Consider the following 52,940-nt stretch of genomic DNA (forward strand, 5'->3'; position numbering starts at 1 on the left):
CGCCCTCGAGCGCGGCCGCGAGCGCCGCGAGCTCGAGCGCGCCCGGAGGTCGGCGAGCCGGGCCGTCCGCGCCGAGGGCGCGCAGGCGCGCAGGCGCGTCACCAAATCCTCCGCGGGCATCAGGGTCTCGATGGGCTCCCGGGGAGGGGAACGTAAACGTTGAGGACGCGCCGGGAGTTACCGGGCCCGGTGTCCGCGCGGTGCGCTATGGTGGTATCCTGAGCGCGCGGGGCGCGCCATGCGCCGGACCCCGCCGGCGGGACCTGGAGAACGATATGACCGAACACCTTCGATAGAGAGACGAGGACCACGTGATCTGCCCCCACTGCCTGAAGACGATCGAGGACGGCGAGACGTTCTGCCCCCACTGCCACGGCTACGTGGGCGCCGTCTCCCGCGACGAGTTCGTGTTCTGCGAGGGGTGCGGGGCGCGCCTGTCCCTCCACGACCGGACCTGCCCCAAGTGCGGGCGCCCGGCCCCCGGCATCCTCTCCACCGACTCCGCCTCCGCGGACCTCGCCGCCGGCAAGACGGCGAGCTTCCCGCGCCTCACCAAGAGCCTCATCGAGACCGAGGCCCCGCGCATGGACGAGCCGGTCTCCGCCGCCCGCGCGCTGGACGACTCGGTCGACCCGAGCGCGACCAACGTCCTCGACCGGGCCGACCTCGAGCGCGCCTCCGCGCGCGCCGGTTCCGCCGAGGCGGAGGAGGACCCCTACCATCCCCGGCGCCGCTCCTACCGGGGCCTCATCATCGCCCTCGTCGTCATCGCGCTCGCCGGCGGGGCCACCGCCTTCGTCGCGATGGACCCCCTGGGCGTCATGCCCGGCGTGTACGAGTCCTTCCGCCGCGCGGCGCAGGAGACCTTCCCGTCGCGCCAGCTGGCCGAGGCCGGCTCCGCCTCGCAGGACGCACCCGCCGACGACGGGGACGGCGCCGGGGCCGAGCCCGCTGCCGACGAGCCCCTCACCGACGACGAGGTCTACGACTTCATCTACGCCGCGTACCAGCAGGTGGTCTCCTACGACTCCGAGGAGGCAATCGGCCAGGTCATCGACGCCTTCAACAGCTACTACCTCGAGCCCGACCTCTCCGTTCGGCAGAGCGAGTCGCAGACCGCCTACCAGCTGCGCGATGCCATCCAGCAGACCATCGACGACATCGACGCGCTCGAGGCGCCCGAGGACACGGTGTACGCGGAGGACATCCAGCACGTGAGGCAGCTCGCCGAGTGGATGTACGGCCGCGTAGACCAGATCTGCCAGTCCTGGGACGTCTCGCTCGCCATCCCGGAGGGGGAGTCGACCCTGGCCCAGCAGGACGAGATCTTGGCGCCCATGCGCCGCGCGGGCACGAGTGACCTGGAGAACTACGACGCCAACGTCGACGCCTGGGAGCCGCAGCGCAAGTGACCCTCCGCGCGCACGCGTATGCCGAACATGTGATTCCCCGACGTTTTGATAGAATGGCAGGGAATCTACGTCACCATGAGGGGGTCCAGATGTTCGCCAGAAAGCTCTACACGCCGGAATACGAGGTGACAGGCGACGAGGTCGCCGTTATCGAGACCTCGCGCGGTACCATCCGCGTCGAGCTCGACGGCGCCGGCGCGCCCATCCACGTCGCCAACTTCTGCGAGCTCGCGCTCCACGGCTTCTACGACGGGCTGAAGTTCCACCGCTACGTCCCCGGCTTCGTCATCCAGGGCGGCGACCCCAACACCCGCGACATGTCCGGGGAGGACGTCGCGCGCGGCGTCGCCGGGCCGGACGGACGGCCCGGGACCGGCGGCCCCGGCTACTGCATCAAGGCCGAGTACGCCACCAACCCGCGCAACAGCCACGAGGACGGAGCCCTCGCCATGGCGCGCTCCATGGACCCGGATTCCGCCGGTTCCCAGTTCTACTTCTGCCTCGGCCCGCAGCACGGGCTCGATTCGGGCTACACCGTCTTCGGCCAGACGGTCGAGGGCATAGACGTCATCTCCCAGCTGCGCGCGGGCGACGAGATCGTGCGCGTCGACATCGTCGGTAAGGAGCAACAGTGAACGCACAGTACTTCGATCGCGCCCGCGCCGCCTACCGCGCGGGGGATTTCTCGGCGGCCGCCCAGATGTTCTCGGCCGCCAAGGAGCCGGGCGAGCTCGCCGGCGAGGCCGACCACCTGCGCGGCAACTCGCTCATGAGGCTCGGTCTGTACGCCGACGCCGCCGAGGCCTATGCCGCCGCGCTCCAGGACGCGTCCTACGGCAAGGCCGGCGCGCTGCTCACCAACCAGGGCAAGGCGCTCGCCGCCTCGGGCGACCTCGAGGGTGCGGTCAACTCCTTCACCGCCGCCACGCGCGACGCCTCCTACGCCACCCCGTACAAGGCGTACCTCGGCCTGGCCAACGCCCAGATGAAGCTCGGCCGCGTCTCCGAGGCCGGCGTCGCGTTCCGCTCGGCCGCCATCGACGGCGCCAACCCCGCGCCCGCCTCGGCCCTCGCGAGCCTCGGCGACTGCTTCGTCAAGCTCGGCCGCCCGGGTGACGCCGTGGAGTCCTACCTCACCGCCCTCGAGTACGTGGGCGCGCACGACGACCCGCGCTCCATCGAGGCGGGGCTCGGCTGCGCCTACGCCGCCGCGGGCCGCGCCGCCGACGCGGTCGACGCCTTCGGGCGCGCCACGTCCGACGGCATCTACCAGCTCGACGCCGACCAGCAGCAGGCCTTCGACTCCGCGCGCGACGCCCTGTCCGCCCAGACCGCCATCTCCGCCGCGCCCGCCTCGGGCACCGCGCCGGTCACCGCCGTCGACCCGCTCGACCCGATGGGCACCACCGGCGGCTTCATGCCCGACCCCTCGGACACCGGCTTCTTCACCATGAGCGAGTCCGAGATGATCCAGCAGGACCGCCGCGAGGCCAAGGTGCGCCGCAAGCACCGCCACACCGGCCTCAAGGTCTTCCTCGTCATCTTTTTCCTGCTGCTGATCGCGGCCGGCGGGCTCGGCTTCGCCTACACCCGCGGCTTCGGCTTCCCCTCCCAGCAGGACGCGGTCACCGGCCTCTTCCAGGCCGTGGCCGACGGCGGCGACACCGATCGGTACCTCGCCTCCAGCCTGCCGCAGGACTACAAGAACTCCATCGTCAGCAGCATCGAGGGGCTCGGCGACGCCACGGCCACCGTCGAGGGGCTCGATGCCGGCATGACCGAGAGCACCGCCACCGTGTCGGTCGCGCTCCCGCAGGGCGGCACGGTCACCTACGACGTGAGCTTCGTGCGCACCGACAACCACATCGGATGGGCGGTCGCGAGCTTCGACATGAACTTCGGCGACGCCGAGGGCGACGCGGGCAGCGCCTCCGCGGATGCCGCCGCCGATGACGGTTCCTCCGCGACCGACGCCTCCACCGACCAGTCCGCGTCGACGGACGACCAGGCGTCCTCCGCCGACGGGCAGGCCGACGCGGGCGACGGCGCCGACCAGGCGGGCGACGCCTCCTCGGCGGCCGCCGAGTAGATGTATTCTTTGGTGACCGTCGGGCGCCGGCATCATCGGCGCCCGACGGTGCACTACACTGCGTAGGCAGCGCGGTCCTCGCGCGACGATCCGAGCCCACAGGACCTTTGGAGCGGCTTTGTTTTCTTTGATGGACATGTTATTCGGTCAGTACGGGGGAGACCTCGCCATCGACCTCGGCACCGCGAACACCCTCGTGGCCGTGCGCGGCAAGGGCATCGTCATCCGAGAGCCCTCCGTCGTCGCCATCGACCGCAACGATGAGCGCATCCTGGCCGTCGGCATCGACGCCAAGCGCATGCTCGGCCGCACGCCCGGCAACATCGTCGCCGTGCGCCCCCTGAAGGACGGCGTGATCGCCGACTTCGACGTCACGGAGGCCATGCTGCGCTACTTCATCGACAAGGCGAGCGAGAAGCGCTACCCCTGGACCCCGCGTCCCCGCGTCGTCGTCTGCGTGCCCTCCGGCGTCACGAGCGTCGAGAAGCGCGCCGTCTTCGAGGCGACCATCTCGGCCGGCGCGCGACAGGCCTACCTCATCGAGGAGCCGATGGCCGCCGCCATCGGCGCCGACCTGCCCGTCGAGGAGCCCACCGGCTCCATGGTCGTCGACATCGGCGGCGGCACCACCGAGGTCGCCGTCATCGCGATGGGCGGCATCGTCGTGTCGCAGTCCATCCGCATCGCCGGCGACGAGTTCGACCAGGCCATCCTTTCGCACGTGCGGGACGCCTACAACCTCGCCATCGGCGAGCGCACGGCCGAGGACATCAAGATCAAGGTCGGCTCCGCCGTCCCGCTCAAGGACGAGCTCGACGTCGAGGTCAACGGACGCGACGTCATCAGCGGCCTGCCCAAGACGGTCCGCATCGAGAGCGAGGAGATCCGCCGCGCGCTCAACAAGCCGCTCGACGAGATGACCAAGGCGGTCAAAGAGGCGCTCGACGCCACCCCGCCCGACCTCGCTTCCGACCTCATGTACTACGGCATCCTGCTCACCGGCGGCGGCGCCCTGCTGCGCGGCCTCGACGTGCGCCTGCGCGACGAGACCGGCGTGGCGGTCAACGTGAGCCCCACGGCCCTCGACAACGTCGTCAACGGCTGCGCGCGGGTCCTCGAGGCCAACGCCTTCGACGGCGGCTTCGTGCAGACCAACGCCTAGCCGGAAGGGTCGTCACGCGTGCCCCGCAGCCAGAAGTACCCATCAAGCCATCTGAACGCCAAGCGCCCGTCCTCCGGGATGCGGCCGCTCGTGATCCTCAGCATCCTGTCGATCGTCCTTCTGACGTTCTACATCCGCGAGGGGGACGCCGGCCCCATCCACGCGGTGCGCTCGGGCGTCACGACCGTCACGAGCCCGCTGCGCATCGCGGGCTCGGTCGTCGCGTCGCCCTTCAACGCCCTGGGCAACGTCATCGAGAACCTGACGGCCTCCCAGGAGACCTTAAGCGACCTCAAGGCCCAAAACGCTGAGCTCACCTCCCAGGTCGCCGAGCTCAGCGAGGCCCAGCAGACCGCCACGCGGCTCGAGTCGCTGCTCGGCCTGCAGTCCACCTACAACCTCCAGTCGACCGCGGCCCGCATCATCGGGGGCTCGTCGGATGCCTGGAGCCGCACCGTCACCATCGACAAGGGGACGGCCGACGGCCTCGAGGTCGGCATGGCGGTGTGCAACTCCTACGGCGTGGTCGGCCAGATCACCGAGGTCTCCCTCAACACCTCGACCGTCCTGCTCATCTTCGACGAGTCCTCCGGGGTGTCGGCCATGGTGCAGAGCTCGCGCGCCCAGGGCATGCTGCGCGGTCAGGCCGACGGCAGCTTGCGCCTCGAGTACGTCTCGGTCGACTCCGAGGTGAGCGTGGGCGACATCATCGTGACCTCCGGTATCGGCGGCGTCTTCCCCAAGGGGCTCCCGCTCGGGACGGTCTCCTCGGTGGAGCGCAGCGACAACGACGTCTACTACACGATCGTCGTGCGCACGCAGGCCTCCACCGAGAACAACGAGGAGGTCCTCGTCATCACCGCGCTGAACGACGGCCAGGTCGCCACGGACGCGGAGGTGTCCGAGGCCAACGCCCAGGACGACGTGACCACCTCAGGTGGAGGTTCGACGGATTCGGGCTCCGCCGCGAACCAGGCGGACGGGAGCGGGCAGGATGGTACGACGACCGACGACGAGAGCGAGTAAAGGAGGCAGCCGTGCAGCTACATGATCCAGCGCGCCCCGGCGCCCCGGCCCCCGCGCTCATCGCGGTCGCCTGCGTGCTGCAGGTGGCGCTCTCGCCCCAGGTGAGCATCCTCGGCGGAACCTTCAACTTCATGCTCGTGCTCTCCCTCGTGCTCGCCCTCTCCCGCGACCCGGGCTCGGCGGCCGTCGCGGGTTTCGCCTGCGGCCTGTTCTTCGACCTCACCTCGACCGCCCCGGTCGGCCTCATGGCCCTGATCCTGACGCTTTCCGCCTTCACGGTGTCCTTCGCCTCACGCGGCTCGCTCGGCGGCCTGAACGCGGACACCATGCGCTTCATCGGCGTGGCGGCGCTCATCGCGAACATGGCCTACGGCCTGTGCCTGTTCTTTCTGGGCGACCAGGGGGACCTGCTGTGGGCCCTCGGCGGCCACGGCATCTCCTCGACCGTGCTCGACCTGCTCGCCGCCGCGATCTTCCTGGCCGCGACCGCATCGTCCTCGTCGCAGCGCGGGTTTTCCGCCCGCGGCCGCGGGACGCGCTACAAGGTTCTGAAATAGGGGAGGGACGCCACGTTGGACGCGCAGATCGTCGTCGTCATCGCCGGTGTCATCCTCGTCCTCGCGATCGTCGCCTCGATCGTGGTGCTGAGGCGCGGCGGCGGGAAGTTCACCTTCGACACCAAGAACGGCACGCGCCCCCGCGCCACGGAGGGCGAGGGCAACACCCCCGGCGTGGCGTTCAAGGGCCGCTTCACCATGCTCACGGCCGCCGTCGGCGCGGTCTTCGCCGCCATCACGGCCAAGCTGTGGAGCATGCAGATGGTCTCCTCCGACTATTACGAGGAGCTCTCCGTCCAGAACCAGACGCGCACCGTGACCACGCCCGCGCCGCGCGGGCGCATCCTCGACCGCAACGGCGTGCCGCTCGTCACCAACCGCGCCAGCCTGACGGTCGCCGCCTACCGCGACCTCGCGAGCGACACGGTGCTCGTCCGCCATCTCGCCAACGTCCTCGGCATGCCCTACATCGCCGTCCGTCGGAACATCCAAGATTACAACCAGGGCGCCCAGAGCCTCCATACCATCGCCTCCGACGTGCGCCGATCGACCGTCGCCTACATCCAGGAGCACCCGAGCGCCTTCGCCGGGGTCGAGGTCGTCGAGCGCACCGAGCGGCTCTACCCCTACGGAGAGCTCGCGGCCCACGTCCTGGGCTACACCGGCACCATCACCTCCGAGCAGCTCGCCGCCCAGAGCGAGGCGGCGTCGCAGGGGGAGTCCGACGCCGGCGCCATCAGCTACGAGTCGGGCGACATCGTCGGGCAGGCGGGCGTGGAGATCCGCTACGAGTCCCTGCTGCAGGGCATCCGCGGCGAGCAGACCGTCCAGGTCGACGCCTCCGGCAGCGTGGTGGACGCGACCGGCGCGATCCCCCCCGAGCCCGGCAGCGACATCCGGCTCACCCTCGACCTCGCCATCCAGCAGGCCTGCGAGGACGGGCTCGACCATGCGATCGCCGTCGCGAGGCAGTTCGGGTACGAGAACGCCGCACGCGGCGCCTGCCTGTGCCTGGACTGCACGAACGGCGAGATCCTCGGCATGGCGAGCGCCCCGAAGTACGACCCCTCCGTCTTCATCGGCGGCGTGTCGAACGACGACTGGAACGCGCTGTCCAGCGAGGACAGCGGCTACCCCATGATCAACCGCGCCATCGCCGGCGACTACATGTCCGCCTCGACGATCAAGCCCCTCTCGTCCCTCGCCGCGCTTAAGTACGGCATCTACGACGAGACGCAGACCACCGACTGCCAGGGCTGGTGGACCGGCATGGGCGATGCCAACGGGCGCTGGTGCTACGACCATTCGGGCCACGGTGTGATCAACCTCCAGCGCGCCATCACGATGTCGTGCGACGCCGTCTTCTACGACATCGGCAAGGGGTTCTACTACGACGAGGAGAACCCCGAGGGCCTGCAGGAGATGTTCCGCAGCTGGGGCCTGGGCGAGGCGACCGGCGTCGACCTGCCGGGCGAGAGCTCCGGGCGCGTCCCCGACGCCGAGTGGAAGGACAGCTACTTCTCGAGCTGGGACGACGCCGACCGGGCCTGGAACCCCGGCGACATGTGCAACATCGTCATCGGCCAGGGCGACATCCTCGTCACGCCGCTGCAGATGGCCTGCGCCTACGCCGGCATCGCCAACGGCGGGCGCGAGTTCGTCCCCCACGTGTTCCACTCCGCCGTGAGCCGCGACGGCAGCGGGTCGGCGGTGACCTACGAGCCCCGCGAGCGCCTCTCCGGCGCCTACCGTCAGGATTCCGACCTCGCCCTCGTGAGGCGCGGCCTGTGGGGCGTGATCTACGAGGAGTCCGAGTCCCAGGCGTCCCACTTCACCAACCTCTCCGTCGAGGTCGCCGGCAAGACCGGCACCGGCGAGAAGAGCGGTGAGGACGACTACTCGTGGTTCGTCGCCTATGCGCCCTACGACGACCCCAAGTACGTCGTCGCCGCCGTGGTCGAGCAGGGCGGCTTCGGCTCGACCTCGGCCATGTACGCGGTGCGCGACGTGCTCGGCGCCATCTACAACGAACCCGACAGCGCCTCGGTCACCGCGGGCGACGGCGTGCGCTAGGAAGGGAGGACCCATGGCATCATCGGCGGCGGCGCGCTCCGACGCGGCGCTCAAGCGGACCAACAAGCGGCAGGCCGCGGCGCGCGGGTCCCTCCGGCGCAGCGTCAGCCTGCCCGTGCTCCTCTCCGTGGCTGGCCTGGTCGCCTTCGGCGCCCTCGTCATCTGGACGGCATCCCTCACCATGTCGGAGGCCTCCTTCCCGCGCCACCTGCTCGGCATCGGCCTCGGGTGCGTGCTCGGCGCCTTCTGCTGGCGCATGGACTTCCGGGGGCTCGCCAACTACACCACGCCCCTGCTCGTCCTCGACGTCATCGTGATCTTCACGCCCTACATCCCCGGGCTGTCCTACAACGCCATGGGCATGACCGGCTGGATCCAGATCCCGGGCATCGGGCTCACCTTCCAGCCCGTCGAGCTCGCCAAGATCATCACGGTGTTCATGATGGCGGGGCTCGGCGCCCAGTACAACGGCAAGATCGACTCGGTCCGCGAGTACGTGAAGCTCTGCGGCATGCTCGCCGTGCCCTTCGGCGCCATCATCGTGGCCGGCGACCTGGGCAGCGGCCTGGTGGTGTTCTTCTCCGGCGCCGTCGTGATCATGATGAGCGGCCCCCGGAAGGAGTGGGTGCTGTCGACCATCGCCATCCTGATCGGGCTCGTCGCCATCGTCCTCGCCGCGGACTCGGTCGTCGACAGCCTGCTCGGGCACGACGTGCTGCTCAAGCAGTACCAGATGAACCGCCTGCTCGTCTTCATCGACCCGCAGGCCGACACCTCCGGCTCGGGCTACAACCTGATGCAGTCCCTCATAGCCGTCGGCTCGGGCGGGTTCTTCGGCAAGGGGATCGGCGGCGCGTCCCAGTCCGCCTCCGGATTCCTGCCCGAGGCGCACACCGACTTCGTCTTCGCGCTGCTGTGCGAGACGTTCGGCTTCGTCGGCGCGATGATCCTGCTCGGCCTGTTCGCCGTGCTCATCGTCTCCACCATCCGCGTCGCCTACCGCAGCGACTCGCTGTTCCTGAGGCTCGTGGGCACGGGCATCGTCGGCATCTGGCTGTTCCAGGTGCTCGAGAACGTCGGCATGTGCATCGGCCTCATGCCCATCACCGGCATCCCGCTGCCCTTCATCAGCTTCGGATCGAGCTCCATGCTCATGCAGCTGGCCAACGTCGGCATCGTCCAATCGATCTGGCGCCACCGCGCCAAGGCCGCCTGATCCTTCCCGTCCTCAAGGAGGTACCCCATGCGCATACCCATCGGCAGGTTGGCCGACGCGCTCAAGATGGGCGTCTCGACCCTGCGCGACTCGGACGAGCCCGTGCGCGTCGCCGTGTTCGTCGACCGCACCGCGTCCCCGGACATCGTCGCCGCGGTCCGCGACGCCCTCGTCCCCCAGACCACCTCGGCGCTCGTCCGCGTCGCCGCGCTCGACTCGACGGCCCCCGAGGTCAAACCCGATACCGATGTCGCCCTCGTCCTGTCCTGCGGCTCGGACCTCCTCGAGGACGCCGTACGCGGCATCGTGGTGGCGGGCGCCCCGACCGTCGTGCTGGCCGAGTCGAGCGTCGAGGTCCCCTTCATCGAGCACGACACCCCGATGCTCGGGCTCATCGCATCCACCGACCGCACGGGGCTGCTCGAGTCCCTCGCCCGGTGGATCCTCGACCGGACCGATAAGGCGACGGCGTTCGCCGCCAACTTCGGCTTCATGCGCACCGCTGCGGCCAACCGCACGGTGGCCTCCTGCGCGCTCACCAACATGGCCACCGGGGCGCTCGTCTTCATCCCGGGCGCCGACTACCCGGTCATGACCGCGGCCCAGCTCGGCATGATGCTCGAGCTCGCGTCCATCTACGGCAAGCCCCTGCACGTCGAGCGCGCCTACGAGGCCGCCGGCGTCGCGGCGGCGGGCCTCGCCCTGCGCGGCGCGGCGCGGGCGCTCGCCCCCCGTTCGGGCCGCCTCGGCTTCGCGGTGAAGGCACTCGTCGCCGCCGGCGGCACCGCCGCCATGGGACGGGTCCTCATGGAGGTCTACGAGCGCGACGTCGATTACAGCCGCGTCAACGCCGCCGTGGGGACCGCGGCGTCCGCCGTCCGGCGCGCGGCCGCGGGGCTCGCCGGCGCGCGTGCAGCGGAGGCGGCGCGATGAGGGCCGTCTACGAGAACCGGTTCGCCGACCTCGAGCCGCTGCTCGGCCGCGTCGAGAAGCCGAGCCGCTACATCGACCACGAGTGGGGGACCCGCTCCAAGGCCGATGCGTCCTACCGCGCCTGCCTCATCTACCCCGACGTCTACGAGGTCGGCCTCCCCAACCAGGGCATCGCCGTCCTCTACGCCTGCCTGAACGCCCGGGAGGGCTTCTCGTGCGAGCGCGGCTACGTGCCGTGGGTCGACATGGCCGACGCCATGCGCGCCGCGGGCGTGCCGCTGCTGTCGCTCGAGGGGGCGGCGCCGGTCGCCTCCTTCGACGCGGTGGGGCTCCACGTCCCGCACGAGATGGCCGTCACCAACATGCTCGAGGCCCTCGATCTGGCGGGCATCCCCCTGCGTTCCGTCGACCGCGGCGAGGACGACCCGCTCGTGCTCGCGGGCGGCCCGTCGGTCTACAACCCCGAGCCCTTCGCGCCCTTCGTCGACGCCGTCCTCATCGGCGAGGGCGAGGAGCACCTGGTGGAGGTCTGCGCCGAGCACCGCCGCCTGCGCGACGCGGGCGCCACGCGCTCCGAGGTCCTCGCCGCGCTGTCGCGCATCCCCGGCACCTACGTGCCCTCGCTCTACGAGGTCTCCCACGAGGGCGCCTGCACCGCCCACGGCTACGCGGTCCCGCGCGCCGGCACCGATGCGCCCGCCGAGGTCCGCAAGCGGGTGGTCGCCGATTTCGCGGCCACCGACCCCGTCCCCCAGTCCATCGTGCCCTACGCCAAGCTCGTGCACGACCGCCTCTCCGTCGAGGTGCTGCGCGGCTGCGCCCGCGGCTGCCGGTTCTGCCAGGCGGGCATGACCTACCGCCCGGTGCGCGAGCGCGGCGCCGACCAGATCGTCTCCGCGGTCATGTCCGGCCTCGCGCGCACCGGCTACGACGAGGTCTCGCTCACGTCGCTCTCGACCACCGACCACTCCTGCTGCCGCCAGGTGCTCGCGCGCCTGAACCGGCGCCTGGAGGACACCGGCATCTCGGTGTCCATCCCCTCGCAGCGCCTGGACGCCTTCGGGGTCGACATGGCGCTCCAGGTGGCGGGGGAGAAGAAGGGCGGGCTCACCTTCGCCCCCGAGGCGGGCAGCCAGCGCCTGCGCGACGTCATCAACAAGAACGTCACCGAGGACGACCTCGAGCGGGCCGCGCGCGCGGCCTTCGAGGCCGGGTGGCGCCGCGTGAAGCTCTACTTCATGATGGGCCTGCCGGGCGAGACCGACGACGACATCGTCGCCATCGGGCGCCTCGCCGACCGCGTCTACGAGATCGCGCGCGAGGTCGTGCCCCCCGCGCAGCGCGGCGGCGTGTCGGTGTCCGTGTCCTGCTCGGTGTTCATCCCCAAGGCGGCCACCCCCTTCCAGTGGTGCGCGCAGACGCCCGACGACGAGGTGCGCCGCCGCCAGCAGCTTCTGCTGCGCAGCGTCCGCAACCGCGCGGTGCGCGTCCACTACCACGATGCGGAGACCTCCCTCATCGAGGCGGTCCTCTCCCGCGGCGGGCGCGATATCGCCGACCTCGTCGAGGCCGTCTGGCGGCGCGGCGCCCGGTTCGACGCCTGGACCGAGCAGTTCTCCCTCGACCGCTGGGAGCAGGCCGCCGGCGAGGTCGGCATCGACCTGCGCGCGGTCGCGCGGACGCCCTACGGGCTCGACGAGCGGCTGCCCTGGGAGCACGTGAGCTGCGGGGTGTCCCGCGGCTACCTCGAGCGGGAGTACCGGCGCGCCCTCGAGGGCGTCACCACGCCGGACTGCACGAGGTCCTCGTGCACCGGGTGCGGCGTGTGCCCGACCTTGCACGTGAGCAACGTACTGGCAGGTGAGAGATCATGACCGCATCGCCTCAGGGCACCTTCCGCCTCCGCTGCGCCTATGTGAAGCACGGCAGGCTCGCCTACCTCGGGCACCTCGAGGTCATCCACACGATCGAGCGCGTCGTCCGCCGCGCGGGCGCCCCCTATGCGGTGACGCAGGGGTTCTCGCCGCACATGCGCATCGCCTTCACGTCGGCGCTGCCGGTGGGCACCGCCTCGGACGAGGAGTACTTCGACCTGCACCTCACCGCCTACGTCCCCGCCGACGAGCTGCTCGCGCGCCTGCAGGCGGCCTCGCCGGTCGACCTCGCGCCGTACCGCGCCCGCTACATCGACCTCAAGACCCCTGCGCTCACCGCGCAGATCACCCGCATGCGCTACGAGGTCGCGCTTCAGGCCGCCCGCGGCTTCGACCTCAGGGCGCAGGCCGTCTTGCGCGCCCTGGACGATGTGGTCCGCGCCGGCTCGATCCCGTACGTCCGCAGCGGGAAGGCCAAGACCCTCGACCTCGCCGCGACCCTCGTGGCGGCCGGGGCATCCCAGGCGGGGGAGGGCGAGGTCCGGCTCGCGCTCGACACGCGCTGCGGCGACGCCGGGTCGCTGAGGCCCGAGATCCTGCTCGCCGCCCTCGACCGCAGGCTCGCGCCCGAGGTGGAACGTGGAGGTCCTATCGTTTCCACGGGCATCCAGGACCTCGCGGCCGTGAAGCGCTATTCTATTTGTCGGACTGCCCAGTACGTGGAGGATGCTGACGGATCCCTCTTGAGTCCTTCGCGCGCTGACGGGACACACGCTGCTCCCTTATCCGTCTCGTCTGTGCCGTCCTTGTGAATACGCAGGGGGAATGTCCGTTCTCCCTGTTGACGCGCAATTTTCATCCTGATAGGATATCCGGCTGTTGCACTAACTGATGCATGAAGGGCAAAACAATGTACGCAATCGTTACAACCGGCGGCAAGCAGTACAAGGTCGCCACCGATGACTTCTTGAACGTCGAGAAGATCGAGGGCGAGGTCGGCAGCAAGGTCGAGCTCCCCGTCATCTTCCTGAACGACGGCAAGAAGATCATCACGGATCCCGCCAAGCTCGCCAAGGCTAAGGTCACTGCTGAGATCGTCGAGCAGTTCAAGGGTAAGAAGCAGCTTGTCTTCAAGTTCCACAAGCGCAAGCGCTACCGCCGCCTGCAGGGCCACCGCCAGCAGCTGACCCGTCTGAAGATCACCAAGGTCCAGGCCACCTCGCGTGCCAAGAAGAGCACGGCCGAGACCGAGGCCCCCGCGGCCGAGTAACCCCACGAGCTGTCTGAAAGAAGGTACTAGACATGGCACACAAGAAAGGCCTCGGCTCGTCCCGCAACGGCCGTGACTCCCGCGGTCAGCGTCTGGGCTGCAAGCGCTTCGCCGGCCAGACCGTGACCAGCGGCACCATCCTCGTCCGCCAGCGCGGCACCCACATCCACCCGGGCGCCAACGTCGGCCGCGGCAAGGACGACACCCTGTTCGCGCTCATCGACGGCACGGTCGAGTACACCCGCGGCATCAAGCACCGCGTCAACGTCCGTCCGCTCGCCAACGCGTAAGCAGACCCTTCATCTCACGCATCATCGAGAGGTCCCTGGGAGCGCATCCGGGGGCCTCTTTCTCTACGGCGGCGGGCGGTGCACACGCCCGCCGCGCATCGGACTCCCGAAAGGAGCAGGATGGCACAGTTCACCGACATCTGCCGCATCAACGTCAAGGGAGGCGACGGCGGCGCCGGCTGCATGTCCTTCCGGCGTGAGGCCTACGTGCCCAAGGGCGGGCCGGACGGCGGGGACGGCGGTCGCGGCGGGGACGTCGTCATCCAGGCTTCCGCCCAGCTCTCCTCGCTCGTCGACTACCGCTTCAAGCACCATTTCCGCGCCGAGCGCGGCACCCACGGCCAGGGCTCCCGCCGCGACGGCAAGTCCGGCGAGGACCTCGTGCTGAAGGTCCCCATGGGGACCGTGGTCCGCGAGCTCGACCCGGACACGCAGGAGGTCGCCTACGAGATCGCCGACCTCACCCGCGACGGCGAGCGCGTCATCGTGGCGCCCGGCGGCACGGGCGGGCGCGGCAACACCCACTTCGTCACCCCCACGCGCCGCGCGCCGGCCTTCGCCGAGAAGGGCGAGCCCGCCGAGGAGCACTGGATCGAGCTCGAGATGAAGCTCATGGCCGATGCCGCCCTGGTGGGCATGCCGAGCGTCGGCAAGTCCTCCCTCATCGCGCGCATGAGCGCCGCCCGGCCCAAGATCGCCGACTACCCCTTCACCACGCTCGTGCCCAACCTCGGCATGGTGCGCGCGGGGGACTACTCCTATGTCGTCGCGGACGTCCCCGGGCTCATCGAGGGCGCCGCCGAGGGCCGCGGTCTCGGCCACCAGTTCCTGCGCCATATCGAGCGGACCGCGCTCATCATGCACGTCGTCGACATCACCGGCGGCTTTGAGGGGCGCGACCCCGTGGAGGACTACCGCATCATCAACGACGAGCTCGCCGCATACGCCTCCGAGCTCGCCGAGCGCCCGCAGATCGTGGTCGCGAACAAGTGCGATGCGAGCGGCGCGCCCGAGCGGGTCGCGGAGCTCAAGCGCGCCGCGCTCGCCGACGGGCACGCCTTCTTCGCCGTCTCCGCGCTCACGGGGGCGGGCCTCAACACGCTCATGCTCGAGGTCGGCAAGCAGGTCTTCGAGCTGCGTCGCGAGCTCGCGGAGTCCAGCGAGCCCGCAGACGAGCTCGACGAGCAGTGGGAGCGCCGCCGCCGCGCCCGCGACCGCGCGTTCACCGTCGTGCCGGAGGGCGGGCGCGTCTGGCGCGTCCTCGGCCGCGGGGTCGAGCGGCTCTGCGTGCAGACCGACTGGGAGAACGAGGAGGCGGTCATCTACCTGCAGCACCGCCTGTCCAAGATCGGCGTCGACGCCGCCCTCGAGGCGGCGGGGTGCCGTCCCGGCGACGAGGTGCGCATCACCGGCTACTCCTTCGCCTACGAGGGGTCCGAGGACCTCACCGACTACCTCGACGAGCCCGAGGACGGTGACGGCGGCAGATGAGCGCCGAACCCCATCTGCCCGAGCTGGGCGCCGACCCCTCGCGCGAGTACCGCCTGGGGATCATGGGCGGGACCTTCGACCCGATCCACTACGGCCACCTCGTCACCGCCGAGCAGGCCCGCGAGGCGCTCGCCCTCGACCTCGTCCTGTTCATGCCGGCGGGCGTCCCCGCCTTCAAGCAGGGCGCCGGCGTCACCGACGCCGAGGACCGCTACGCGATGACGCTGCTCGCGACCGCCGCCAACCCGGCGTTCGACGCGAGCCGCTTCGAGATCGACCGCGAGGGCGTCACCTACACCATCGACACGCTCCGGGCTCTGCGCGCGCACTACCCGGACAACGTCCGGCTGTTCTTCATCACGGGGGCCGACGCGATCTTGGACCTGCTCACCTGGCATGACGCCGCATCCATGGCGGAGCTCGCCACCTTCATCGCCGCCACGCGCCCCGGGTACGACATCGAGCAGGCCCGCGCGCGGGTGTCGGCGTCCAACGTGCCCTTCGACGTCCGCTATATCGAGATCCCCGCGCTGGCGATCAGCTCGACGAACATCCGCGAGCGCGTGAGCGCGGGCAAGAGCGCCCGGTACCTGACCTCGGAGTCGGTCATCGGGTACATCAGGAAGAACGGCCTGTACAACAGCCGCATCGTCGAGCGGGTCGACGGCGCGGCGTCCCCGGACCGCAGATAGGAGGAACTCCGTGGCCCACGACAGCGAACCCGGATACCGCATCGAGGACAAGGGCGCCTACCTCGCCCGCATGCGCGACATGCTCGATGTCCGCATGGCGGTCGACACCCATCGCCGCAACCACACGCTCGGGGTCGCCCGCACGGCGGCCCGCCTCGCCGAGGTCTACGGGGTCGACCCCTTCCTCGCGGAGGCGGCGGGCCTCGTCCACGACTGGGACAAGGTCCTCGAGCCCTCCGAGCTGCTCGCCCGCGCGGCGCAGTACGGCGTCCGCGTCGCCGGCTCCCCGGCCAACGCCCGCGCCGTCCTGCACGGCCCGGTGGCCGCCTTCGAGCTTCCCCAGCTGTTCGGGGAGCTCCCCGACTCCGTCTTCCAGGCGGTCGCCCGCCACACCACCGCCGCGCCGGACATGACCGACCTCGACATGGTGGTCTTCGTCGCCGACGCCATCGAGCCCATGCGCCGCGGGGACTATGCCGACGCCCTGCGCGCGGAGGTGGGGGAGGTGCCCCTCGCGCGGCTGTTCTTCGACTGCTTCTCCCAGGGCCTCACCTACGTGATCTCGACGGGGCGCTACCTGTACCCGACCGCCCTGGACATCTACAACACCTACGCGCTCGCGCTGAACCACGAGAAAGGCTGATCCCATGACCGATACCGCCATCGCCGACACCCCGCTCGAGACGACCGGGTCCGAGCATCACGGCAGCTTCTCCGTCTCCTCCGACCGGAGCGCGGCGAGCGCGTCGAGCACCGGCGTCGCCGCCGAGCAGGTCGCCCGCACCGCCGCCGCGGCCGCGGACGCCAAGAAGGCGGACGACGTCGCCGTGCTCGACCTGACCTCCCTCTCCGATGTCTGCGATTACTTCGTCATCGCGACCGGCCAGAACAGCCGCCTCGCCGACGCCGTCGTCGACGAGGTCGAGGAGAAGGTCGCCGACGCCTGCGGCGAGCACCCGTTCTCCATCGAGGGGCGCGACGAGGGAAGCTGGATCCTCATGGACTACGGCTCGGTCATCGTCCACGTGTTCTCGCCCGAGGCGCGCGACTACTACCGCCTCGAGCGCCTCTGGGGCGACGCCCCCGTCCTCGACCTCGGCTTCTAGCCTAGACTTCTCGAGGGAAGCGTGCAGGCGGCCCCGTGCGGGCCGCCTTTTTTCGTCTCTCGCGGCGGCTTACCCGCGCGGGGCGTTTCGCGACCCGTACCGGTCCGAGCGCACGACCTCCGCATCGAAGCGCGCCGCCCGCCCGAACCCGACCGCCGCGTCCCCGAAGCGCTCGCGCACGGCGTCCATCGCGACCGACAGGCCGCGCCGGTCGCTCGCCTGGGCGCCCCTCTCGTCGACCTCGCAGAACAGGTCGGTCTGCACGCCGCCGGCCAGATCGAAGTCGCTCATGCCGACGCCGGCGAGCCTGATGCGCGTCCCGGGCGCCCAGACCCCGTCGAGCAGCTCCAGGGCGACCGGGATGAAGACGTTCTCGTCATCGGTCGGATGGGCGAGCTTGCGCTGGACGGTCCTGCCGCGCCCGTATGAGAAGCGCAGCTTCAGGGTCACCGTGCGCCCCGCGAGCCCGCGGCGGCGCAGGCGCCTGCCCACCGACTCGCCGAGCAGGTGGATCGCCGCCTCGACGTCCCCGCGCTCGGTGAGGTCGCGCGCGAAGGTGCGCTCGTTGCTCACCGACTTGACCTCCTCGGGCGCATCGACCGCCGAGACCGCGCTGCGCTCGGCCCCCCGGGCGCGCTCGCACATCGTCTGCGCGTTCACGCCGAAGACGCCAGCGAGCACCTGCGGGTCCGCCGCGGCGAGCTGGCCGAGCGTGTGGATGCCCGCGCGGGCGAGCGCCGTCTCGGCGGCCGATCCGATCCCGCTCATGGCGCGCACGGGCAAGGGGGAGAGGAACCCCTCCTCGGTGCCGGGGAAGACGACCGTGAGGCCGCGCGGCTTGTCCCGCTCGCTGGCGATCTTGGCCACGGTCTTGCTGCTGCCCAGCCCGATCGAGCAGGTGATGCCCAGGCTGGCGACGCGTGCGGAGATGCGGCGGCAGATCGCGACGGGGTCCTCCCGGGAGAAGCGCCCCGGGGTGACGTCGAAGAACGCCTCGTCGATGGAGACGCGGTCCACATAGGGGGTCTCGTCCTCGAGGATGGCCATGACCTGCGCGGAGAGCTCGCGGTAGCGGTCGAAGTGCCCGTGCGTCCAGATGGCCTGCGGGCACAGGCGCCGCGCCTGGGCGCTCGGCATGGCGGAGCGGACGCCGAACGCCCGCGCCTCGTAGGAGGCCGTCGAGACGACGCCGCGGGCATCGGCGTCGCCGCCCACGATGACGGGCCTGCCGCGCCATGCGGGATGGTCGAGCTGCTCGACGCTGGCGAAGAACGCGTCGAGGTCGAGCAGGCCGACGGCGGGTCCGCTCCATGCGCCGAACAGCGCTTCGGCGGGCCCGGGGGAATCGTATGTATGTTCGCCCTTCATGGCTCCAGTATACCGTGAAAACTGTGAAGACCTTGCATTTCGCCCCATCTTGGTCAAAATATGGATTTGCCTGCGGCCATACCGAAGAAGTTTGTCTCACGGGCTTCACCTGCTCCGGTCGTTGGCGTATAGTTATAAGCCGTTTGTTCGTAGTCGCAGCATATGCTGCTTGGTTGGAGGAGTTTTCATTGGCAGTCAAGATCCGCCTCGCTCGTCACGGTTCCCACAAGCGTCCGTACTACCGCGTTGTCGTCGCTGATTCCCGTTCGCCCCGCGACGGCCGCTTCATCGAGGAGGTCGGCCGCTACAACCCGCTGACCACCCCCAAGACCATCAACCTGGACCTCGAGAAGATCGCCGACTGGCAGTCCAAGGGCGCCCAGCTGACCGACGCCGTCGCCGCGCTCGTGCGCGCCGCCGAGGCCGGCCCCAAGACCGAGACCGTCGAGAAGAAGTCCAAGAAGCAGCTCGCGAAGGAGGCCGAGGAGGCCAAGCGCGCCGCCGAGGCCGCTGCCGCCGAGGCTGAGGGCGCTGAGGAGTAACCTTGTCCCTAGATCTCAACGAGCGCGCCGATGACGCGCTCGACCAGGATGGCGGGGAGATGCTCTCCGACCGCATCGCCGATCTCGTCGAGTATCTCGTCGTCAACATCGTGGACGACGCCGATGCCGTCAGCCTCGAGGTCATCGACGGCGAGGCGTCCTCGACCATCGAGGTCAACGTCGCCGATGACGACGTGGCCAAGGTGATCGGACGCCACGGCCGCACCATCAAGGCCATCCGCACCCTCGCGCGTGCGCTCGCCGCCCGCCTCGGCACCTCCGTCGAGGTAGAGGTCATGGGGTAGCGTTGGCGCGCGAATATAGGAACATCGCCCGTGTGGTCGCCCCGCACGGCACGAAGGGGGAGGTCTCCGTAGCCGGTCTACGGGGCCTTCCCTTCCTTTTGCGCCCGGGCATGACCGTGGCGCTCACGCCGCCCGCGCTCGACCGCGACCGGTTCTGCCGCGTCGAGCACGTGAACGAGGACGGCATGCTCGCCCGGTTCTCGGGCATCGCGTCCCTCGACGACGCCGAGGGCATCGCCGGATGCTACATCCTGGCGCGCGAGTCCGACCTGGACGTCGGGCCGCTCGATGCCGCGGCGGACGAGCTGATCGGCCGCGAGGTGCACGACGAGCGCTACGGATCGGTCGGCCGCATCGCGGACGTCATGGAGACCCCGGCCAACGACGTCTGGGTCGTGCAGGGTCCGTACGGCGAGGTCCTCATCCCCGTCGTCGAGGCGGCCGTCGAGGACGTGCCCGAGTCGGACCCCGTCCGCACCCATCTCATGGACGGCCTGATCGAGGTCGGACCCGAAGACGCCCCGGAGGCCCCCGCATGCTCATAGAGACGCTGTCCGTCTTCCCCGAGATGTTCGACACGGTGATGTCGACCTCCATCCTGGGTCGGGCGAGGCGCGCGGGGCTGTTCGATTTCCGCGCCCACGACCTGCGCGATTGGACCCATGACCGCCACCGCACCGTCGACGACGAGCCGTACGGGGGCGGGCAGGGCATGCTCATGAAGGTGGAGCCCATCTTCGAGGCCGTCGAGGCCATCTCGGCCTCGGGCCCGCGGCCCCGCACCGTCTTCTTCACCCCCTGCGGGGACCGGTTCGACCAGGCCTGCGCCGAGCGCCTCGCCGGCTGCGAGCGGCTCCTTCTCGTCTGCGGCCGCTACGAGGGCATGGACGAGCGCGCCTACGACCTGGCCGACGAGCGGCTCTCGATCGGCGACTACGTCCTCACCGGCGGCGAGCTCCCCGCGATGGTGGTCGCGGACGCCGTCGTCCGGCTCATCCCCGGCGCCCTCGGCGACGAGATGTCGCCGGTCGACGAGTCGTTCTCCACCCGCCCGTCCGGGGGCCTGCTCGAGTACGCGCAGTACACCAGACCGGCGAGCTTCCGCGGCCGCGAGGTCCCCCCGGTGCTCCTCTCGGGCGACCACGCCCGGGTCGACGCATGGCGCCGTGCCGACGCCATCGAGCGGACCTGCCGCTGGCGCCCCGACCTCATCGATGGCGCGGGCCTCACGCCCGAGGAGCGCGACCGCGCGCGCGAGCTCGTCGCGCGCTATCATGGACCGGACGCGCGCCCCGCGCGCGAGTAAGGAGCCCCGCATGACACCCCATGCCACCTCGTTCTTCCGCAGCCTCGTCGAATGGGTCCTCATCTTCGTCATCGCCATCGCCGCGATGCTGGTGGTCCGCGCCTTCGTGCTCGAGCCCTATGTCGTCCCGACCGGGTCGATGGAGCCCACCATCGAGATCGGCGACCAGGTCTTCGCCCAGAAGGTGACCTGCAACCTCGGCCAGTCCCCCGCGGCGGGCGACATCGTCGTGTTCCGCAACCCCGACGGCTCCTCTGACCACGACGTCCTCGTCAAGCGCGTGATCGCCACGGCGGGCCAGACGGTCGACCTCGTCGACGGCCGCGTCGTCGTGGACGGCGAGGTGCTCGACGAGCCCTACGCGCAGGGGGAGTGCTGGCCGCTCGCCAGCCAGGCCCCCGGGACCATCGTGAGCTTCCCCTACACCGTGCCGGAGGGGTGCGTCTGGGTGATGGGCGACAACCGCGAGAACTCCGCCGACTCGCGCTACTTCGGCGCCGTCGAGCAACAGGACCTGATCGGCGTCGCCGTGCTGCGCTATTGGCCGCTGAACCGCTTCGGCCTGCTCTGACTCCCGCTCGCACGGATGCCGGGCGACCGGTGAAAACTTGGGGAGATGGCCCATCGGCGCCGCGTGCGACCCGCACGACCGGCGCCGATGGGCTATCATGTCGAACCGTATGAGCAATCCGTCACGATAGGGGATCAAAGGATGGAACAATCCGCCCTCTCCTTCCAGGAGATCATCCTGCGCCTCCAGCAGTACTGGGGCAGCCAGGGTTGCGTGATCATGCAGCCCTATGACTCTGAGGTGGGTGCGGGCACCTTCCACACCGCCACCACCCTGCGCTCGCTCGGCCCGAAGCCCTGGCGCACCTGCTACGCGCAGCCCTGCCGCCGCCCCGCCGACGGCCGCTACGGCGAGAACCCTAACCGCATGCAGCACTACTACCAGTTCCAGGTGCTCATCAAGCCGAGCCCTGAGAACTCCCAGGAGCTCTACCTCGAGTCCCTGAAGGCGATCGGCCTCGACCCCGCGGACCACGACGTCCGCTTCGTCGAGGACGACTGGGAGAGCCCCACGCTCGGCGCCTGGGGCCTGGGCTGGGAGGTCTGGCTCGACGGCCAGGAGGTCACCCAGTTCACCTACTTCCAGCAGGTGGGCGGCATCGAGGTCGACCCGGTTCCCGTCGAGATCACCTACGGCCTCGAGCGCATCGCCATGTACGCCCAGGGCGTGACCTCCGTCTACGACCTCGTGTGGAGCTACCTGCCCGACGGCACCCCCATGACCTACGGCGACGTCTTCCTCGAGAACGAGCGCGAGTTCTCCGCCTACAACTTCGAGGTGGCCGACGTCGAGATGATGCGCGCGAAGTTCGACGACTACGAGCGCGAGTGCCACTCCTGCCTGGACGCCGGGTTCCCGCTGCCCGCGTACGACTGCGTCATGAAGTGCAGCCACGCGTTCAACCTGCTCGACGCCCGCGGCGCCCTGTCCGCCGTCGAGCGTGCCAACTACATCCTGCGCGTGCGCGCCGTCGCCAAGGCGTGCTGCGAGGCCTATCTCGCCGAGGTCGCGGCCTCGGACGACACCCGTGAAGGGGAGGTGGCGTAACCGATGGCTCAGTCCCGTGACTTCCTGTTCGAGATCGGCTGCGAGGAGATGCCCTCCGCACCGCTCGTCAACGCCGTCAGGCAGCTCGGCACCCTGGTCGAGCGGGGTCTGACCGAGGCCGGCCTGGCGCACGGCGATATCCGCGTCGTCTCCACGCCGCGCCGTCTCGCCGCCCTCGTCTCCGACGTCGCCACCGCGACCGAGGAGGTGCACGAGGTGAAGCGCGGCCCGGCGGCGTCCATCGCCTTCGACGCCGAGGGCGCCCCCACCAAGGCGGCCCAGGGCTTCGCCCGCAAGTGCGGCGTCGACCCCGCCGACCTCGTCCGCCGCGAGGACGCGGACGGCCGCGAGTACGTCTTCGCCGAGCGGAGCATCCCCTCCGCGCCCGCGGCGCCCATCCTCTCGGCGCTCTGCACGAAGGTCATCTCGTCCATCGAATGGCCCAACTACCGCAGCCAGCGCTGGGGCTCCACGCACGAGACGTTCGTCCGTCCCGTCCGCTGGCTGTGCGTCCTTCTGGGCGACGAGGTCGTGCCGGTGAGCTTCGCGGGCGTCGAATCCGGCAACACGACCCGCGGCCACCGCGTCCTGGGACCCGGCGAGCACGTCGTCCCCGAGCCGTCCGCCTACGAGTCCGTGCTCGAGTCCGCCGGCGTCCTGACCGAGGACCGTCGCCGCGCCGTGATCGCGGAGGGCATCGCCCGGGTCGAGACCGAGCGCGGCGGGGCCCGCGTCGACACGCCGGCGAAGGTCCTCGACGAGGTCGTGAACCTCTGCGAGTGGCCCACCGTCCTGGTCGGCTCCTTCGATGAGGAGTTCCTGCAGGTCCCGCATGAGATCATCTGCGAGTCCATGCTCACCAACCAGCGCTACTTCCCCATCTACGACGCCGCCGGCAACCTCACCCGCGAGTTCGTCGTGGTCTCCAACGGCCGCCCGGAGTGCGCCCCCGCCATCATCGAGGGCAACGAGTGCGTGGTCCGCGCGCGCCTCTACGACGCCAAGTTCTTCTACGACGAGGACCTCAAGGTCGATCTCGAGGACTTCCGCTCCCGCCTGGCCAACGTCGCGTTCCAGGAGAAGCTCGGCAGCGTGCTGCAGAAGTCCGAGCGCATCGAGGACCTCTCCCTCGCCATCGCGCACGCGGCGCGCATCGGCGCCCACGCCGCCTCCGACGCGCAGCGCGCCGCGCACTTCGCCAAGGCGGACCTCGTGAGCCAGGCGGTCGTCGAGTTCACGAGCCAGCAGGGCGTCATGGGCGGCTACTATGCGCTCGCGGCGGGGGAGAACGCCGAGGTCGCCGCCGCCATCCGCGACCACTACCGCCCGCGCTTCGCCGGGGACGAGCTCCCCGAGGGCGTCGCCGGCTGCATCGTGGCGGTCGCCGACAAGCTCGACACCGTCGCGGGCATGTTCGCCATCGGCGAGCCCCCGACCGGCTCCAAGGACCCCTTCGCCCTGCGGCGCTCCGCGATCGGCATCCTGAACATCCTCCGCGCGCGCCTGGGATGCGGCTACGAGGAGCTCGTGCCCGCCGCGCTCTCGGCCTACGCCGAGCAGGGGATCGAGTTCGACGCCGGGGAGGTGACCGAAGCCGTCTGCGCGTTCATCAAGGGGCGCATGGAGCAGATGGCGCGCGACGAGGGCATCGCCCCCGACACCGTCGCCGCCGTCTCCGCCGGGACCGTCTGCGCCCCGGCCGATTTCTTCGCCCTCGCGCGCGCCCTCGATCAGGCCCGCGCCGACGACCCCGAGACCTTCGGCAACCTCGCCACGGCTTACGCCCGGGCGAGCCATCTCGCCGACGCCTCGCTCGGCACCGAGGTCGACGAGGCGCTTCTGGGCGACGCCGAGCGCGACCTGCTCTCCGCGACCGAGGCGGCGCGCGAGCTCGTCGCCGACGCGCGCGGGCGCAGGGATTTCGACGCCCTCATCGCCGGCCTCGCCGCGCTCCGCGAGCCGATCGACCGGTTCTTCGACGACGTCCTCGTCATGGACGAGGACGAGGCGCTGCGCGCGAACCGCCTGCGCCTGCTCAACCGCTTCGAGGCGGTCTTCGCCGACATCGCGAACATCGGCCTTCTGAAGGGCTGACGCGAGGCCGCATAGCCCGCGACGGGGGCCGGGTGCCGCGAGATGACGCGGCACCCGGCCCCTCCGCGTCACGCCGGCCCCGCGCGCATCGGCTACACTGGGGGGCGAAGCCGGACGGAGGGAGTCGAGATGACGGCGACGGTCCATGTGATATCCGATGCGCTCGGCGATACCGCCTGCGAGGTCGTCCTCGCGGCCGCCGGCCAGTTCCGCGAGGGCTCGGTGCGCATCGCGCGGCTCCCCCGGGTGACGGGCATCGACGAGGTCGAGCGCTACCTCGCGCCCCACATCGCCTCCGGCGAGCCGATCGCGGTGTTCCACACGATCGTCGACCCCGGGCTGCGCTCCCAGCTCGCCTTCACCCTCCGCCACCTCGACGTCCCCTCCGTGGACCTCATGGGCCCCGCCCTCGACACGCTCTCCGGCCTGCTGGGGGACCGCCCCGCCGGCACCCCCGGCGTCATCCACAGGACCGACGAGCGCTACTTCCGCCGCATTGAGGCGATGGAGTACTTCGTCGCCCACGACGACGGGCGCGGCGCCGACGACCTCTCGGACGCCGACATCGTGCTCATCGGCGTCTCGCGGACATCCAAGACGCCGCTGTCCATGTACCTCGCCTTCCAGGGCTACCGTGTGGCCAACGTGCCGCTCGCGCGGGGCGTGGAGCCGCCCCCGTCCATCTTCGAGGTCGACCCCATGCGCCTGTTCGGGCTGCTGTCGACCGCCGACATCGTGGCCGGAATCCGCGAGCGCCGGCTCGGCGACGAGGAGTCCCGCGTGCGCGCCGCCTCCTATGCGGACCCGGAGGAGGTGGCGCGCGAGCTCGAGGAGGCGCACGCCCTCATGCGCAGGCTCGGGTGCTTCGTGGTCCGCACCGACCGCAAGGCGATCGAGGAGTCCGCCGCCGAGATCACGGCCCGCCTCGACGCGGTCGCCGCCGCGCGCCGCGCGCGTGAAACAGGGCGGCAATAATCGGCCGACGCAATCTCCACGGGTCCGCGACAGGGCCTCCATGCTTAAACCTTTTACCCCTTCCAACCTGCTGACATGGTATCGATACCATAGCGTGCTCCCTCCAGGCGCGCGCCTTTGCGCGGGCGCCGGCGCTAAGGTATACACCAGTCGGCGCGCGGTACGCGCCGGCGCGAACGCGATCGCGCACCGGATGCGGTGCGGAAAGGGGGATCATCGTGAGCAGGGACAAACGCGTCTACCGGTTCGGCACGGACGGCCGGGGCGGGGACGCGACCGAGGGCTCGGCCGAGATGAGGTACATCCTCGGCGGCAAGGGGGCGAACCTCGCCGAGATGGCGCGCATCGGCCTCCCCGTGCCCCCGGGCTTCACCATCACCTGCCAGACCTGCGTCGAGTACGCCCAGGCCGGCGACGTGTGGCCCGAGGGCGCCCTCGAGGAGGTCGCCGCCGCCGAGCGGGACCTCGAGCAGCGCTACGGCAAGCGCCTGGGGGACGCGGCGGACCCGCTCCTCGTCTCCGTGCGCTCGGGTGCGCCGTTCTCCATGCCCGGCATGATGGACACGGTCCTGAACCTCGGCCTGAACGACGAGTCGGTGCGCGGGCTCATCGCGCAGACGGATAACCCGCGCTTCGCGTGGGACTCCTACCGCCGATTCATCCAGATGTTCTCCGACGTCGTGCTCGGCGTCGACGCCGACCTGTTCGAGAACGCCCTCACCGCGCGCAGGCTGCTCGCCGGCGTCCGCACCGACGCCGAGCTCTCCGCCGAGGACCTCGAGGCGCTCGTCGGCGAGTTCAAGGCGATCTTCTCCGACCACGTGAGCGCAAAGGACCATCCCGAGCTCGTCGTCGACGGAGCCGTGGCGTTCCCGGCAGACCCCGCACTGCAGCTCCGCCTCGCCATCCAGGCCGTCTTCGGCAGCTGGATGAACGAGCGCGCCATCCTGTACCGCCAGCGCAACGGCATCCCCGACGACCTGGGCACCGCCGTCAACGTCCAGGTCATGGTGTTCGGCAACAAGGGCGACACGTCCGCGACGGGCGTCGCGTTCACGCGCAACCCGGCCGACGGCACGCGCGAGTTCTACGGCGACTTCCTGGTGAACGCGCAGGGCGAGGACGTCGTCGCGGGCATCCGCAACACCGAGCCCATCTCCGACCTCGCCTCCAAGCCCGGGCTCGAGAGCGCCGGCGCCGAGCTCGAGCGCTACTTCTCGGTGCTCGAGAACCATTACCGCGACATGTGCGACATCGAGTTCACCATCGAGCAGGGGAGCCTGTGGATGCTCCAGACCCGCGTGGGCAAGCGCACCGCGGGCGCGGCCCTGAGGATCGCTATCGACATGGTGGGGGAGGGCCTCATCACGCGCGAGGAGGCCGTGTCCCGCATCGACCCCGCCCAGCTCGACCAGCTGCTCCATCCCCAGTTCGATACCGCGGCGCGCCCCGACGTCATCGCCCGCGGCCTGAACGCGAGCCCCGGCGCCGCCGTGGGGGCGATCGTCTTCAGCTCCGACGACGCGGTCGAGCGCGCCCAGCGGGGCGAGCCGGTCATCCTCGTCAGGTGGGAGACCAACCCCGACGACCTGAAGGGCATGGTGGCCGCCGAGGGCATCCTCACGAGTCACGGCGGCAAGACGAGCCATGCGGCCGTCATCGCCCGCGGCATGGGGACGCCGTGCGTCTGCGGCGTCGAGGCCTTCCGCATCGACGCAGCCGCCAAGGAGGTCCGCATCGCCGGCAGCGACCTCGTGCTGCACGAGGGGGACGTCATCTCCATCGACGGGGCGACGGGCGTCGTGGCGGCGGGCGCGGTGCCGCTCGTCTCCGCGGAGCTGACGGGCGACCTCGGGACCATCCTCGGATGGGCCGACGATATCCGCCTCGCCCCGGACGCGGGCCGTCCCGCGCACGTCCGCGTCAACGCCGACAACCCCGAGGACGCGCGTCTGGCGCTCGAGTTCGGCGCCGAGGCGATCGGCCTGTGCAGGACCGAGCACATGTTCCTGGGCGAGCGGAAGTCCATCATCCAGACCTTCATCTTGAGCGACGACGACGCCGAGCGCGCAGGAGCGCTCGACGAGCTCCTGCGCGTGCAGACGGAGGACTTCGCGTCCATGATGCGCACCATGGACGGCCGCCCGATGGTCATCCGCCTCATCGACCCGCCGCTCCACGAGTTCCTGGACAGCCCCCGCGAGCTCGACGTCGCCATCGCCCGCCTGGAGGCGGCAGGGGGCGACCCGGAGCGCGTCCGCGCCCTGCGCGACCGGCTGCGCCGCATCGACGCGATGAGCGAGGCGAACCCCATGCTCGGCCTGCGCGGCGTGCGCCTCTCCGTGATCTTCGGCGACCTGCCGCTCATGCAGGTGCGCGCCATCGCCGAGGCCGCCGCCCGCCTCATCGCCGAGGGGCTCGACCCGCGGCCCGAGATCATGGTCCCGCTCGTCGCGATCACGGAGGAGCACGTGCAGATGCGCGAGCTCATCGAGCGCGTCCTGCGCGAGGTCGGCGCCGAGCGCGGCGTCGCGCTCGACATCCCCGTGGGCACCATGGTCGAGCTGCCGCGCGCCTGCCTGGTGGCCGGCAGCATCGCCGCCCATGCGGACTTCTTCTGCTTCGGGACGAACGACCTCACCCAGACGACCTTCGGCTTCTCGCGCGACGACGCCGAGGCGAAATTCATCCCCGCCTACCTCCACCGCAAGATCCTCGCCGCGAACCCCTTCGAGACCGTCGACGACGCGGTCCTCGAGCTCGTGCGGACGGCGGTGGACAAGGCGCGCGCCGTGAACCCGGGCATGCATTTCGGCGTGTGCGGGGAGCACGGCGGCGACCCCGCCTCCATCGTCAGGTTCCTGAACGAGGCGGGCGTCGACTACGTGTCCTGCTCGCCCTACCGCGTGCCCCAGGCGCGGCTCGCGGCCGCCCATGCGGTGCTCGCGCGCACGCGGGACTGAACGACGGCGCCCTCGCGCGTCCCGCCGGTCACGGCGGCGCCCGCGCGCGGGGCCGACGGATAGGGCATGGCGGCCCCGGGGCCGAGCTCCGGGGCCGCCATCACAGGAAATGCGCGATTTTCGACCTTGCGCGGACCTGCGCCATGCGTATAATAATGCACGTTTGTTCAACCCATGTGCCGGCCTCCGTGCGGCACCTCTGGCAAGAGTGAGGATTTGAAGATGGATTACATCCGCGCAATCGAGCGCCAGGACATCCGCGAGGACATCCCGCAGGTCCGCATCGGCGACAACGTCAAGGTCCACTACCGCATCAAGGAGGGTGACCGCGAGCGCATCCAGGTCTTCCAGGGCGATGTCATCCGCATGAGCGGCGGCTCCTCCCGTGAGACCTTCACCGTCCGCAAGATCTCCTTCGGCATCGGCGTGGAGCGCACCTTCCCGCTGCACAGCCCCAAGATCGCCAAGCTCGAGGTCGTGCGCCACGGCCGCGTCCGTCGCGCGAAGCTCTACTACCTGCGCGACAAGGTCGGCAAGGCCGCCCGCATCCCGGAGAAGCGCTAACCCGCTTTCCCGCGCACATCCGTCCGGATACCGGGCCGTCCCTCGCGGGCGGCCCGTTTTCATATCGAGTCGATGGGGGACCGAATGGCAAACATGACGAGCTCGCACCCCGCCTCGCAGGTCGCCGCCGAGCTGGCGAGCGCCCCGCCCGACCAGATCGAGGGGCTGCTCGAGCGCTACCGGGACGACCCGCGCGCGCAGGTGCGCAAGGCCTGCGAGCGCGCACGGCGGCGTCTGGACCGCGAGCGCGCCGAGCGCGAGCGCGTCGAGGGCATGTACGCTCGCATGCGCGAGCTCGGGGGAGCGGGCGTCGTCGTCGGCGTCGACGAGGTGGGGCGCGGCTCGGTCGCGGGACCGCTCACCGTATGCGCCGTCTGCTTTCCCGACGAACCGCGCATCTGGGGCGTGAACGACTCCAAGCAGCTGTCCCCGGCGCGCCGCGAGATGCTCGCGGTCCGCATAGCCGAGACCGCGCGCGCCATCGGCATCTGCCACATCCCGCCCGAGCGCATCGACGCGATCGGTATGGCGCGCTCCCTGCGCGAGGCCGTGGCGGGGGCCGTCGCCGACACGGGCCTCGCCCCCGACTGCGTCCTCATGGACGGCAACCCCTTGGGCGCCGTTCCCAACGAGCGCGACGTCGTGCACGGCGACGCGACGGTCGCCTGCATCGCCGCCGCCTCCATCGTGGCGAAGGTGACCCGTGACGAGCTCATGGTCGAACTCGACGCCGAGTACCCCGGGTACCATCTCGCGCGCTCGAAGGGATACGCGTCGCCCGAGCACATCCAGGCCATCCGCGAACGCGGCCTCACCCCCGTCCATCGCGTGAGCTTCTGCGGAAACTTCCTGGAGACCGCCCGCCTGTTCTGAATAGGCGGGAGGCCCCGGCGCATACCGCGCCGCCGTATCGGCCCGCGGTACCCGCCCGTTCGGATTCCGTTCGGGCGCCGCGCGTATGCGGCGCCGCCCGTGGATCGGAATCGCCGGATCCGCGTCCGAGCGCCCGCCGGACACTCATCCCATCCATTGGACCGGATGAGGGGAGTGCCATGGGCAAGAGGAAGCGCAAGCGGTTGGAAGACGACCTGAGGCTGCTCGAGACGTGCGCGGACGACCCGGAGGAGCTGTGGGGGCTCTCGCCGTCCGAGCTCGGCCGCGTCGGCGAGCTGATCGCCTGGGGGTACCTCGAGCAGAGCGGGTACGAGCTGCGGGAGCGCGGGTACCGAAGCCCCGAGGGGGAGGCGGACCTCGTGGTGCTCGACCCCGGCACCGACGAAGTGGTCCTGGTCGAGGTCAAGACCAGGCGGCAGCGGGGCGGCGACGCCCCCGTCTACCCCGAGACGGCCGTCGACGAGCGCAAGCAGCGCCGCTACGCGCGCATCGCCGCCCGCTACATCATGGAGCGCTACCCCGCGCGCTCCGTGCGCTTCGATGTGGTCGCGGTTCAGGTGGTCTGCGGGTGCGCCGCCCGCATCGAGCATCTGGTGGGCGCCTTCACCTGGGACGGTCCCCGGTGAGCGCGGACGGGCGGGTCTTCGCCGTGCGCACCGCCTTCATCCGCGGGGTGGAGGCGGCCCCGGTCACCGTGGAGGTCTCCATGTCCGGCGGCATCCCCGGGATCGCCCTGGTCGGCATGGCCGACTCCGGCGTGCTCGAGGCGCGGGGGCGCATCAGGTGCGCGCTGCGCTCCGCGGGCTACGAGATCCCGCGCGCGAGCATCACCGTCAACCTCGCCCCCGGGGACATGCGCAAATCCGGGTCGGGGTTCGACCTCCCCATCGCCGTCGCCATCCTCGCCGCGTCGCACCAGATACCCGCGGACGGGCTCGACGGCTGCCTCATCGTGGGCGAGCTCGGACTCGACGGGTCGGTCTGCCCGGTCCGCGGCGAGGTCGCCTACCAGCTGCTCGCGCGCGACCGTGCACTCACGCTCGCCACCGCTCCCTCCGATGCCCACGTGCCCCTCGACGGCGTGGCCTGCGGCACGATCGCCCATATCGGCGCGCTCAGGCTCGGGGTGCCCCGCGCGCTCGGGGCGCCGCGGGCGGCCACCGCATGCGCCGCGCGCGGCGCCGAGCCGGATTACGCCGACGTCATCGGCCAGGAGGTTGCCAAGCGCGGCCTGGCGATCGCCGCGGCGGGCGGTCTCGGCCTGCTCATGGTCGGGTCCCCGGGGGCGGGCAAGAGCATGCTCGCCGAGCGCATGACCTCGATCCTGCCGACCATCGACGAGCGCGAGCGGCAGGAGGCGCTCTGCATCCACTCCGTCCGCGGTGAGCCGGTCGAGGGGCTGCTCGCGGGTCGGCGGCCCTTCCGCAGCCCGCATCACAGCATCTCGGCGGCGGGCCTCGCGGGCGGCGGGCGACCCGTCGCCCCGGGGGAGATCAGCCTCGCGCACGGGGGCGTCCTGTACCTGGACGAGCTCGCCGAGTTCCCCTCGAGCGTCCTTCAGACGCTGCGCCAGCCCATGGAGTCGGGACGGATCAGGATCGTGCGCGCCGAAGGCGCCTACACCTTCCCGGCGCGCTTCCAGCTGCTCGCGGCGAGCAACCCCTGTCCCTGCGGCCACCTCGGCGACCGCGAGGTCGCGTGCACCTGCCCGCCGGCGGCCGTCGAGCGCTACCGCGCGAAGCTCTCCGGGCCCCTCGCCGACCGCATAGACCTGTGCATCGACGTTGCGCGCCCCGACCCGGAGCTGATCGTGCGCGGGGCGCAGGGCGCCTGCTCGGCCGACCTTCGGGCGCAGGTGGAGCGGGGACGGGCGTTCACCGCATGGCGCACGCACCGGAGCCGCCCCGCGGCCGAGGGATCCGCGGAGGGCATCGAGGGCGCCGTCGCCGCGTTCGGGCTCGACGAGGGGGCGGGGCGGACCCTCGTGCGCATCGCGAGGACCGGCAAGCTGACCGCGCGCGGCATCGTGCGCGTCTGCCGCATCGCGCGCACCGTCGCGGATATGGCCGAATCGGAGCGCGTGCGCAGGGAGCACGTGCTCGAGGCCTCGATGTTCAGGGGGAGGACCGCAGATGAGCGGTGAGCGTCGCTGGGAGATCGGGATCGCCGACGAGCTCTACCCGCCCCAGCTCCGCGACCTCCCCGGTCCTCCGAGGACCCTGTACGTCCTCGGCGACCCGCGGGTCCTCAGCGCGCCCTCCGTCGCGGTCGTGGGGTCGCGGCGGGCGACCCCCTACGGGCTCGCCGTCGCGCGGACCGTGGCGACCGTCGCCGCCCAGTCGGGGATCGCGGTCGTGTCGGGCGGGGCGCGCGGATGCGACCGAGCGGGAGGGGAGGCCGCGCTCGACGAGGGGGGCGTCCATATCGCGGTCATGGGATGCGGGGCGGACGTCGTCTACCCCCGGTCCTCGGCGCTCCTCATCGAGCGCACCCTGGCCTCGGGCGGCGCGGTCGTCTCCCTGTCGCCCTGGGGCGCCCAGCCCCGCCGCTACGCCTTCCCGCGGCGCAACCGCGTCATCGCGGCGCTCGCGCGGGCGCTGTTCGTGACGGAGGCCGGCATGCCGTCGGGGACCTTCTCCACCGCGGAGGCCGCCATGGAGATCGGCAGGGAGGTGCTCGCGGTCCCCGGCTCCATCCTGTCACCGCAGTCCCGGGGCACGAACTACCTCATCACGGTGGGGGCGTGCCCGCTGGTCGACGAGGAGTCCATCGAGGTCGCGGTCTCGCGGATATTCGGCGTCCTGCGCTACTGCCGCGTGCCCCCGGCCGCCCCCGAGCCGGACGGACTCGAGGCGCGCGTCATGGGCGCGCTCGTCGCCGACCCCATGCGCCCCGATGACCTGGCGGCGTCTCTCGGCATGCAGGCGACGGAAAGCCTTGCGTACCTGAGCGGCCTTGCCGCCGACGGGCTCGTCGAGCGGCTCGCGGATGGAAGGTTCGCGCCGAGTGCGAACGCGCTCCGCGCGCGGAGCGCCATCGTGCACAATAGGGGAGGATGAGACCGAACGGAAAGGGGCCCTATGGAAGACATGCGCGTGACGGTGGTGGGCGGAGGGCTCGCCGGATGCGAATGCGCCTGCCAGCTCGCCGACCGGGGGATCCCGGTCACCCTGCACGAGATGCGGCCGCAGACCGCGTCCCCCGCGCACCACACCGCATCGCTCGCCGAGCTCGTGTGCTCGAACTCCTTCAAATCGACCCGCCCCGACTCCGCAGCCGGCCTTCTCAAGGAGGAGCTCTCCCGCATGGGGTCGGTGCTCGTGTCCTGCGCCCGCGCCGCCGCCGTCCCGGCGGGCGGGGCGCTGGCGGTCGACCGCGCGCGCTTCTCCCGGCTCGTGGAGGAGCAGGTCGCCGCGCGCCCGTCGATCGAGGCCGTCCGCGGGGAGGTGCGCGACGTTCCCGAGGGCCCCTGCGTGATCGCCGCGGGCCCCCTGTGCTCGCCGGCCCTCTCCGAGCGCCTGCTCGCCCTCGTGGGGGGCGACGCCCTGTCGTTCTTCGACGCCGCGGCGCCCATCGTGGACGCGTCGACCCTCGACATGGACGTTCTGTTCACGCAGTCGCGCTACGGGGAGGCGGGCGGCGGCGACTACCTCAACGCGCCCCTCGACCGCGACGAGTACGAGGCGTTCATCGACGCGCTCGTCGGCGCCGAGCGCGTCGTGCTGCGCGACTTCGAGCGGCGCGACCTGTTCCAGGCCTGCCAGCCCGCCGAGGAGGTGGCGCGCACGGGGCGCGACGCCATCCGCTTCGGGGCGATGAAGCCCGTGGGGCTCACCGACCCGCGCACGGGGCGCAGGCCCTGGGCGGCCGTCCAGCTGCGCGCCGAGAACGCGGAGCGCAGCGCCTACAACCTCGTGGGCTTCCAGACCAACCTCACCTTCGCCGAGCAGCGGCGCGTGTTCCGCATGATCCCCGGGCTCGAGAACGCCGAGTTCTTCCGCTACGGCGTGATGCACCGCAACACCTTCGTGGACAGCCCCCGCGTCCTCGACGCCACCTTCCGCGTCCCCGGGACCCGGGTGCGCCTCGCCGGCCAGATCACGGGTACGGAGGGCTACACCGAGGCGATCGCCTCGGGGCTGCTCGCCGCGCTGAACACCGTCGCCGACCTCGCCGGCGCGGACCCCGTCGCGCTTCCGCGCACCGGGGCGCTCGGATCGCTCGTCGCGTACGCGACCGACCCCGCGACCGAGGGCTACCAGCCCATGCACGCGAACTTCGGGCTCGTGCCGCCGCTTTCCGACGGGCGCCGTCGTTCCAAGCGCGACCGCTACGCCGCCTACGCCGAGCGCGCGCTCGCCGACCTCGACGCCTACCTCGCGACGCGCCCCGACCTGTTCGGCGGGGCGGCGCAGGCATGAGCGCCCCCTCCGGGCCAGGGGGGCTCGAGGACGCGATAGCGGGCTTCCTCGCCTATATCGCGCGCATCGAGGGGCTGTCCCCCGAGACGTCGCGCGCCTACGCGTCCCATCTCGACGCCTACCTGGGATGGACCCGGCGCGCGGGCGTCGACGGCATGGGGGCGGGCGTCCGCGACCTCAGGCGCTACCTGGCGGAGCTGCGCCGGGCGCGCTACGCCCCGCGCACGGTCGCCGCGCATCTTTCCGCCGTGCGCGCCCTGTACCGGTGGATGTCGCTCGAGGGGCTCGTCGAAGCCGACCCCGCGAGCGCCCTGTCCTCCCCGAAGCTGCCGCGCCAGCTCCCGCGCGCCCTCACCGCCGAGCAGGTCGACGCCCTGATGGCCGCGCCCGACCGGGGCGGGCCCGAGGGCCTGCGCGACGCCGCCATGCTTGAGCTGCTCTACGCGTCGGGCGCGCGGATCTCCGAGCTCGCCGGGCTCACGACCGCGTCGGTGGACACGGGCGGCCGCTGCGTCCGCCTGTTCGGAAAGGGGTCGAAGGAACGCATCGTGCCCCTCTACCGCCGCGCGCTCGACGCTGCCGGGGCCTACCTCGCGACCGCGCGCCCGAAGCTCGCCGCCCGGTCGAGGACCGCCGGCCAGCCGGGGGACGCCCTGTTCGTGTCGAGCAGGGGGCGCGCCATGGGCGCGGACGCCCTGCGCGACCGGTTCCGCCGACTCGCCGCCGCCGCAGGGCTCCCCGCCGGCACGACCCCGCACGCCATGCGCCACACCTTCGCCACGGACCTTCTCGCCGGCGGCGCGGACCTGCGGAGCGTGCAGGAGCTCCTGGGGCACGCCGACCTCGGCACGACGCAGCTGTACACCCACCTGACCCCCGAGCGGCTCCAGGGCGCCGTCGCCCGCTCCCATCCCCGCGGCTAGCCGCGCCGCCGTGCGCACAAGCTGCACATTTCGCGGAGCACGGGTTGGCCCGGGACGGAAAGCCTGCTATCATGCTTCAGGCTGCGCGAGGTGCGCAGCGAACCATCACACACGCGCGGCTACTCTCGCGCCGTGGTGCCCGGGCTTCGGTAGCAAGCGCCCGGGTGACGCGGGAGGTCGGACGCCTGCGCGGAGGCGAACCACAGGAGGTATCGATGGCTACCAAGATCAACATCCGCACCCTGCTCGAGGCCGGCTGCCATTTCGGCCACCAGACCCGTCGCTGGAACCCCAAGATGAAGCCGTTCATCTTCGGTGAGCGCAACGGCATCTACATCCTCGACCTCAAGCAGACCATCGTCGAGGCCGACCGCGCCTACACGTTCCTCAAGAACACCTGCGCCCACGGCGGCAAGGTCCTGTTCGTCGGCACCAAGAAGCAGGCCCAGGAGGCCGTGAAGGCCGCTGCCGAGCGCGCCGGCATGCCCTACATCAACCAGCGCTGGCTCGGCGGCATGCTCACCAACTTCGTGACCATCCGCTCCCGCATCAACCGCATGGAGGAGCTCGAGGGCATGGTCGCCGACGGCTCCATGGCGCTGCGCGTCAAGAAGGAGCAGGCCGTCCTCGGCAAGGAGCTCTCCAAGCTCCAGACCAACCTCGGCGGCGCCCGCGACATGAAGAGCCTGCCCGCGGCCCTCTTCGTCATCGACACCAAGCGCGAGGAGAACGCCATCAAGGAGGCCCGTCGCCTGCACATCCCCGTGGTCGCCCTGATCGACACCAACTCCGACCCCGACGAGGTCGAGTACGGCATCCCCTGCAACGACGACGCGATCTCCGCGGTCTCCCTCATGTGCGAGCTGTTCGCCGACGCCTGCCTCGCGGGCACCGGCAAGGAGCAGATCTCCGAGGCCGAGATGGCCGGCACCGCCGAGCCCGCCGCCGAGGAGCAGCCGGCCGAGGCCGCCGCTCCCGCCGTCGCCGAGTAGCGACGGGTCCCAGACACCATCCACCGATATCGCGAAAGGAACGCAAATGGCCCAGATCACCGCCGCCATGGTCAAGCAGCTCCGCGAGATGACCGACTCCCCGATGATGGAGTGCAAGAAGGCCCTCGTCGAGGCCGAGGGCGACATGGACGCCGCCGTCGACATCCTGCGCAAGAACGGCCTCGCCGCCGCCGCCAAGAAGGCCGGCCGCGACACCAACGAGGGCGCCGTCGCCGCCTTCGTCGCCGCCGACGGCCGCTCCGGCGCGCTCGCCGAGGTCGCCTGCGAGACCGACTTCGTCGGCTCCAACCCCAAGTTCACCGGCTTCGCCGCCAAGGTCGCCGAGGTCGCGCTCAACACCGAGCCCGCCGACGTCGAGGCGCTGCTCGCCGCCGACATGGACGGCGAGACCGTCCAGGAGGCCCTCACCGAGATGATTCACGTCATCGGCGAGAACATGAAGGTCTCCCGCTTCGCGGTGCGCAAGCCCGCCGCCGGCGCCGTCTCCAGCTACATCCACATGGGCGGCAAGATCGGCGTCCTCGTCGAGTTCGCCTTCGAGAAGCCCGAGACCGCCGAGTCCGAGGCTTTCAAGACCTTCGCCCACGACGTCGCCATGCAGGTCGCCGCGACCGCCCCGATCAGCGCCGTGCGCGAGGACGTGCCGCAGGCCACCATCGACCATGAGATCGAGATCTACAAGGCCCAGGCCGCGGAGTCCGGCAAGCCCGAGGCCATCCAGGAGAAGATGGCCCACGGCCGCCTGGAGAAGTTCTTCAAGGGCTTCGTCCTGACCGAGCAGGAGTTCATCAAGGATTCCAACATGACCATCCGCCAGTACGCGGAGAAGGTCTCCAAGGAGGTCGGCGACACCGTCACCATCGTCGCGTTCGACCGCCTGGTGTGCGGCGAGTCCGCCGCGTAAGCGCAACGAGCGATGAGCTCACGGGCAGGCTGCGGGGTTTACGGCCCCCGGCCTGCTTTTTTATGGGCCGGGTCGGCATATAGGTTAGAATGGGTCCAAATCCAACGATAGGGGGATACCTTGTCTGAATACCGATACAAGCGCGTGCTGCTCAAGCTCTCCGGCGAGGCGCTGATGGGGGAGGGCCGCTACGGCATCGACCCCGAGGTGACCGAGCGCCTCGCGCTGCAGGTCAAGGGGCTGCACGCCGACGGTGTCGAGGTCGGCATCGTGGTGGGCGGCGGCAACATCTTCCGCGGTCTCGCCGGGTCCGCCAAGGGCATGGACCGCGCGCAGGCCGACTACATGGGCATGCTCGCCACCGTCATGAACGCGCTCGCCCTGCAGGACGCCTTCGAGCGCACGGGCGTGCCGTGCCGCGTCATGAGCGCCATCCAGATGAACGAGGTCTGCGAACCCTACATCCGCCGGCGCGCCATGCGCTGCCTGGAGAAGGGCGAGGTCGTCATCTTCGCCGCCGGCTCGGGCAACCCCTATTTCACCACCGACACCGCCGCAGCCCTGCGCGCCTGCGAGATCGGCGCCGAGTGCCTGCTCAAGGCGACCAAGGTCGACGGCATCTACGATAAGGACCCCGTCTCCTGCCCCGATGCGGTGCGCTTCGAGCGGATCTCCCACCACGAGGTGCTCGTGCGCGGCCTGCAGGTGATGGACTCCACCGCCGCCGCCCTGTGCCAGGACAACCGCATGCCCATCATCGTCCTCAACATCGAGGGCGAGGACAATATCAAGCGGGCCCTCATGGGTGAGCCCGTCGGAACCGTCGTCGTTCAGGAGGATTAACATGGCCGACATCACCGTACAGATGGACAAGACCCTCGAGAGCCTGAAGCACAACTTCGGCAAGGTCCGCACCGGGCGCGCCAACGCCAACATCCTCGCCGACATCAAGGTCGACTACTACGGCGTCGCGACCCCCATCACGCAGGTCGCCGCCGTGAAGACGCCCGAGGCGCACATGCTCATGGTCGAACCCTGGGACAAGGCCCTGCTGAACGCCATCGTCAAGGCCATCTCCGCCTCCGACCTCGGCATCACCCCCTCCTCCGACGGCACCGTGGTCCGTCTCCCGTTCCCCGCGCCCACCGAGGAGCGCCGCCGCGAGCTGGTCAAGGAGTGCCGCGAGCTCGCCGAGCAGGCGAAGGTCGCCATCCGCAACATCCGCCGCGACGCCAACAACAAGCTCGACCGCGATGAGGAGCTGACCGAGGACGAGGTCCGCCGCGAGCAGGCGAAGGTCCAGAAGCACACCGACACCTACGTCGCCAAGATCGACGAGATGCTGAAGGCCAAAGAGGCCGAGGTCATGGAGATCTAGCCTTGCGGTACAACGAAACCAAGCTCGCCGCCTACTTCGCCGACGCCCCCGAGGGCCTCGGGCTCGAGTATCTGGATATGGCGCGCATCCCGCGCCATATCTCCTGCATCATGGACGGGAACGGTCGCTGGGCCACATCCCGCGGCATGCAGCGCGCCGAGGGCCACAAGGCCGGCATCGTCGCCCTGCGCGAGATCATCACCGCCTGCGTGCGCCTGGGCGTGGACGTCCTGAGCGCCTACGCGTTCTCGACCGAGAACTGGAACCGCCCCCAGCGCGAGGTCGACCTGCTCATGCACCTGTTCGCCAAGACCTTCATAGACGAGCTCCCCCTGCTCAAGCGGGAGAACGTCCGGGTCGTGTTCCTCGGCGACATCGGTGCGCTCCCCGAGCGCACGCGCAAGGTGTTCGAGTACGGCATGGCCGAGTGCGAGGCGCACACCGGCATGGTCCTCGCCCTGGCCGTCAACTACGGGGGCCGCGCCGAGATCGCCCGCGCCGCCCGCCGCATCGCCGAGCTCGTCCGCGCAGGGGAGCTCGAGCCCGACCGGGTCGACGAGGACCTCGTCGCCGCGAACCTCTACACCGCGGGGCTGCCCGACCCCGAGCTCGTCATCAGGACCTCGGGCGAGCTGCGCGTATCCAACTACCTGCTCTGGCAGATCGCATACGCGGAGTTCTACATCACCGATACCTACTGGCCCGACTTCGATCGCTGGGGCCTGCTCGACGCCATCCTGTCGTTCCAGGGCCGCGAGCGCCGCTTCGGCGGGCTTACCTCGAAGTGATCCTCGGGCGGGGGCGCATCCCGGCCCCCGCCCTAAAGGAGCATCCGTGAAACAGACCACCACCTCCTCCGACGACGAGGGCGCACGCCGCCCGGCTGACGGGGCGAAGCCCGCTCCCGAGCGCTCCGGCGCCCTGCACGGCCTCATCGTCCGCGCGGGCTTCGGCCTCATCTACGTCGGCCTCTTCATCGCCTGCCTGCTGCTCGGCACCCTGCCCACCGCGCTGTTCTGCGCCGCCATGAGCTGGCTGTGCTGCTTCGAGTTCTTCAGGATGATGCGGCTCGACGGGAAGGTCCCCAACGAGCTGCTCGGCCTCGCGGCCTCCGTGCTGTTCCCCCTGTCGGCGCTCGTCGACGCCGTATGGCTCACCGGCCTCATGTTCGTCCTCGTGCTCTCGCTCGGGCTGTGGTACGTCTTCTCGCCGCGGGCGCGGATCGCGGACGTCGCCGTGACGGGCTTCGGCCCCCTGTACACCGGGTACATGCTCTCCTCGATCGTCCTTCTGCGCGACGCGGTCCCCGGGGCCGCGGGCGCCCTGCTCGCCATCGGCGTCTGCGCGTCGCTGTGGGTCTCCGACTCCTTCGCCTACCTCGTGGGCAGCAGGCTCGGGCGCCACAAGATGGTCCCCAAGATCTCCCCGAACAAGAGCTGGGAGGGCTTCGCGGGCGGCATCGTCGGATCGGTGGCCGTCTGGCTGATCCTCGAGGCCACCGGCTGGTACGCCTTCGACGTACCCTTCGCTGTGCTCTGCGGCGTCGCGGTGGGCGTCCTCGGCGTCTTCGGCGACCTCATCGAGAGCCGCATCAAGCGCGGCGTCGGGGTGAAGGACTCGGGCAACCTCATCCCCGGGCACGGGGGGATGCTCGACCGCTCCGACTCGCTCATCTTCGGCTGCATCACCGCGTACCTCATCCTGAGGATCGGAGGCATCGTATGACGGACAGGAACCCGGCCGCGAAGACGGGGCGCAAGCGCATCGCCATCCTCGGCTGCACGGGCTCGATCGGCACCCAGGCGCTCGACGTCTGCCGCAGGCACGCCGACCGCCTCGAGGTCGTCGCCCTGACCGCCCACAGCCGCACGCGCGAGCTCGTCGACGCCGCGCGCGAGTTCGGCGTCGCCCGCGTCGCGGTGACCGACGCCGCCCGCCGCTCGGACCCCGCGCTCGCCGACCTTCCCGCCGGAACCTCCTGCCAGTTCGGCGCCGAGGCTGCCGTCGACGTCTGCCTCCACGACGACGTCGACTGCGTACTCGTCGCCATCGTGGGGGCTGCCGGCCTCGCGGCGAGCGCCGCCGTGCTCGCGAGCGGCAAGCAGCTCGCGCTGGCCAACAAGGAGTCCCTCGTCGTGGGCGGCGAGCTCCTCATGCCGCTCGCACGCGAGGGGCAGCTCATCCCCGTCGACTCCGAGCACTCCGCGATCTTCCAGTGCTACCTCGGCGAGCGCGCGGAGCGCGCGCACGCCATCTGGCTCACCTGCTCCGGCGGCCCCTTCTTCGGCCGCACCCGCGCCGAGCTCGAGCACGTGACCGCCGCGCAGGCGCTCGCGCACCCCACCTGGAACATGGGCGCCAAGATCACCGTCGATTCCGCCACCCTCATGAACAAGGGCCTGGAGCGCATCGAGGCCATGCACCTGTTCGGCGTCGATATGGATTTCATCCGCGTGGTGATCCAGCGCCAGTCTAAGATCCACTCGATGGTGGAATACGAGGACGGGTCGGTCATCGCGCACCTGGGCGCATCCGATATGCGCATCCCCATCCAGTACGCGTTCTCCTATCCCGATCGCTGGGAGACGCCCGCGCCGCGCGTGGACTTCCGCGAGCTCGGCTCGCTCGATTTCGCCGCGCCGGATGCGGACGCCTTCCGCTGCCTCGCCCTCGCCGAGCGCGCGGGGCGCACGGGCGGCACCCTCCCGTGCGTCATGAACGCGGCCAACGAGGTGGCGGTCGCCGCCTTCCTCGACGGCGCGATCGGGCTCACCGACATCGACCGCGTCGTGGAGGCCTGCATGGACGCCCATGCGGTCGAGCCCGTGCAGACCCTGGAGCAGCTCGCGGACGTCGATGGCTCCGCGCGCGATGCGGCCCGCCGCGCGATCCGCGCGCGTCGATGACCTTCGATCGTAAGGAGCCTGATGGACGCAGCCGTCGGTTTTCTCTCCGCCCTCTTCTGGGGCCTGCTCACCCTGTCCGTCCTCGTCTTCATCCATGAGGGCGGGCACTTCCTGGCGGCCCGCGCCTGCGGCGTGCGCGTGACCGAGTTCTTCCTCGGCCTGCCGTGCTCCAAGAACATCCACCGCGTCTCGAAGCGCATCGGGACCAAGTTCGGCGTCACCCCGATCCTTCTGGGCGGCTACGCCGCCGTGTCGGGCATGGAGGACGCGCAGACGCCCTGCGCCGCCGCCGTCCTTTCCGCCGTGCACCGCCATGGGACCGCCTCCACGGCGCAGCTCGCCGCAGAGCTGGGGGAGAGCGAGGAGGACGTGCAGGAGGCGTGCGCGATGCTCGTGGGATGGGGGTCGCTCGCATGCGCGTACGAGCCCGATGAGGACCGCCGCTACTACCCCGCGTCCTTCGCCTCGGTCCCGCGCGACGCCGCCGGCCGCACCCTGTTCGACGGCCGCCGGTTCGATCGAGAGCACGCGACCGCCGAGGGCGAGCCGTGGGAGCCGACGATGGGGGAGCGGGCCTTCCTCGAGCAGGAGCGCGCCGCGACCTACGCGGGCAAGGGCTTCTGGTCCCGCGCCCTGATCCTGGTCGCCGGCATCCTCGTGAACGTCGTCTGCGGCATGCTGCTGATCATGAGCGTCTACTCCGTCATCGGCGTCACCGTCGCCGTGGACACCAACGTCATCGGCGCCGTCGCCGAGGGCTCCCCCGCACAGGAGGCGGGCATCGCCGCGGGCGACGCCATCACCTCGGTCGACGGGGAGGCGTGCGGGTCCTGGACCGACATCCTCGCCGCCCTCGACGCGACCGAGCGCACCGAGGACATCCCCGTCACCTTCGTCCACGACGGCGAGGAGCGCGCATCCTCGATCACCCCCGCCGAGGACGGCACCATCGGCATCGAGGTGAGCCGCGAGACGGTCCGGCTGAACCCCGTCGACTCCGCGCGCGTCTCGGTCGCCTACGTCGCCCAGACGGCATCCGGGGTGGCGCAGCTGCTCGTGCCCTCGCGCACCATGGAGGTCCTCGACAACTCTACCTCCGTCGTGGGCATCTCCGCCATGGCCGCCGAGGCCGCATCCGCGGGGCCCTCGACCTACCTCGCCTTCGCCGGCCTGATCTCGCTGTCCCTCGGCTTCATGAACCTGCTCCCCATCCCGCCGCTCGACGGCGGCAAGCTGCTCATCGAGGCCATCCAGGCCGTGTCGCGCCGCCGCGTGCCCATGCGCGTGCAGACCGCCATCTCCTATGTCGGGGTGGCGCTCTTCGGCCTGCTGTTCATCTACATGCTGCGCGCCGACATCCTGCGCCTGCTGTAGCATCCGGCCGCCCGGCGCGGCCCCGGGCCCGCCGGCGGCCGGACCGGGCGCATCCGATTGGAGGTAGCCATGCACACCGCACCGCTGCCGCGCAGCCTCACCAGACCCGTCGACGTCGGCGGGGTGACCATCGGGGGCGGGGCTCCCGTCGTGGTGCAATCCATGACCTGCACCCCCACCGCCGACGCCGACGCGACGCTCGCCCAGGTGCGCGCGCTCGCCGACGCCGGATGCGACCTGGTCCGCGTGACGGTCCCCACCGAGGGGGCCCTGGAGGCCTTCGGGCGCATCTGCGCCGAGTCTCCGGTCCCCATCGTCGCCGACATCCACTTCGACTACCGCCTCGCCATCGGGGCCGTCCGTGCGGGCGCGGCCAAGCTGCGCATCAACCCCGGCAACATCGGGTCCTGGGACCGCGTCGACGCCGTCATCGACGCCGCCGGCGAAAAGGGGGCGGCCATCCGCATCGGCGTGAACGCCGGCTCCCTCGAGCGCGATATCGCGGAGCGCGACGGCCTCACCCTCCCCGAGAAGCTCGTCGCATCCGCGCTCCGGTTCGTCGACCACTTCGAGGCGCGCGGGTTCACCGACATCGTGCTGTCAGCCAAGGCGCACAGCGTCCCCGTCACCATCGAGACCTACCGGGCCCTCTCGCGCGAGCTCCCCCAGGTGCCCCTCCATCTGGGCGTGACCGAGGCCGGCACCGTGCGGCAGGGCACGGTCAAGAGCGCGGTGGGGCTCGGCACGCTGCTCGCGGAGGGCATCGGGGACACCCTCCGCGTCTCGCTGACCGCCGACCCGGTCGAGGAGCCGCCCGTCGCCTGGGGGATCCTCGAGTGCCTGGGGCTCCGGCGCCGCGGGCCCGAGATCGTCTCCTGCCCGACCTGCGGAAGGACCCAGGTCGACCTCATCCCGATCGCCGAGGAGGTCGAGCGGCGGCTGGCCGGCGTCGACAAGCCCATCTCCGTCGCCGTCATGGGATGCGTCGTGAACGGGCCGGGCGAGGCGGCCGACGCCGACGTGGGCGTGGCCTGCGGCAAGGGCAGCGCGCTGCTCTTCAAGAAGGGCGAGGTCGTGCGCAAGGTCGCCGAGTCGGAGATCGTCGACGCCCTCATGGCGGAGATCGACGCCCTCTGAGGCGCCATCCGGCGCAGCGGGGAAGGGGAGCGCCCGCGTGACGCGCCCGCCGCGCCCTTGTGCATATGCCGCACCGGGCGGCCCCGCGGATCCCAAGTGCGCTATCATGCTGCGGTACCGCGCATACCCTGCAGAGTGAACGACAAGGAGTGAACGATTTGTCTACCTTCGACCGCGCGATGAAGATGTCGCGCCTCTACGCGCCCACCCTCAAGGAGGACCCCGCCGAGGCGGAGCTCGCGAGCCATCGCCTGCTGCTGCGTGCGGGCATGATCCGCAGGCAGGCCGCGGGCCTGTACAGCTACCTCCCGCTCGCCTGGCGCTCCCTGAGGAAGATCGAGGCCATCGTGCGCGACGAGATGGACGCCGCCGGTGCCCAGGAGATGCTCATGCCCATCCTCACCGACGCCGAGCTGTGGCGCGAGAGCGGCCGATGGAGCGCCTACGGGCCCGAGCTGATGCGCGTGACGGACCGCCACGACCGCGAGTTCGCGCTCGGCCCCACGCACGAGGAGACCGTCACCGACCTCATCACCAACGAGCTGCGCAGCTACAAGCAGCTGCCCGTCAACCTGTACCAGATCCAGGACAAGTTCCGCGACGAGATGCGCCCCCGCTTCGGGCTCATGCGCGGCCGCGAGTTCATCATGAAGGACGGGTACTCCTTCAACGCCACGCAGGAGAGCCTGCAGGAGACCTACGACGCCATGAAGGAGGCGTACGCCAACATCTGCGAGCGCTGCGGCCTGCGCGCCCTGCCCGTGGTCGCGGACTCCGGCCAGATCGGCGGCGACACCTCCGTCGAGTTCATGGCGCTCGCCGACGCCGGCGAGGCCGCGCTCGTCTACTGCGATGCATGCGGGTTCGCCGCGGACGAGGAGGCGGCGACCACGCAGGTCCCCGTCACCGAGGGCCCCGGCGACGGCGCGCTCGAGAAGGTGCACACCCCCGGGCTCGGCACCATCGAGGCCGTGGCGGCGTTCTTCGGCTTCCCCGAGAACGGCACCCGCAAGTCCCTCGCCCTCGTGGCGGAGGACGGGACGCCGGTCGTCTGCATCGTCCCGGGCGACCACGAGCTCAACGACTGTAAGGCCGAGCACCTCTTCGGCGCCTACCACCTCATGACCGACGAGGAGCTCGAGGGCTTCGGCCTGCACAAGGGCTTCATCGGCCCGGTGAACCTCCCCGCCGGCATCCGCCTCGTGGTCGACGAGACGCTGCGCGACTCCACCCGCTGGGCCTGCGGCGCCAACGAGGTCGACTACCATTACACCGGAGCCTGCCCCGGCCGCGACTTCGAGGTCGACGAATGGGCCGACCTCGTGACGGTGAAGGCAGGAGACCCCTGCCCGCACTGCGGCCGTCCCCTGGCGGGCGCGCGCGGCATCGAGGTGTCCCAGGTCTTCCAGCTCGGCACCAAGTACTCCGAGGCCATGGGTGCGACCTTTGCCGACGAGAACGGCGTGGAGCGCCCCTTCCTCATGGGGTGCTACGGCGTGGGCGTCTCCCGCACCCTCGCCGCCGTCGTCGAGCAGCATAACGACGAGCAGGGCATCGTCTGGCCCGTCTCCGTCGCGCCCTACGAGGTCTCCGTGATCGCCCTCGACAAGAAGGGCGAGGCGTTCGACGCCGCGGCGCACCTCGCCGACGAGCTCGCCGCCGCGGGCGTCGATGTCGTCTTCGACGACCGCGCCGAGCGCCCGGGCGTGAAGTTCGCCGACAACGACCTGATGGGCTTCCCCTTCCAGCTCATCGTCGGCAAGCGCGGCCTGGCGAACGGCACCGTCGAGCTCAAGGTCCGCGCCACCGGCGAGCGCAGCGACCTTGCGCTCGATTCCGCCGTCGAGCATGTCGCGGGGCTCGTGCGCGAGCAGCGCCGCTGACGGAGCCCCCCTGTGGACGGGCCCGGCGCCTGACCGCATCACCTCTCGGGCGACCCCCCTGTGCCGCGGTACGGGGGGTCGCCCGTTTTGTTAAGAGCGCGTCAGCTTTCCGTCGAGGATCCATCGACACCCTCTGTGCGCCCTATCATGACAGGATGGGGGGACCCGCGAGGAAAGGACCCGCATGCGCGCGCTCGACTTCGACAACACCATCTACGACGGGGAGAGCCCGCTCGACTTCTACCTGTTCTCCATCAGGTACAACCCCCGCGTGCTGCGCTTCATCGCGCCGGTGATCTTCCATCTCGTGCGCTATCGCCGCTCCCGCTCGTCCCGCGCCGACATCGAGCGCGCCATCCGCCGCTACATCCATGCCTACCTGACCTCCTTCGACGATATCCCCGCCATGGTCTCGGCGTTCTGGGACACGCACATGCACAAGATCCGCCCCTGGTACGAGCCGAGGCCCGACGACGTCATCATGACCGCGTCGTTCAACTACACGATGGAGGAGGTCATGCGCCGCCTGGGCGTCACCCGCTGCATCTGCTCGACCGTCGATTACGACACGCTCGAGCTCATCCACCTCAACTTCGGCGACAACAAGGTCAAGGCGTTCAAGGAGACCTACGGCGAGGATGCGGTGCCCGACGAGTTCTACACCGACAACCTCGTGGACCTGCCGATGCTGCGCTATGCGCGCAAGGGCTTTCTTGTCCACGGGAACGACGTGCGCCCCTTCGACCCGCGCACGCGCATCGAGTGACGGGCGGGACGTCCCGTCTCGGTTGAAGTGATGGCGAACTTGTGACCGATCCCGTTTTCCGAAAACTCTCCTTGCAATCGCAGCCGGGATGGTGCATAGTACCTATTAGTTGCTTGGGGGCGTAGCTCAGCTGGGAGAGCGCTTGACTGGCAGTCAAGAGGTCAGGGGTTCGATTCCCCTCGTCTCCACCCGAGATTCTGATAAGGCACCCGCGAGGGTGCCTTTTTCGTCACCGTCGACCGCGCGGGGGATCGAACCCCGTTCGGGGCGCGGAGCGACCGGGTGCGCGAGCAGCCGGCGCGGAGCGCGCGAGGCGGGGCTGCGGTACAGAACACGGGTCCCGGTTCCCGAGGCCGGCGGCGCCCCGATGCCGCGGGCGAAAAAAGTTCAAAAAGGTGCTTGCATCCATCCGAACGTTCCCGTATATTATTTCCCGCACCGCTTGGGGGCGTAGCTCAGCTGGGAGAGCGCTTGACTGGCAGTCAAGAGGTCAGGGGTTCGATTCCCCTCGTCTCCACCCAAGTGAAACCGCAGCCTCCGGATTCCGGAGGCTGTTTTCATATCATACGGGCTCTTGGCGCAACGGTTAGCGCAGGGGACTCATAATCCCTGGGTTGCTGGTTCGAATCCGGCAGGGCCCACCCGAACCGCGACGACGGCCCCGTATCACGGGGCCGTCTTTTCGTCGGCGCCCTCCGTCTCCGGCATGCGGATACCGGATGCCCGCCGGCACCCTCGGTAGGGGAGGCGCGCCCCGTGCACCGTCCTGTGCGCCGCGGGAGACGACTACCGCGAGGGGCCCGCGCCGGCGTCAGGCGAATTATGGAGTCCGGAAAAATCCCGCTTGCCCGGAACGGTTTGTGTGTTAGTATCTTCTTCGCCGAAAGGCTCACGGGCGATTGGCTCAGGGGTAGAGCATATCCTTCACACGGATGGGGTCACAAGTTCGAATCTTGTATCGCCCACCATCACACACGAAAGGCTCCAGGCGACTGGGGCCTTTTTTCTTGAGCGGCAGGCTGGAAGCAGGGACAGGGACCATGATTCTCCTCGTTGACAAGGTTGAGAAGAGCTTCGGCGCGCGCACGCTGTTTTCCGGCGCGTCGTTCCAGATCAACGCGGGCGAGCGCTATGCGCTCGTCGGGCCGAACGGCGCGGGCAAGACCACCATGCTGAAGATCATCATGGGCATCGACGCCCCCGATGCCGGCACGGTCACCTACGCGAAGGACGTGAACGTCGGCTACCTCGAGCAGGAGACCAAGCTCGCCTCCGACTCCTCGATCATCCGCGAGGTCATGGATGCGGCCATCGAGATCCAGCGCCTGGGCAACCGGGCCGAGGAGCTGTCGCTCCAGATCTCCGAGGCCGACGGGGACGACCCCTCGCTCGAGGCGCTGCTCGCCGAATACGGGCGCGTCCAGGACCGGTTCGAGCACCTGGGAGGCTACGAGCTGGAGAGCAACGCGCGCCAGATCCTCTCGGGCCTCGGCTTCGCGCCCGAGGACTTCGACCGCCCCTGCTCCGAGTTCTCGGGCGGCTGGCAGATGCGCATCGCGCTCGCCAAGCTGTTCCTGCGCCGACCCGACCTGCTGCTGCTCGACGAGCCCACCAACCACCTCGACCTCGAGAGCGTCCAGTGGCTCCGCGGCTTCATCTCCTCCTACGAGGGCGCCGTGCTGATCGTCAGCCACGACCGCGCCTTCATGGACGCCTGCGTCGACCACGTCGCCGCCCTCGAGAACCGGCGCATCACCACCTATACCGGCAACTACAGCTCCTACCTCAAGCAGCGCGAGGACAACCTCGAGCAGATGCGCGCCAAGCGCGCCGCCCAGGAGCGCGAGATCGCCCATATGCAGGTGTTCGTCGACAAGTTCCGCTACAAGCCCACCAAGGCCGCCCAGGCGCAGGAGCGCATACGCAAGATCGAGCAGATCCGCCGCGAGCTCGTGATCCTTCCCGAGGGCCACAAGCACGTCGACTTCAAGTTCCCCGACCCCCCGCGCTCCGGCGACCTTGTCGCGGCGCTGGAGGGCGTCTCCAAGGCCTACGACGGCAAGACCGTCTACGACGGCATCGACCTCAAGCTCTACCGCGGCGACCACGTGGCGCTCGTCGGCCCCAACGGCGCCGGCAAGTCCACCCTGCTCAAGATGCTCGCCGGCATCGAGGCCCCGACCGCGGGAACCCGTGAGCTCGGCGCCCATGTGGGCGTCGCGTACTACGCGCAGCATCAGCTCGAGGGCATGAAGGAGTCCAACACCGTCCTGCAGGAGATCGATTCGGTGGCGCCCACCTGGACCGTCCCGCAGCAGCGCAGCCTGCTCGGCGCCTTCCTGTTCTCGGGCGAGGACGTCGACAAGCGCGTGAGCGTCCTATCCGGCGGCGAGCGGGCGCGCCTCGCCCTGGCCAAGATGCTCGTCGCCCCCGAGGCCCTCCTGTGCCTCGACGAGCCCACCAACCACCTGGATATCGACTCGGTCGACATGCTCGAGAACGCCCTCAAGGCCTTCCCGGGGACCATCGTGCTCATCAGCCACGACGAGCACCTCGTCCGCGCCGTGGCCAACCGCGTGGTGGACATCCGCGACGGCAAGATGACGGTGATCGACGGGGACTACGACTACTACCTGTTCAAGCGCGAGGACCTGGCCGAGCGCGCCGCGCAGGCGGCGGGCGAAGACGCGGGCGGCACCCAGACGTCCGCGCGCAAGCCCACCGCGTCTGACTCATCCGGGCGGACCTACCGCAGGACCCACGACGCCCCGTCCGAGGCCGCCGGCAAGAAGACCCGCGAGCAGAAGCGCGCCGAGGCCGAGGCCCGCGCCGAGCTGAACCGGCGCCTCAAGAAGACCCGCGACCGCCTGAAGAAGGTCGAGCGCGAGCTCGAGACCAAGCGCGGCCGCTATGATGAGCTCATGGAGCTTATGGCATCCGAGGAGCTTTATGCCGATCAGGCGAAATTCAGCGAGGCGCTTGCGGAATACAATGGGCTGAAAAAGGACATCCCGGCCCTCGAGGACGAGTGGCTGGAGCTATCCACCACGATCGAGGAGGAGACCGCACGTGGATCTGCGTAGAGCCGGCGCCGTCGCCCTGACCGTGTTCTCCTACATCGCCCGCGTCTGCGCCATCCTGCTCGGCCTGCTCACCGTCCTGCTGTGCTTCCCGGGCGTCGCGGTGCGTCTGAACATCATGGGGCTCGTGATGGACCTCACGCAGGCCCTGCCCGACGTCATCGCCGGGTACGGCCTCATCACCTCGCCCTTCGGCGGCGTCTTCCGCTTCGACTTCGCCCTCGCGATGGTCTTCCTGCTCGTGGTCGACTACGCGGCGCAGCGGGCCGCCCGCGCCCTGCGATAGGAGCCCCCATGGACTGGAGCTACGTTCTGTACATCCTCGCCTCGGCCGCGGCGGTCATCGTGGGCATCGTGGTCCATGAGAGCGCCCACGCGCTGGCGGCCTACCTGCTGGGCGACCGCACCGCGCGCTCGCGCGGGCGCATCTCCCTGAACCCGATGCGCCATATCGACCCCTTCGGCACCGTCTTGCTGCCGCTGCTCATGATCGCCGCGGGCGGGCCGGTGTTCGCCTTCGCCAAGCCGGTCCCGGTCTACCTGGGCAACCTCAAGCACCCCAAGCGCGACGAGGTCCTCGTGTCGCTGGCGGGCCCCGCGTCCAACGTCGTCCTCGCCGTGCTCGGCGCCGTGGTGCTGCGCGTCGCCGCGGACAACGCCTTCGCGGTCGCCTCCGTGCTCGGCGCGGCCACCACCGGGGCCGTCGCGAGCTTCTGCCTGCAGTTCATCGCCGTCAACCTCTCCCTGGCCTTCTTCAACCTGATCCCGCTGCCCCCGCTCGACGGCTCGTCGATCCTCGTCCTGTTCCTCAAGGGGCGCGCCCTCGACCGCTACTACGAGGTCCAGCGCTACGCCATGCCCATCCTGATCGTCGTGCTCTACGTGCTCCCCACGGTCTTTGGCATCGACCTTCTGGGGATGTACTTCGACGTGACCCTGCAGCCCGTCTACCGGCTGCTCGTCCGCTTCGCCCTCGGATGGTAGTGCGCTACAATCGACGGGACGGCAGCATGGACGCAGACGGGGAGGGGAGGGCGCCGTGTCGTACCGCGTGACCACACAGGCCTATTCGGGCCCCTTCGACCTGCTGCTGCAGCTCGTCTCGCGCCAGAAGGTGGATATCGGCTCCATCTCGATCTCCGAGGTCGCCGAGCAGTACCTCGCCGAGGTCGACCGGCTCGAGGCACTCGACCTCGACGTCGCGAGCGACTTCCTGCTCGTCGCGGCGACCCTGCTCGACATCAAGGCCGCCTCCCTCATCCCGGCGGAGGACACCCGCCGCGCGCCCGCAGACGAGGAGCTCGACGAGTACGCGGACCTCGACGGCGAGCAGCTGCGCGAGGTGCTCATCGCCCGCCTCATCGCCTACAAGCAGTTCAAGGGCGCCGCGGCCGCACTCGGCGCGCGCATGGAGGCGGAGAGCCGCATGCACCCGCGCGTGGCGGGCCCCGACCCCGAGTTCATGGGCCTCATGCCCGACTACCTCGCCGGCATCACCCTGCGCGGGCTCGCCGTCATCTGCGCCGACCTCGACGGCAGGCGCGAGACCTTCCTGCTCGAGGCGGAGCACGTAGCGCCCCATCGCGTGCCGCTCGAGCTCACCGTCGCCTCCGTCGACCGGGTGACCATGGCGCGCCGGCGCACCACCTTCCGGGAGCTCCTCGACGGGGAGGCGACCACCGAGCAGGTCGTCGCGACCTTCCTCGCCATCCTGGAGCTCGCCAAGCGGGGGTCCGTCACGCTCGCGCAGGAGGAGAACTTCGGCGCCATCACCATCAACCGCGTCGAGGGGGCGCCGGCCTACCGGCCCGGCGACGCCCTCGCCATCGAGGAGGACTAGCGCATGCAGGATCTGGAAACGCTCGAATCGGGCTCGCTGAAGGGCGCGCTCGAGGCGATGCTCCTCGTGTCGAGCGACCCGGTGAGCGCAAGCTCCCTCGCCTCGGTGCTCGGCATCGCCCCCGGCGAGGCGGCATCGCTGCTCGCCGAGCTCAAGGTGGAGTACGAGGAGGCCGAGCGCGGGTTCCAGCTGCGCGAGGTCGCCGGCGGCTGGAGGCTGTTCACCCACCCGGCCTACCACGACCAGGTCGAGGCCCTCGTCCTCTCCTGGGACACGCAGAAGCTCAGCCAGGCGGCGCTCGAGACCCTCGCTGTGATCGCCTACCACCAGCCGGTGACCCGCGAGACGGTCAAGGGCATCCGCGGGGTCAACTCCGACGGCGTCATCTCGTCCCTCGTCGACAAGGGCCTCGTGCGCGAGATGGGCCGCGACCCGCAGCGCGGGCAGGCCATCATCTACGGGACCACGACGGCGTTCCTCGAGAAGTTCGGGCTGCGCAGCACCAAGGACCTCCCCGACCTCGAGCAGTTCGCCCCCGACGAGCAGACGCGCCGCTTCATCCGCGAGCGGCTGTCCGGCCGCACGATCCAATCAACCCTGGAGGAGACCGACGATGAGCTCGCCGAGGAGCGCGAGCTCATCGACCTCGACGACGAGGACCCCGACGCCGACCTCGTGCTCATCGGCAACGCGACGGACGAGGACTTCGATGAGTGACCCCATGCCCCCGCGCGACCCCGCAACCGGGGAGCTCATCGTCCCCATGCGCCTGCAGCGCTTCCTCGCCCGTGCCGGCGTCGCCTCGCGCCGCGGGTCGGAGGACCTCATGACCGCCGGGCGCGTCGCCGTCAACGGCGTCGTCGTCACCCAGCTCGGCACCAAGGTCGATCCCGCGCGCGACACCGTGACCGTCGACGGCGCCCCCGTCCGCCCGGGCGGGACCGCCGTGCACCTCGTCCTGAACAAGCCCGCCGGGTACGTCACGACCATGCGCGACCCCCAGGGCAGGCCGTGCGTGGCGGACCTCGTGCCCACCGACCGCTTCCCGGGCCTGTTCCCCGTCGGGAGGCTCGACCGCGACACGACCGGCCTGCTGCTGTTCACCACCGACGGCGACCTCGCCCAGGACCTGCTGCACCCCTCGCGCCACGTCTACAAGACCTATCTCGCGCTCGTGGACGGACGCGTCGCCGACGCGGAGCTCGAGCCCCTGCGCCGCGGCATCGAGCTCGACGACGGCCCCTGCCAGCCGGCGCGCTGCCGCCTGCTCGGCGCGCGCGAGGCCGCGCCCGTCGCCGCCCGGGGGATCCCGCGCGGCGCCTCCGCCGTCGAGGTCGTGATCCACGAGGGCCGCAAGAACCAGGTGAAGCGCATGCTCGGCAAGATCGGCCATCCCGTCCTGGCCCTGCACCGCTCCCGTTTCGGCCCGCTTCGGCTCACCGGGGTCGAACAGGGGGCGTGGCGCCTGCTCACCGACGAGGAGCGGCGGGGGGCC

At 70.5% G+C, this 52,940-nt stretch carries 51 protein-coding genes and 4 tRNA genes; 54 read left to right on the forward strand and 1 reads right to left on the reverse strand.

Annotated elements, in window-relative coordinates:
* Positions 1 to 311: 311 nt before the first annotated feature.
* The 17 genes from PHA29_RS02640 (at position 312) to rsfS (ending at position 17,191) form a co-directional block, all read left to right on the forward strand.
* Positions 312 to 1,412: a zinc ribbon domain-containing protein gene (locus PHA29_RS02640; RefSeq protein WP_270847941.1), complete on the forward strand. Its 1,101-nt coding sequence runs from the start codon at positions 312 to 314 to the stop codon at positions 1,410 to 1,412.
* Positions 1,413 to 1,501: 89 nt separating this feature from the next.
* Entirely contained in the window at positions 1,502 to 2,047 is a 546-nt protein-coding gene (locus PHA29_RS02645) for a peptidylprolyl isomerase (RefSeq protein WP_270405678.1), read from the forward strand.
* A complete protein-coding gene (locus PHA29_RS02650) occupies positions 2,044 to 3,501 on the forward strand; it encodes a tetratricopeptide repeat protein (protein ID WP_270847943.1) in 1,458 nt (485 codons plus the stop codon). The genes PHA29_RS02645 and PHA29_RS02650 overlap by 4 nt, the downstream gene beginning before the upstream one ends.
* Positions 3,502 to 3,631: 130 nt before the next feature.
* Positions 3,632 to 4,663: a rod shape-determining protein gene (gene mreB, locus PHA29_RS02655; protein ID WP_270405681.1), complete on the forward strand. Its 1,032-nt coding sequence runs from the start codon at positions 3,632 to 3,634 to the stop codon at positions 4,661 to 4,663.
* Between the two features lie 18 nt (positions 4,664 to 4,681).
* Entirely contained in the window at positions 4,682 to 5,689 is a 1,008-nt protein-coding gene (gene mreC, locus PHA29_RS02660; RefSeq protein WP_333491374.1) for a rod shape-determining protein MreC, read from the forward strand.
* 11 nt (positions 5,690 to 5,700) lie between these two features.
* Positions 5,701 to 6,246 carry a rod shape-determining protein MreD gene (locus PHA29_RS02665; RefSeq protein WP_270847945.1) on the forward strand — a complete coding sequence of 182 codons (546 nt, stop codon included), beginning with the start codon at positions 5,701 to 5,703 and terminating at the stop codon, positions 6,244 to 6,246.
* Between the two features lie 15 nt (positions 6,247 to 6,261).
* Positions 6,262 to 8,319, forward strand: coding sequence for a penicillin-binding protein 2 (gene mrdA, locus PHA29_RS02670; protein ID WP_270405684.1), 2,058 nt, complete (start codon positions 6,262 to 6,264; stop codon positions 8,317 to 8,319).
* 13 nt (positions 8,320 to 8,332) lie between these two features.
* Positions 8,333 to 9,535: an FtsW/RodA/SpoVE family cell cycle protein gene (locus PHA29_RS02675; RefSeq protein WP_270405686.1), complete on the forward strand. Its 1,203-nt coding sequence runs from the start codon at positions 8,333 to 8,335 to the stop codon at positions 9,533 to 9,535.
* A 27-nt stretch (positions 9,536 to 9,562) separates the two neighbouring features.
* Positions 9,563 to 10,468, forward strand: coding sequence for a hypothetical protein (locus tag PHA29_RS02680; RefSeq protein WP_270847946.1), 906 nt, complete (start codon positions 9,563 to 9,565; stop codon positions 10,466 to 10,468).
* The gene (locus tag PHA29_RS02685; protein ID WP_270847948.1) at positions 10,465 to 12,342 is read left to right on the forward strand and encodes a TIGR03960 family B12-binding radical SAM protein; all 1,878 of its coding nucleotides are present in this window, start codon (positions 10,465 to 10,467) and stop codon (positions 12,340 to 12,342) included. The genes PHA29_RS02680 and PHA29_RS02685 overlap by 4 nt, the downstream gene beginning before the upstream one ends.
* Complete coding sequence (locus PHA29_RS02690; protein ID WP_270847949.1) at positions 12,339 to 13,154, forward strand: TIGR03936 family radical SAM-associated protein; 816 nt, start codon at positions 12,339 to 12,341, stop codon at positions 13,152 to 13,154. The genes PHA29_RS02685 and PHA29_RS02690 overlap by 4 nt, the downstream gene beginning before the upstream one ends.
* A gap of 98 nt (positions 13,155 to 13,252) precedes the next feature.
* Positions 13,253 to 13,612 carry a 50S ribosomal protein L21 gene (gene rplU / locus PHA29_RS02695; protein WP_270847951.1) on the forward strand — a complete coding sequence of 120 codons (360 nt, stop codon included), beginning with the start codon at positions 13,253 to 13,255 and terminating at the stop codon, positions 13,610 to 13,612.
* A gap of 32 nt (positions 13,613 to 13,644) precedes the next feature.
* The gene (gene rpmA / locus PHA29_RS02700) at positions 13,645 to 13,902 is read left to right on the forward strand and encodes a 50S ribosomal protein L27 (protein WP_270403257.1); all 258 of its coding nucleotides are present in this window, start codon (positions 13,645 to 13,647) and stop codon (positions 13,900 to 13,902) included.
* Positions 13,903 to 14,022: 120 nt separating this feature from the next.
* Positions 14,023 to 15,393 (forward strand): GTPase ObgE, encoded by a 1,371-nt coding sequence (gene obgE, locus PHA29_RS02705; protein WP_270847952.1) that lies wholly within the window; start codon positions 14,023 to 14,025, stop codon positions 15,391 to 15,393.
* Complete coding sequence (gene nadD / locus PHA29_RS02710) at positions 15,390 to 16,085, forward strand: nicotinate-nucleotide adenylyltransferase (RefSeq protein ID WP_270403261.1); 696 nt, start codon at positions 15,390 to 15,392, stop codon at positions 16,083 to 16,085. Before obgE ends, nadD begins: the two co-directional genes overlap by 4 nt.
* 10 nt (positions 16,086 to 16,095) lie before the next feature.
* Positions 16,096 to 16,728 (forward strand): bis(5'-nucleosyl)-tetraphosphatase (symmetrical) YqeK, encoded by a 633-nt coding sequence (gene yqeK / locus PHA29_RS02715; RefSeq protein ID WP_333491375.1) that lies wholly within the window; start codon positions 16,096 to 16,098, stop codon positions 16,726 to 16,728.
* 4 nt (positions 16,729 to 16,732) lie between these two features.
* A complete protein-coding gene (gene rsfS / locus PHA29_RS02720) occupies positions 16,733 to 17,191 on the forward strand; it encodes a ribosome silencing factor (protein ID WP_270573878.1) in 459 nt (152 codons plus the stop codon).
* 69 nt (positions 17,192 to 17,260) lie between these two features.
* On the opposite strand, the gene dinB is transcribed toward rsfS, so the two are convergent.
* Positions 17,261 to 18,559, reverse strand: a complete 1,299-nt coding sequence (gene dinB, locus PHA29_RS02725) for a DNA polymerase IV (protein WP_270847955.1) — start codon at positions 18,557 to 18,559, stop codon at positions 17,261 to 17,263.
* 188 nt (positions 18,560 to 18,747) lie between these two features.
* Here dinB and rpsP point away from each other — a divergent pair, with 188 nt between their 5' ends.
* The 37 genes from rpsP to PHA29_RS02910 all read left to right on the forward strand — a co-directional run.
* Complete coding sequence (gene rpsP / locus PHA29_RS02730) at positions 18,748 to 19,101, forward strand: 30S ribosomal protein S16 (protein WP_270403267.1); 354 nt, start codon at positions 18,748 to 18,750, stop codon at positions 19,099 to 19,101.
* 59 nt (positions 19,102 to 19,160) lie between these two features.
* Positions 19,161 to 19,406: a KH domain-containing protein gene (locus tag PHA29_RS02735; RefSeq protein WP_270573898.1), complete on the forward strand. Its 246-nt coding sequence runs from the start codon at positions 19,161 to 19,163 to the stop codon at positions 19,404 to 19,406.
* Between the two features lie 32 nt (positions 19,407 to 19,438).
* Positions 19,439 to 19,951, forward strand: a complete 513-nt coding sequence (locus tag PHA29_RS02740) for a ribosome maturation factor RimM (RefSeq protein ID WP_270847958.1) — start codon at positions 19,439 to 19,441, stop codon at positions 19,949 to 19,951.
* The gene (trmD, locus tag PHA29_RS02745) at positions 19,942 to 20,712 is read left to right on the forward strand and encodes a tRNA (guanosine(37)-N1)-methyltransferase TrmD (RefSeq protein ID WP_270847960.1); all 771 of its coding nucleotides are present in this window, start codon (positions 19,942 to 19,944) and stop codon (positions 20,710 to 20,712) included. The genes PHA29_RS02740 and trmD overlap by 10 nt, the downstream gene beginning before the upstream one ends.
* 10 nt (positions 20,713 to 20,722) lie before the next feature.
* The gene (gene lepB / locus PHA29_RS02750) at positions 20,723 to 21,283 is read left to right on the forward strand and encodes a signal peptidase I (RefSeq protein ID WP_270847961.1); all 561 of its coding nucleotides are present in this window, start codon (positions 20,723 to 20,725) and stop codon (positions 21,281 to 21,283) included.
* Positions 21,284 to 21,424: 141 nt separating this feature from the next.
* Positions 21,425 to 22,330 (forward strand): glycine--tRNA ligase subunit alpha, encoded by a 906-nt coding sequence (locus tag PHA29_RS02755; RefSeq protein ID WP_270847964.1) that lies wholly within the window; start codon positions 21,425 to 21,427, stop codon positions 22,328 to 22,330.
* A 3-nt stretch (positions 22,331 to 22,333) separates the two neighbouring features.
* Positions 22,334 to 24,424: a glycine--tRNA ligase subunit beta gene (glyS, locus tag PHA29_RS02760; RefSeq protein WP_270847965.1), complete on the forward strand. Its 2,091-nt coding sequence runs from the start codon at positions 22,334 to 22,336 to the stop codon at positions 24,422 to 24,424.
* Positions 24,425 to 24,553: 129 nt separating this feature from the next.
* Positions 24,554 to 25,399 (forward strand): pyruvate, water dikinase regulatory protein, encoded by an 846-nt coding sequence (locus PHA29_RS02765; RefSeq protein WP_270847966.1) that lies wholly within the window; start codon positions 24,554 to 24,556, stop codon positions 25,397 to 25,399.
* A gap of 218 nt (positions 25,400 to 25,617) precedes the next feature.
* Entirely contained in the window at positions 25,618 to 28,362 is a 2,745-nt protein-coding gene (gene ppdK / locus PHA29_RS02770) for a pyruvate, phosphate dikinase (protein ID WP_270847967.1), read from the forward strand.
* 222 nt (positions 28,363 to 28,584) lie between these two features.
* Positions 28,585 to 28,926: a 50S ribosomal protein L19 gene (gene rplS, locus PHA29_RS02775; protein WP_270403281.1), complete on the forward strand. Its 342-nt coding sequence runs from the start codon at positions 28,585 to 28,587 to the stop codon at positions 28,924 to 28,926.
* A gap of 84 nt (positions 28,927 to 29,010) precedes the next feature.
* Entirely contained in the window at positions 29,011 to 29,799 is a 789-nt protein-coding gene (locus PHA29_RS02780) for a ribonuclease HII (RefSeq protein WP_270847968.1), read from the forward strand.
* A gap of 179 nt (positions 29,800 to 29,978) precedes the next feature.
* Positions 29,979 to 30,446 carry a YraN family protein gene (locus tag PHA29_RS02785; protein ID WP_270403286.1) on the forward strand — a complete coding sequence of 156 codons (468 nt, stop codon included), beginning with the start codon at positions 29,979 to 29,981 and terminating at the stop codon, positions 30,444 to 30,446.
* Complete coding sequence (locus PHA29_RS02790) at positions 30,443 to 31,963, forward strand: YifB family Mg chelatase-like AAA ATPase (protein ID WP_270847970.1); 1,521 nt, start codon at positions 30,443 to 30,445, stop codon at positions 31,961 to 31,963. The genes PHA29_RS02785 and PHA29_RS02790 overlap by 4 nt, the downstream gene beginning before the upstream one ends.
* Positions 31,953 to 32,879, forward strand: a complete 927-nt coding sequence (locus tag PHA29_RS02795; RefSeq protein WP_270847972.1) for a DNA-processing protein DprA — start codon at positions 31,953 to 31,955, stop codon at positions 32,877 to 32,879. Before PHA29_RS02790 ends, PHA29_RS02795 begins: the two co-directional genes overlap by 11 nt.
* A 21-nt stretch (positions 32,880 to 32,900) precedes the next feature.
* Positions 32,901 to 34,241, forward strand: coding sequence for a methylenetetrahydrofolate--tRNA-(uracil(54)-C(5))-methyltransferase (FADH(2)-oxidizing) TrmFO (gene trmFO / locus PHA29_RS02800; protein ID WP_270847973.1), 1,341 nt, complete (start codon positions 32,901 to 32,903; stop codon positions 34,239 to 34,241).
* A complete protein-coding gene (locus tag PHA29_RS02805) occupies positions 34,238 to 35,164 on the forward strand; it encodes a tyrosine recombinase (protein ID WP_270847974.1) in 927 nt (308 codons plus the stop codon). The genes trmFO and PHA29_RS02805 overlap by 4 nt, the downstream gene beginning before the upstream one ends.
* A 215-nt stretch (positions 35,165 to 35,379) precedes the next feature.
* Complete coding sequence (rpsB, locus tag PHA29_RS02810) at positions 35,380 to 36,156, forward strand: 30S ribosomal protein S2 (RefSeq protein WP_270574128.1); 777 nt, start codon at positions 35,380 to 35,382, stop codon at positions 36,154 to 36,156.
* A 46-nt stretch (positions 36,157 to 36,202) separates the two neighbouring features.
* A complete protein-coding gene (gene tsf / locus PHA29_RS02815; RefSeq protein ID WP_270403299.1) occupies positions 36,203 to 37,081 on the forward strand; it encodes a translation elongation factor Ts in 879 nt (292 codons plus the stop codon).
* 120 nt (positions 37,082 to 37,201) lie between these two features.
* Positions 37,202 to 37,924 (forward strand): UMP kinase, encoded by a 723-nt coding sequence (gene pyrH, locus PHA29_RS02820; protein ID WP_270403301.1) that lies wholly within the window; start codon positions 37,202 to 37,204, stop codon positions 37,922 to 37,924.
* A gap of 1 nt (position 37,925) precedes the next feature.
* Entirely contained in the window at positions 37,926 to 38,459 is a 534-nt protein-coding gene (gene frr / locus PHA29_RS02825) for a ribosome recycling factor (RefSeq protein WP_270574130.1), read from the forward strand.
* 2 nt (positions 38,460 to 38,461) lie between these two features.
* On the forward strand, positions 38,462 to 39,247 hold the full coding sequence (locus PHA29_RS02830; RefSeq protein WP_270847976.1) for an isoprenyl transferase: 786 nt from the start codon (positions 38,462 to 38,464) through the stop codon (positions 39,245 to 39,247).
* Between the two features lie 46 nt (positions 39,248 to 39,293).
* Positions 39,294 to 40,184 carry a phosphatidate cytidylyltransferase gene (locus PHA29_RS02835; protein WP_270847977.1) on the forward strand — a complete coding sequence of 297 codons (891 nt, stop codon included), beginning with the start codon at positions 39,294 to 39,296 and terminating at the stop codon, positions 40,182 to 40,184.
* Entirely contained in the window at positions 40,181 to 41,365 is a 1,185-nt protein-coding gene (gene dxr / locus PHA29_RS02840) for a 1-deoxy-D-xylulose-5-phosphate reductoisomerase (RefSeq protein WP_270847979.1), read from the forward strand. Before PHA29_RS02835 ends, dxr begins: the two co-directional genes overlap by 4 nt.
* Positions 41,366 to 41,386: 21 nt before the next feature.
* A complete protein-coding gene (locus tag PHA29_RS02845) occupies positions 41,387 to 42,739 on the forward strand; it encodes a M50 family metallopeptidase (protein ID WP_270847980.1) in 1,353 nt (450 codons plus the stop codon).
* A gap of 69 nt (positions 42,740 to 42,808) precedes the next feature.
* Entirely contained in the window at positions 42,809 to 43,876 is a 1,068-nt protein-coding gene (gene ispG / locus PHA29_RS02850; protein WP_270847981.1) for a flavodoxin-dependent (E)-4-hydroxy-3-methylbut-2-enyl-diphosphate synthase, read from the forward strand.
* A 179-nt stretch (positions 43,877 to 44,055) separates the two neighbouring features.
* Positions 44,056 to 45,759, forward strand: coding sequence for a proline--tRNA ligase (locus PHA29_RS02855; RefSeq protein ID WP_270848026.1), 1,704 nt, complete (start codon positions 44,056 to 44,058; stop codon positions 45,757 to 45,759).
* Between the two features lie 184 nt (positions 45,760 to 45,943).
* On the forward strand, positions 45,944 to 46,525 hold the full coding sequence (locus PHA29_RS02860) for a haloacid dehalogenase-like hydrolase (RefSeq protein ID WP_270574137.1): 582 nt from the start codon (positions 45,944 to 45,946) through the stop codon (positions 46,523 to 46,525).
* 115 nt (positions 46,526 to 46,640) lie between these two features.
* Positions 46,641 to 46,713, forward strand: a tRNA-Ala gene (locus tag PHA29_RS02865).
* 256 nt (positions 46,714 to 46,969) lie between these two features.
* Positions 46,970 to 47,042, forward strand: a tRNA-Ala gene (locus PHA29_RS02870).
* A 51-nt stretch (positions 47,043 to 47,093) separates the two neighbouring features.
* Positions 47,094 to 47,166: transfer RNA gene (locus tag PHA29_RS02875), tRNA-Ile, on the forward strand.
* Positions 47,167 to 47,418: 252 nt separating this feature from the next.
* Positions 47,419 to 47,493: transfer RNA gene (locus PHA29_RS02880), tRNA-Val, on the forward strand.
* A gap of 72 nt (positions 47,494 to 47,565) precedes the next feature.
* On the forward strand, positions 47,566 to 49,608 hold the full coding sequence (locus PHA29_RS02885) for an ABC-F family ATP-binding cassette domain-containing protein (RefSeq protein ID WP_270847983.1): 2,043 nt from the start codon (positions 47,566 to 47,568) through the stop codon (positions 49,606 to 49,608).
* A complete protein-coding gene (locus PHA29_RS02890) occupies positions 49,595 to 49,891 on the forward strand; it encodes a hypothetical protein (RefSeq protein WP_270403320.1) in 297 nt (98 codons plus the stop codon). Before PHA29_RS02885 ends, PHA29_RS02890 begins: the two co-directional genes overlap by 14 nt.
* An 8-nt stretch (positions 49,892 to 49,899) precedes the next feature.
* Positions 49,900 to 50,589, forward strand: coding sequence for a site-2 protease family protein (locus PHA29_RS02895; protein WP_270847985.1), 690 nt, complete (start codon positions 49,900 to 49,902; stop codon positions 50,587 to 50,589).
* Positions 50,590 to 50,644: 55 nt separating this feature from the next.
* Complete coding sequence (locus PHA29_RS02900) at positions 50,645 to 51,445, forward strand: segregation and condensation protein A (protein ID WP_270847987.1); 801 nt, start codon at positions 50,645 to 50,647, stop codon at positions 51,443 to 51,445.
* Positions 51,446 to 51,448: 3 nt separating this feature from the next.
* Positions 51,449 to 52,162 carry an SMC-Scp complex subunit ScpB gene (scpB, locus tag PHA29_RS02905; protein ID WP_270847989.1) on the forward strand — a complete coding sequence of 238 codons (714 nt, stop codon included), beginning with the start codon at positions 51,449 to 51,451 and terminating at the stop codon, positions 52,160 to 52,162.
* The coding region (locus PHA29_RS02910; RefSeq protein WP_270847990.1) for a pseudouridine synthase at positions 52,155 to 52,940 on the forward strand (786 nt) is incomplete at its 3' end. The genes scpB and PHA29_RS02910, both read left to right, overlap by 8 nt.

The sequence above is a fragment of the Candidatus Collinsella stercoripullorum genome, from assembly GCF_027669965.1.
GTDB classification, from domain to species: domain Bacteria; phylum Actinomycetota; class Coriobacteriia; order Coriobacteriales; family Coriobacteriaceae; genus Collinsella; species Collinsella stercoripullorum.

Bases quoted from the DNA above. Each gene is read 5' to 3' on its own strand.
- obgE (WP_270847952.1), top strand. From the start codon at position 14,023: ATGGCACAGTTCACCGACATCTGCCGCATCAACGTCAAGGGAGGCGAC.
- dxr (WP_270847979.1), top strand. From the start codon at position 40,181: ATGACGGACAGGAACCCGGCCGCGAAGACGGGGCGCAAGCGCATCGCC.
- PHA29_RS02685 (WP_270847948.1), top strand. From the start codon at position 10,465: ATGAGGGCCGTCTACGAGAACCGGTTCGCCGACCTCGAGCCGCTGCTC.
- PHA29_RS02690 (WP_270847949.1), top strand. From the start codon at position 12,339: ATGACCGCATCGCCTCAGGGCACCTTCCGCCTCCGCTGCGCCTATGTG.
- glyS (WP_270847965.1), top strand. From the start codon at position 22,334: ATGGCTCAGTCCCGTGACTTCCTGTTCGAGATCGGCTGCGAGGAGATG.
- PHA29_RS02780 (WP_270847968.1), top strand. From the start codon at position 29,011: ATGGCAAACATGACGAGCTCGCACCCCGCCTCGCAGGTCGCCGCCGAG.
- PHA29_RS02675 (WP_270405686.1), top strand. From the start codon at position 8,333: ATGGCATCATCGGCGGCGGCGCGCTCCGACGCGGCGCTCAAGCGGACC.
- PHA29_RS02765 (WP_270847966.1), top strand. From the start codon at position 24,554: ATGACGGCGACGGTCCATGTGATATCCGATGCGCTCGGCGATACCGCC.
- rpmA (WP_270403257.1), top strand. From the start codon at position 13,645: ATGGCACACAAGAAAGGCCTCGGCTCGTCCCGCAACGGCCGTGACTCC.
- PHA29_RS02645 (WP_270405678.1), top strand. From the start codon at position 1,502: ATGTTCGCCAGAAAGCTCTACACGCCGGAATACGAGGTGACAGGCGAC.
- PHA29_RS02755 (WP_270847964.1), top strand. From the start codon at position 21,425: ATGGAACAATCCGCCCTCTCCTTCCAGGAGATCATCCTGCGCCTCCAG.
- PHA29_RS02860 (WP_270574137.1), top strand. From the start codon at position 45,944: ATGCGCGCGCTCGACTTCGACAACACCATCTACGACGGGGAGAGCCCG.
- lepB (WP_270847961.1), top strand. From the start codon at position 20,723: ATGACACCCCATGCCACCTCGTTCTTCCGCAGCCTCGTCGAATGGGTC.
- PHA29_RS02845 (WP_270847980.1), top strand. From the start codon at position 41,387: ATGGACGCAGCCGTCGGTTTTCTCTCCGCCCTCTTCTGGGGCCTGCTC.
- PHA29_RS02735 (WP_270573898.1), top strand. From the start codon at position 19,161: ATGCTCTCCGACCGCATCGCCGATCTCGTCGAGTATCTCGTCGTCAAC.
- PHA29_RS02895 (WP_270847985.1), top strand. From the start codon at position 49,900: ATGGACTGGAGCTACGTTCTGTACATCCTCGCCTCGGCCGCGGCGGTC.
- rsfS (WP_270573878.1), top strand. From the start codon at position 16,733: ATGACCGATACCGCCATCGCCGACACCCCGCTCGAGACGACCGGGTCC.
- nadD (WP_270403261.1), top strand. From the start codon at position 15,390: ATGAGCGCCGAACCCCATCTGCCCGAGCTGGGCGCCGACCCCTCGCGC.
- rpsB (WP_270574128.1), top strand. From the start codon at position 35,380: ATGGCTACCAAGATCAACATCCGCACCCTGCTCGAGGCCGGCTGCCAT.
- frr (WP_270574130.1), top strand. From the start codon at position 37,926: ATGGCCGACATCACCGTACAGATGGACAAGACCCTCGAGAGCCTGAAG.
- PHA29_RS02680 (WP_270847946.1), top strand. From the start codon at position 9,563: ATGCGCATACCCATCGGCAGGTTGGCCGACGCGCTCAAGATGGGCGTC.
- PHA29_RS02785 (WP_270403286.1), top strand. From the start codon at position 29,979: ATGGGCAAGAGGAAGCGCAAGCGGTTGGAAGACGACCTGAGGCTGCTC.
- rplU (WP_270847951.1), top strand. From the start codon at position 13,253: ATGTACGCAATCGTTACAACCGGCGGCAAGCAGTACAAGGTCGCCACC.
- tsf (WP_270403299.1), top strand. From the start codon at position 36,203: ATGGCCCAGATCACCGCCGCCATGGTCAAGCAGCTCCGCGAGATGACC.
- mreB (WP_270405681.1), top strand. From the start codon at position 3,632: ATGGACATGTTATTCGGTCAGTACGGGGGAGACCTCGCCATCGACCTC.
- PHA29_RS02805 (WP_270847974.1), top strand. From the start codon at position 34,238: ATGAGCGCCCCCTCCGGGCCAGGGGGGCTCGAGGACGCGATAGCGGGC.
- ispG (WP_270847981.1), top strand. From the start codon at position 42,809: ATGCACACCGCACCGCTGCCGCGCAGCCTCACCAGACCCGTCGACGTC.
- dinB (WP_270847955.1), bottom strand. From the start codon at position 18,559: ATGAAGGGCGAACATACATACGATTCCCCCGGGCCCGCCGAAGCGCTG.
- PHA29_RS02855 (WP_270848026.1), top strand. From the start codon at position 44,056: ATGAAGATGTCGCGCCTCTACGCGCCCACCCTCAAGGAGGACCCCGCC.
- trmD (WP_270847960.1), top strand. From the start codon at position 19,942: ATGCTCATAGAGACGCTGTCCGTCTTCCCCGAGATGTTCGACACGGTG.
- scpB (WP_270847989.1), top strand. From the start codon at position 51,449: ATGCAGGATCTGGAAACGCTCGAATCGGGCTCGCTGAAGGGCGCGCTC.
- rplS (WP_270403281.1), top strand. From the start codon at position 28,585: ATGGATTACATCCGCGCAATCGAGCGCCAGGACATCCGCGAGGACATC.
- PHA29_RS02885 (WP_270847983.1), top strand. From the start codon at position 47,566: ATGATTCTCCTCGTTGACAAGGTTGAGAAGAGCTTCGGCGCGCGCACG.
- PHA29_RS02795 (WP_270847972.1), top strand. From the start codon at position 31,953: ATGAGCGGTGAGCGTCGCTGGGAGATCGGGATCGCCGACGAGCTCTAC.
- trmFO (WP_270847973.1), top strand. From the start codon at position 32,901: ATGGAAGACATGCGCGTGACGGTGGTGGGCGGAGGGCTCGCCGGATGC.